Genomic DNA, 46,551 nt, shown 5'->3' on the forward strand with positions numbered 1-46,551 from the left:
GCCTAAAACCAGACGCTTGTTTAAGATTACCTCATCAAACTGGAGGAATCGGGAAAATTAGAATTTTACGGGAAAAATAAATTTATTTTTTCTCGATTATTATAGAAAAATTGTTATCAAAGTTAATTGTTTCTCCTTCAAAAGGTACGACAAAAGTTTGGGTAAAAAATCTAACAAACGGATAATCTGATAATTGGTCTTTTGGATCTTCGGTTTTAGAAAAAAACGCTTCAGGATTAACGTTTTTTTCATATTTATCAGACTTATATTCCAAATTAATCACTGAAATATTTGAATTTAGGGAGTTTTTGTGTGTTATTTCATGTTTTAAGTTGTTTTGTTTTTCATCTAATGTGAAAGTGATTTCATTTTTTCCAAAATCAATATTTTTTAAAAAAAGCTTGTAATTAGGAAATGTTTCTGATTCGAGAAAGCCAAATAAGTTTTTTTCTGTGCTTTGGGAAGTGTTGGGGTCTTTGCTTTTATAGGCGAAAGAATTAAGCATTTGGTTAACATTTATTTGCAAATAATTTTTATTATCGTTTGAAATTAGATCTTTTTTTAACAATTTTAACTCGACAGAAGAATACGGGGTTAAAGTTCGAGGAATTTTTGTTTGGGTTTCGGATATGTTGATTTTTTGGCCGTTTTGTTCAAATTCTGTAAAACCAACCGAAGTTGGAATTACATAAATAAACCAAAAATCCTTTGAATTTTCGGCTACAGTTGGGACATAAATTGAGTCAGGGCTTTGATTCAATTGGCGCTTAACATCCTGAAGTTGCCTAGAATTATAGTAGCGATTTATTAAATTTAAGTATGTTATTTCCGAATTTGGGCTAAATCTCGATGTATATTCGGGATTTATTTTTTGTGAGTTTGAAATTTTTGGAGCGTCTTTTAGATTAAGCAAGTAAAATTGTGAATCTCTTTGCTCGTATATTCGCTGTTGTTTTTCGGCAGAAATTTCAATTAAACTCTCTGAATTAATGAATTTTTTCAAATTTATAGCATTTTGAACACCTAGACCTGTTGGATTAAATGGATCTTCGGTTTTATCAACTTGCCCACATGAGGCTATGATAAAAAAAGTTTGTGGTATTCAAAAAGCATTAAATAGAAAATGTCGAAAAATTTTTTTTATTTTTTTGTTAAAATTCACAGTTAAATTTAAATAAATCCTTCTAAAAATTAATATATATTTTTACGACTCAAAAAAATTAGCTTTAAAGATTTTTAAGCGCTGAGGTCCTTCGGAATTAATGAATTTATTTGCTAAAGTTAAATATGAGTCATAGCTAAAAATTAGTTCTCTTTTGTTTTTAAAAGTGAAACTTCATAAGAAAAATAGGACTTTGTTAACAAAAAGATCAGGATTTTCTAAGATATTTTGGTCTATTTCAAAAGGAAGTTGTAAAACGTAGCCCTGATTTTTGCTAGCAAGTTGGTTCTCTAAAACCCTTAAAAAATCATCTCAATTCAAACCAGTGTCACAAATTTGTTTTTTTGGCAAAATGTTTGCTTGCTTTTTGTTAGGTAAATGTTTAAAATCTCAATTTTCTAGTAAATCAATCGGGAATTCAAATTCTTGATTTTCAACATCAATAACTGCGGTTGCAATAATTGTAAGGTTTGCCGGAATATAAATTTTTTGGCCCTCATTTGAAAAAACATATGAAGAAACTTCTGGGAGTGAAATTGAAAAAAAACTATTAGCTTTTTCATCTCGGTAAAAAAGCGGTTTTAGTTGTGAAACTAAATCAATCGCAGCTTTTTTATCCATGTTTTCAAGAATTAGGAAATATTTTTCATCTGGATTTCAAAATGAGGTTTTCAAAATCCGTGAAAATGGACCAGGAATAAAATTAGCCTGATTTTTTTCATCAACGCTAAAATCACTATAACCAACAAAATCTTGGATAGTATAACTATCAGAAAAAGTAGCTATTTCATAATTATTTTTACGCAAATGGTATTTAAAAATATTATTTTTAATTTCATAATAAATCTTATTTTGCGATGGAGAAATTAAAAATATATTCTTACCGGATATAATTTTTGCTTGTTTTTGACTTATTGTGATTTCGTCATTAATTTTTCTTCTATCTAATAAATTGAAAAAGTTTTGTTTGAATTGGGGTTGATTTAGTAAATTTTTAATTGAAAAGTCAACTAATTTATATACGTTGTTAATAAAATAATTAAAATAATGCTCTCTGGATTTTAAAAATGTAGAAGCTGGCAATTTAACATTATTAATTTGGGTTTGTGATTCTGTCGGTAAATAGCAAATTTTTTCTGATTCTACGGAGTTTTTTTCTAGTTGTTGAGTTTCTTCTTTTGCTGTTTCGATATCTTCAATTTTAGTTGAGTTTGAATTTAATGATTTTGAATTGACAGTTTGTGAATTTTCACAAGGACAAGAGAGAATTTCATAACAATGTAAAACGCGAGGTAAAGATTTTTTTGTTTTACACAAATATTCCTCAGGTGAATTTTCGAGATTTTTTTCAGTGTTTTCAGGCCAATATGTTATTTGAGAATCTAAAATTACGCCTAAATTCATAGGATAGTTTTGATTTGTTGATAAATTTTCAGGATCGTCGTTTTCACAGCAGCTTTGGCTGTCAAATGTAGGAGTATAAAATTGGGAAAACTCACCTAAATCACTCTTTTTTTCAGCGGGTTTGATTGTCTCTTCGGTGTTTTTAACTTCGTGTTTGCTTAATTCAGTTACTGTCTCTGGTTCTTGGGTTTGATCTAAAACTTGGTTTTGGGGTTCCAAGTCGTCCTGAGCGTCTTTTTTTTCGACCGGAGTTTCGGTCGGAGTTTCGCTTGGAGTTTCGGTCGGAGTTTCATTCGTAGCTAAAACCGGAGGCATTTCTTGTGCTTTATTTTTCAGAACACTTATAATATAGTCATAATTTGCTTGAGAATTTGAAGTTAAATAATTAGATCATTTTTCGGGGTCTTGTCTTATAAGACTCGCTTTTTCAAAATTATATGATTCTAATTGGGTGTTGCATTTACTTATTAGTTCGTCAATTCTTACATATCAATAATCAAAAAGTTTTATTTTAAAAAATTTTGTGCTATATTGTTGTGTTTTTTCACGAAAAGACAAAACTTCAAAAAAAATCCCAGAAGTTAGAATATAAAAAATATGATCTTTTTGTGTCAAATTATAACGCTGAAATTTTTCGTCAAATTCGGGACAAGACGGTTCGCCGAAATTAAAATTATCAAAAATTTCATCAACTGAAACAGGGTGGTTTTTTTTCTCTTTGAGCAATTCTAGCGTCATTTTAAACAAGTGGCGATATTCTTCATTAATAAAAGTAACTAAATTAAACAAAACAATACTTATATATTCGCGAACTTTTATTGTTCCATTGTTTATTAATTTTGCTAAAATATTAAGTTTTTGCTGTCCGTTAGCTAAAATATTTGTTTTTGCTATCCCAAGTTGAGAGGCTAATCTTATGTGTTCGCTCAAATCGCCAACTGGTTTTCAGTTTTTATTTTTGTAAATTTTTAGTCATTTACTTTTAAAATTTTGGTTTATTTCTTCTTTATTTAAATAAAGTGCTTTAATTAATATTTCTAAACTCTCCGCTTTTCGAAGGTGTGTATTTGAAATAAGTGTTCAAATACAAGGTGTAATTTTGTTATTCATTTAGTATCTCCGTAGATTTTTAAACTTTTTTAAACATTTAATACTATTTTAGCGAATTTTTGCAAACCTTTATTTATATTATTAAATCCATTTTTTCCTTCGCATTCATGGTTGAACTTTTTCACGATAAGCTTTGGATTTTTGGAAATAATGAACGCCAAGCGCTTGCATAATTTCTCAAATACCACCAATAATTCAATAAATTTGAAGTGAAGCTTGAAAAATTATTCCAAAAAACACAAAAATTATTGACATGATTCTTTGTGTTTTTACTTGTTTTTTATATGTCTCATTTTCCTGAGCATTAATTATTCTTTTTGTTTTGTTTTTATTCAAAATTTTTGGAATTATTTGCTGCAATGCTTGAACTAAAACCGTAATAATTATTATTGGAAGATAAATTCAGTATCCTTCAAAAAGTTTTTGATAAGAAGTTGCCGCTAATTCAAGACCTAAAAAATAAGTAACTTTAAAGCTAGGGATTCCCTGGAGCGCTCGCCAAACAGCTATAAAAATAGGCATAGTTACTAAAATTTGGGAAAAGGGCGCAAAAGGTGAAAAATTATTTTTCTTATATAGGTCGGCAACTTCTTGTCGATGACGTTGTTGCATGACTTTATTTTTTTTGTAATTTTCATATTTTGCATCAATTTTAGCTTTTTTTAGTTGTAGCTCGTTTTGTTTATTTTGACCAAAAATTGTTTTAAATCTGAAAGCAAAAGAAATGAGTTTTGTTATTACAACGATTGTTAAAATCGCCAAAATTGTTATTCAACCAGACCAAGCAGATAATGATTGGGACGAGGTTACTCAAGTAATTATTTTAGAAATTGGGTAAACAAACATCGAATAAAAAGGCCCTAATTTCCATGATTCGAGCCAGCTAACGATCGGAAATAATGGTATTTCGTTTTGGAAAGCGATTTTTCTTGCAAAATTTTCGTCGTTATTATTCCAGTTATAAGTTTTGTTTTGTATATCAATTCGGGAAAAATTAATAGGAAAAATAATTTTTTTTATAGATTCGGCGTATCCAGAAATAATTTTTTCGGTTTCAGGGGAAATTTCTTTTCCTGCTTTTGATTCAAACTCTTGAATTGCTTTTTCCAGTTTATTATCCGAGAATTCTGGCAACGAAATTAGTTTGTTATAAAGAACTTGAAGAATATCACGGCTAAAAGTTGCATAACTCCGATTAACCGGAGGGAGTTTGTCGTCTATTTTAAAGAAAAACTGATCAATTTTTTCACTTATGTTAGCTGTATCATTAGTGTTATTTTGAAAATTAAAATTATTAATAGGTAAACTTTTGGCGTTTGACAGACTTTCAAAATAATTTTTATCAGCTTTTTCACTGAAATATTTTGGAGATGGAAGTTTTATTTCAGTTCAAACAGTTTTTTGCTCATATGATTTTTGTGCAGAACTGAAGAAAATAAATTCATTAGTTTTGTCACCTTTTAAATATTCAAATTCATTTTCATTATTTTGGAACAAAATAAGCGAATTAAACTCGCCAAAATCTGAATTTTTATCACCAATTTGTTGTCTTAACAGGTTTAAAACGCTTTCTTGATCTACTTTTTTTGAATCAGCGGAAATCAAAAAGTTATTGTTTTTTGTAGCTAATTCAATACCAGGTGCACTTTCATTTTCTGATTTTTTAAAAATTGTATAATTTGGAGTTATTTCTTCTTTAGAATTATAAAACTCAAGCGCTTCGCCAACGTTATGCGAAGTTTTTACAACTAATGACTGAATACAACCGGTTAGAGAAATTCCGAAAATAATAGTGTAAAAAAAGATTTTCAAAAATTTGAAAATAAATTTGAAGTTTTTGAAGCTATTTTTTTTTGATCCATTTTGATTCTGGAAGTAATCAAAAGCCTTTGGTCGTGTTTGTTTATTTTTCATTTTTTTGGAATTCTTTGAATATTTTAATAATTTCGTTCTCTTTTTCTTTAAAATTAAGTGTTAAAAATGATTTTCTTGTTATTAAAATTACTCGAAATTTTGGTGCAGAAGGTCAATCTTTTTGAAGGTTGTGAAGAATATTTTTGATTTGCCTTTTATAATAATTTCGTTTAACTGCATTAGCAAATTTTTTCGGAATTGAAATACCAATTTCGAAAAAAGCAAATTTTGAATAATAAAGAATAAGAGAATTTGTAACTATTTGCTTTTTAGATTCAATTATTGCTTGGAATTCTCAATTTTTTTTAATAGTCGGAATTTTTTGCAAAATTATCCTAAAAACTATTTATCTGATACAGTTAATCTTTTACGACCTTTTAATCTTCGAGCTGCTAAAATTTTTCTACCGTCAGCAGTTGACATACGTGAACGGAACCCATGAGTTTTTATATGTTTTAGTTTGTTTGGTTGGTATGTTCTTTTCATGATATCTCCTTTTGTTTTATTTGTTTTTTTAAAAATATTGCTAAAATTTAAAAAAACATAGTTATTTTGTTGACTTGCGCCCAAAATTGTATAGTTAAATTTTAACACTTTTTTATATTCTTATATAAATATAAAATAAACGTTTCTAAATTTTACCACAAAAGAAGGAAAAATCAAAAAAAATGAATGCAAACAGTAATATAAAAATTAGAACCCAAGAACTTCGGCAACAAATTGAAAACCTTTTAAATGACAAAATGGTTTACAACAATTTTTTTCAAACAATATTTGTGGTAAACGAGACAGAAACTGAAATTATCGTTGATTTTACAGATCAAATTGCAAAACAAGAAGTTATTTCTCGATGAATTGACACTGTAGAAAAAGCGATTTCTAACCTTGAAATTTCTAAGGTTTTAACTTTTAATAATGAAAGCAATTATATAGCAAAACCTAAACAAGTACAAGATTTTACTATAAAAAACAAGTATTGCAGCTTTAAAATAAACAACTTTTTGAATAAATTTACCTTTAAAAACTTTATAAGGTCTAATTATAATTTTCAGATTTTTAGCATTTACGATTCGATTATAAGTGATTCAAAGCTTAATTTTTCGCCGATTTTTATTTCAGGACCCTCAGGAATAGGGAAAACTCATTTTATTAACGCCATCGGAAATTTGTTGGCTGAAAAAGGTAAAAAAGTTTTCTACATTAATGATTATAAGTTTATAAGTTGCATAACCGGTTGAATGCAAAACGGTGAAAGCGATAAAATAAGTGATTTTTTAGAGTGACTGACTCAAGTTGACGTTTTTTTATTTGATGACATTCAAGGTTTAGGGCATAAACACCAAACTTCAATAGTTGCTCTTGAAATTTTGAACAAATTTATTGAAAATGATAAAACTGTAATTATAACATCGGATAAATCGCCTTCTTTATTAGGTGGTTTTGAAGAAAGATTTATCACAAGGTTTGGTTCGGGTTTGCATATAAAGTTAAATAAGCCAAAAAAAGAGGACTTTTTGCGGATTTTTACACATAAATTACGCGAGCAAAATTTGGATAAACACATTTGAACAACTGAAGCGCTCGAATTTCTTTCAAAACACTTTCGAAACTCAATCAGAGAACTTGAGGGCGCTTTAAAGTCAATTGTTTTCTACATTCAGACAAATAGAATTAAATTTCAGAGCGAAATTTATTTTGACAAGCAAAAAATGCTCGAAATTTTTGTAGAAAAACATGAAACTGAACAAATAATCACACCTGATTTAATAATCCAGAGCGTTTCTAAATATTATGGAGTCCCTGTTAACGATATAAAAAGTGAAAAAAGAGATAAAAATATAGTTCACGCGCGCGATATTGCTATTTGATTAATTAAAAATATTCTCGACTTAACCCACAATGAAGTCGGGTCATTTTTTAACAACAGAAAGCACTCGACAATAATTTTTACACTTAGAAAAATTGATAATTTAAAACAAAGTAATAATAACGAATTAGAGTTAGCCTTAAACCAAATATATAAACATTTAAATTGAAGTTTTAAACATAGAAAATAATAAAAATTAACACTGTTTTTTGGCAAAAAAACGCCATAAATTAAAGATTTTTAGTTTTTTTAGACTTTTAAACAAACTTATTATAATTATTATTAAACCAAACTTAACAAAACTAAACATAACTTAATGTAATTATTTATTTTATAAGGGAGTAAAAATGAAATTTAGAATTAAAAAGAACATAATTGAAAAACAAATCGAAAGAATGCAAGTAGCAATTCTTAGTCATAATAATTCTCCACTGAGCTCTTTTTTTATGAAATTAACAAGAGGGGGTTTGTTTATAATATCGACAAATAGCGAACTTTCTTATAAAGTTTTTATTGAAAAAGAAAATTTAATTGAAATAATTGATGTCGGTTTTTGTTTAATTGATGGATTTTTTTTACGTGATGTTATAAAAAAATGTGATTCAGAAATTAATTTTGAATTAAAAGGCAACGAATTAATTGTTTCTTGAGAAGAAGCTTCTTTTACAAAAAGTCTTATTAATGCTAGTTTTTTCCCAGAAATTGACTTTGACCAAAAAGGGATAAAATTAATTGTAAATGCAAAAAACTTCAAAAAAGCCGTAAAAAACACAGCTTTTGCAACAACAAACAATCCTTCTCAACCAGTTTTATCGGCTATAAATCTTAGTTCTGATTCGGGTTATTTATTTTTTTCAGCAACAGATACAACTAGATTTGCCTCTGAAAAAATTGAAATTTTTAATCAAAGTAGAATAAATATTTCTGTTAATGCTAAAAATTTGAAAGATTTTATACCTCCAGAACTTGATTCAGATATTGAATTAAATATTGAACCGACAAAAATTAGCTACATTTACGATAATTTAACTATTCAATCGAGAATTTTGACAATAGACTACAAAGATATTTCAAATATTTTGCCAAAAAAAGATGAAATTTTATATTTCTTTTCTATAAAAAAGCGCGAAATTATCGATCTAATTGATAAAACAACGATAATTTCGCCCGGAAAAGATAATGTAATTAATCTTACAATGTCAAAAAGTGAATTAAAAGGTTTTATTTCACGACAAGATTCAGGGCAATCTAATGTTTCTACAAAAAATGTTATTGACTTTAAAATGAATCCAAATTTTGCTGATTCTAGCGAGTATGATCCCGAATTTGTCGAAATAAATGTCAATTATCGTTACCTGAAAGACGCAATTTCTGTTTTTGACAACATCATTGAAATTTATATAAATGAAAAAAAGACAAAAATGCTCATAAAATCACCTGAGCGCCCAGAAACTAGCCAACTTATTGGTCTAATTCTTGTATAAAAAGCGATTTTCTATTTTAAAAAATCAATAAAAACAGCTAAAATATAGTATAATTTTTTAATTAATTGAATTTAGAAAGTCTAAAATGTCAAAAGAAAAAAATAAAATTGGTTCAGAGTTTGATGCAATTGTAGTTGGTGGTGGCCATGCCGGAATTGAGTCAGTTTATGCGCTTTTAAAAAAAGGTTTTAAAGTAGCACTCATAACAATTGATAAAAAAAAATTAGCATCAATGCCGTGTAATCCAGCAATCGGCGGACCCGCTAAAGGAATAATAACTCGAGAAATTGACGCTCTTGGTGGTGTGCAGGCTAAATTTTCTGATGCTGCTATGATTCAAATCAAATATTTAAATGAGTCAAAAGGACCTGCTGTTTTGGCCATGCGGGCGCAAATTGACAAAGAAAAATATTCTAAAATTATCCTAAAAGATCTAAAACAACAGGATAATTTGACTATTTTTGAAGATTTAGTAACTGAACTTTTGGTTGAAAAAAACCGTATTTTTGGACTAAAAACAAAAAAACGAGCTGTTTTTTTCGCAAAAAGCGTAATTATAACCACCGGAACCTACATGGATTCAAAAGTTCTTCGCGGTTCTTCGTCTATCTCAAGTGGTCCTGATGGTCAAGAAACCTCAAATTTGCTCTCAAATAACTTAAAAAAACTCGGTTTCGAATTGCAACGACTTAAAACAGGAACCCCTCCAAGAATTCTTACTTCCACCATTGATTTTTCCAAAGTTGAACGTGAAGTTTTACCACTTTATAATATAAATTTTTCATTCCAGTCAAAACACAGACTAAAAAAACAAATTTCCTGTTATTTGACTTACACTAACTCAAAAACACACCAAATAATAAATGAAAATTTAGACAAATCCTCAATGTATTCAGGTTTAATTTCGGGAGTTGGACCTCGTTATTGCCCTTCAATTGAAGATAAAATTGTCCGTTTTTCAGACAAACCTAGACACCAAATATTTTTTGAACCAGAAACAAAAAAACAAGACATAATGTACATAAATGGCCTTTCAACCTCAATGCCCGAAGAAGTCCAAGACCAAATAATTAAAACAATCCCTGGTCTAGAAAATGCAAAAATTGCAAAATATGGTTATGCAATTGAATATGATGCAATTAATCCGCTTGAATTGAAAAAAAGTTTAGAAACTAAAAAAACAAAAGGGCTTTTTATGGCTGGTCAAATTAACGGAACCAGCGGATATGAAGAGGCTGCAGCCCAAGGTTTGGTTGCTGGAATCAACGCTGGACAATTTATTTTAAAGAAAAAACCAATTGAAATCTTGCGAAATGACGGATATATTGGCGTTTTAATTGACGATTTAGTAACAAAAGGGACAAAAGAACCTTATCGAATGCTAACCTCAAGAGCAGAATATAGACTTATTCTTCGAAATGATAATGCTGATATCAGAATGTTAAAATATGCTTTTGTTTCTGGCATGATTTCAAGAAACTATTACCTAAAAGTTAAGGAAAAATACAAAAAAATTGATAAAAAAATAGAAAAACTTTCCAAAGATTTCCTATCGCCAAAACATCCTTTGGCAAAAAAATACGGTATAAAAACTGGAATTTCAAAGCTAAAACTAATTTCTCGACCTGATGTTGATTTTAAAGATATTTTGCCCGATTTTGAATACGGTTATGAATTAATGGTCATTTCTCGTTTAAAAGGTTACATTCAAAAGCAAAATTCTGAGGCCGAAAAAATGATTAGGCTTGAAAATTTACTCATTCCGACAGATATAAATTATCAAAAAGTCGCTAATTTATCAACTGAAGCGCTCGATAAATTTTCAAAAGTTAGACCAAAAACTATTGGCCAAGCAAGCAGAATTAGCGGCGTAAATCCAGCAGATATTCAAATGCTTTTATTTCATCTTAATCTTTTAAAAATGCAAAAAGAAGCAAAAACATAATGAGAATTTTAATAATTGCCTTTGGAAGTAATTCTAGAGATTTTTCAGTTTTATATCAAAAAGAAATCAATAAAATTAAGGAATTTAAATACCAGGTTGATTTAATTAATCTCAGCGAAAGTCAAAATGAAAACATAAGTTTAAAAAAAACTATTGAAACAAAGCTAATTTTAGAAAAAATACCTAAAAATTACAGTTGTTTTCTTTTTACAGAGCGTGGCCAAACAATTTCTAGTCCACAATTTTCACAACTATTAAACTCAGCGAATATTTGCCTTATAATTGGCGGCTCAAGGGGCGTTGATGAAGCGTTGATTCTTGAAAAAGTGCCAAATATTAGATTTTTATCATTTGGTAAAATAACTTTTCCCCATAAAATTTTCAAACTTGTACTTCTAGAACAAATTTATCGCGGGCTTTCTATAAAATATAATCGAAAGTACCACCACGATGATTAAAAAAGGAAAAAATGAACTCAAAACCATACTTAGAAATCATAAAAAACATCGAAAAACACGACAATATTTTTGTTTTTCACCACATTAGACCTGATGGAGACTGTCTTGGAGCCCAACAAGGTTTTGCAAAAGCAATTAAAAAAAAATTTCCCCAAAAAAATGTTTTTTTAATTGGAGATAACAACAAAGAATTTGATTTTTTAAATTTTCGTTTTGATAATATAGATTCAATTGCAAGTGAATTTTTTCAAAATTCACTTGCAATTACAGTCGATACTGCCGATATTAATAGAATTCAAGAATTAGACTTTTTTTTGAATTCTAAATTCAAAACAAGAGTTAAAATCGATCACCACCCTGAAAAAGTGGAAGAAATTTACGATCAAACTTGAATTGATCCAACTTTTTGTGCCGCTTCTGAAATGATCGGTTTTATTTTAAAAGAAGAAAAATGGCAAATTGACGAGGAAATTGCCCTTTTTGTTTATTTAGGGATTTTAACAGATTCAGGTCGTTTTGCTTTTCCTTCAACAACAGCAAGAACCTTTGAAATTGTAGCTTTTTTAATGAAAACCAATTTTAATTTCAGCGAATTAAATCGCCTTTTGGCTCAGAGAACTGAAGATGAAGTTGCTTTTCAAGCACATGTTTTAGGAAATTACAACAAAAAAGGCAAAGTTTTATGACATTATGTTTCAAAAAGCGAACAGCAAAAATTTAACTTGTCCTCAAGCCAAGTTTCGGCTGTTAATCTTTTGTCAAATATAGGTGATGCCTTGATTTGGTTGTTTTTGATTGAATATGAAAACCAAATCCGAGTTAGAATTCGTTCAAATGGCCCGGTTATTAATAAAATAGCGGTCGAATATGGCGGGGGCGGTCACCCTTTTGCCGCTGGAATTAATTTAGATAATAATGACAAAATTAATCAAAATATTAGTGAAATACTAGAAAAACTAGAAAAATTAGCCGAAGGTTTTACACGTAATGGATAAAAAAATAGCAACAGAAATTAAAAATCTCATTGAAAATCACGACTCAATCGTTATTTTTCACCACATCAGACCTGATGGAGACTGTATTGGAGCTCAAAACGGTTTGAAATCACTTATTTTAGAAAATTTTCTAGACAAGCAAGTTTTTGCAATCGGAGATTTTAAGAAATCATTCTCGTTTTTAGATTTAAAAGAAGATTTAGTACCTGAAAAAGAAATTTTGGAAAAATCCTTAGCCATAATTGTTGATGCAAATTTTAAAAATCGAATCGAATTTGCTTATTTATTTGAGCAAATTCGATTCAAATCAATTTTGAGAATTGATCATCACCCAAATGACGATGATTTGGGTGAAAGTTATCGCTGAGTTGATCCAACTTATATTGCCGCTTGTGAGCAAATTGCAGATTTAGCGCATGAATTAAACTGAAAAATTTCAAAAAGATCAGCTGAACTCATTTATCTAGGAATTTACACAGATTCGGGGCGCTTTTTATATAAAAATACATCAGCGCGAACTCACTTTTTAACAGCAGTTTTATTTGAAACTGGATTTAATTTTTCAAAAATTCATGAAAAATTAAATGCCAAAAGATTGTCTGATCTTGAATTTGATAGTTACATTTTTGCTAATAAAAAAACTTACAAAAATATAATTTATTACACTTTATCCATTGAAGAACAGCAAAAACTAGAAAAAAATTCACAAAATTCAGTTAGACCAAATTTATTAGCTAACATCGACGATTACAAAATTTGACTCTGTTTAGTTCAAGAAACTCAAAATTCATGACGGGTTGAATTTCGATCAGCAGGCCCAAATGTTCAAAGAATTGCCCTAAAATGAGGCGGGGGCGGCCACCTTAATGCGTCAGGAACCATTCTTGAAAACCTTGAAAAATTAGATTTATTAGTTCACGATTGTCAAGCAGAATACGAAGAATGAAAAGCTAATTCTTTGAGTTAAAAAGGAAAAACTTCGACCAAAATACTAAATTTTTCCATTTTTTGATTAAAAATCATAAAAAAATTAATATTCACAAACACACCACGGAGGTTGTTATGAATGGGATTGATATTAAAAAATTTTTAAATTATCTATTTGCGCTTTATCACGTCGACACCGGAGAAACTGAGCTTTATCGAACTTGAGTTCAAAAAATACTATGATTTACGCATTGAAAATTTTATAGACTTTATAATGAACCGTTTTTTTGTGAAGATTTTGAGTCATACAAATATGGCCCTGTTTCATGAACAGTTTTAAAAACTCAGTTTTTTAGCCTTCAGACACCTAAAAATACCTCCTACAATCTTGAGGATATTTTAGATTATCATAGAAATGACATAATTGACGAATTCAAGGACATACTAAAAAACGATTTTTTGGCAGATTTTAGTCATGATTATGGCGAAACTTTTACTGAACAACAAAAAATAGAGGCTCAAGAAAAACGGTGAGATTGTTTTGTCTTTGTTTTTGAACGGTTGAAAAAAATGCGTCCAAACGAATTAATGAATTTGTCATACAAACAAAAATCATACAAAACCGCCTTGTCCAACCCAACAAGCAAAATTATTCTTAACGAAACAATACTTGAAGACAGCGAAATAGATGCATTAAAAAATGATTTTTAATTTTTTTAGCTTTTAATAAAAAATTAAAAACCCTTATAATTTATAATATATTTATTAAAAATTATAGGAACCACAAAATGTCTTTTTTTAAAAAAATCAAAGAAAAAATTTTTGGTTCAAAAGAAAAAAAAGTTGCTAATTTAGATAAATACGTGGCTGGTTTGTCTAAATCTAGACTTTCTTTTTTGAATCAAATTGTTCAGCTTCAAAAAAAACACATCAAGATTGATGATGATTTTTTTGATGAACTTGAAGAAATACTAATAATGTCAGATATTTCTCCAAATTTTGTAAACACAATAATAAATGCGCTAAAAGATGAAGTTCGTTTTCACAACATTGACAATCCTGAATTAATTACCGAAATTATTATGGATAAAATGTATACAATTTATTCAAACCGTTCAATTATTAATATAAATTTGAACGTAAAAACCGATAGAATTAATGTTTTTTTAATTTCTGGTGTTAATGGTTCTGGAAAAACAACTTCAATTTCTAAAATAGCACGCAAATATGTGCTTGAAGGTAAAAAAGTTTTAATTATTGCAGCAGATACTTTCCGTGCGGCCGCTGTCGAGCAACTTGAAATATGAGCTAAAAGAGTCGGCGCGTCAATTGTAAAACCGGCAACTAACGAAAAAGATCCAGGCTCTGTAGTTTTTCGCGGTCTGGATTTTGCAATAAAAGAAAAAATGGATTTGGTCTTGATTGATACGGCTGGAAGATTGCAAAATAACGTCAATTTAATGCAAGAATTAGCAAAAATTAACAAAATAATTTCTCAAAAAGTACCCGGCGGACCACATGAATCACTTTTGGTTATCGATGCAACAACTGGTCAAAACGGGGTATCTCAGGCTGAAATATTTACAAAAGCAACTCCAATTTCTGGTATAATTTTAACAAAAATGGACGGCACAAGTAAAGGTGGAATTGTTTTTTCAATTAAAGATCAACTTAATATTAGTGTAAAATTAGTTGGTTTGGGCGAAGGAATGGATGACTTACAGCCGTTTGATCTAGATTTATTTATTTTTGCAATCACTAAAGGATTAAAAAATCAATATCAAATCTAAAGATTTGTGGCCCTTGCAAAAACAATAATTAAAATGTTAAAAAATATAAATAAACCTTATGTGAAAAATTCACATAAATAAAATAAAAATTAAAAGGAAATTATGGCTAAAATTAGTTTTTTTGCACTAGGCGGCCAAGATGAAAACGGAAAAAATTGCTATATTTTAGAAATTGATGACGATATTTTCATTATAAATGCAGGTGCCAAAATCCCGCTTGATAGTTCGGTTGGTGTGGATACAATTATTCCAGATTACACTTACATTGAAGAAAACAAGCAGAAAATAAAGGGTGTTTTTATAACTGACGCCAAAAATGAATCATTTTCGGGAATTCCTTGGCTAGTTATGAAACTCAAAAACGTAATGATTTATAGCTCTTTTTTTACTAAAGCGCTAATTCTTGACCGAATGAGTAAATATAATATCGAAGATGCTGCTTTTGAGATAAAACCAATAATATCTGAGTTAAAAATTAGTGAAAAAATAACTATAATTCCTTTTTCGGTTGCAGGTTCAATGCCTGGTTCAATTGGTTTTTGCTTTCAAACCGAGGATGGATCAATTGTTTTTATGTCCAATTATGTTGTTGGAAATTTAGGCGTTTATGGTGAAACTAATTTTGACTTAATCAAAAAAATTAGCCAAAACCCAAAAGGTGTTTTAATGTTTATCTCTGATTCAGGTAAATCTAATGTTCCTGGAAAAGCAATAAACAAGCTTTTTGCTAGATCTTTTCTTGAAAAAAGTTTCCTGCAGGCCGATAAAAATTCGCGAATCGTCGTTTCAGCTTATGATGAAGAAATGGTCTCAATTCAGGAAATCATAGACCTTTCTTTAAAATTCAACAGACAAATTACGGCTTATGGAAAAAAATATGACAAATTATACGATATGATTTATAAGCTTGACAAACTAACAACAAATAAAATTAAGAGTTTGCCAACCTTTTTTGACTATAAATTTGCAAATAAGCAAAAAAATTCTGTTGTTTTAATAACATCTAGTCCAGAAAGAATTTGTCACCGATTTAACCGTGTTCTTCAGAATGATGATGCCTATTTTAAGTTAAAAAAGTCAGATTATGTGATTATGTTAACCCCTCCAATTAATGGGATGGAGCAACTTTATGCTAAAGTTTTAGACCAAATTGCTAAATCTGTAACAAATATAGTTGATATTTCTGAATCAGATTTTGGACTAGCACGCCCATATAAAGATGATATTTCTGATATGATCGACCTTCTTAAGCCAAAATATTTTGTTCCAATTCAAGGGCTCTATCGATATTTAGTTGTTGCATCAAATATTGCGGCAAATAATAAAATAAACAGGCAAAACACAATTATTTTACAAAACAAAAGGATAGCTAATTTTATTGACGGAAATTTATTTTCACGTAAAAAACTAACAAAAGGTCAAGATGAAATTTATATTTCTGGTTATGGAATTGGCGATGTTTCTTTTGAAGTGCTAAAAGAGCGCGAATCATTATCTCAAGATGGATTAATAATTGTTTCCTTTTTGTTCAATCCTGTTTTAAAAAAGATTGTTTCAAAAGTTGAAATAACTGATCATGGAATCTTGAGTCGTGAAAATCGTGATTCATATCACGAGATAATTCGAAAAATTATTTTTGATAATTTTTCGAATATTAAAAAAACAAATGATAAAATATTAAAAGAATTACAACAAAAAACTCAAAAAAATATCAAAAAAAAGATTTTCCGTATTTTTGATAAAGAACCCAATGTTTCTGTTATAATTCATAACATTTATCCAGAAGAAAAGGAGCTAAAAATGAAAAAAATGCTATGAAAAGACGCCCAGGAAGAAATTAAAACTGGTGTTGTTTACTTAGAATTTGCGGTTGATTGGTGCGGTGATTGCAAAATGCAAGAACCTGTTAATGAAGAAATTTCTGAGTACTTTAAAAACAGAACTGATGTAAAATTAATTCAAGTTAATGCAGAAGAAGCGCAATTATTTAGAAAAAAAGACACTGAATATGAAGTTCTTTTTGTGCCAACTCACTTCGTTTTCAAAGACGGTAAGCCAATTTTTAAAAAATTTGAATACGCTCCAGCAGAATTGCTAATTGAAAAAATTGAAGAAGCCTTAAAAAATTAAGAAACAAAACTTAAATTTTCACACTACTAAAATTAATTATTTTTTAGTTTTTTTGTTATAATTTAACAACAATGTCAAGGTTAGATGCTAAAAAAGAAAAATATTTAAAGCAGATAGTTGAAAATTTTATTAAAACCGGAGAATCAATCGGTTCGCAAGCTTTAAAACAAAATTACAGCATAAAAAAATCCTCTTCACACCTTAGAATGGTAATGAATCAACTTGAAAAAGAAGGTTATTTGGAAAAACCTCACATTTCAAGCGGTAGAATCCCAACATTAAGAGGGTTTCAATATTATGCTGAATTTTTGTCATTCGACGAAAACGAAATTTTAGCAAATAAACTAAAAGACTTGTTTGCGCGCCGACGTGTCAGCATAGAAAATACAATTTCTGAGGCCTTTAAATTGATTTCTGAATCTGTTGGCACCACAATAATTACCACAACAAGCAACGAAAATGACCGTCTAATGTCAATAAACTTGACGCAAATATCACAAAATGAAGGAATTGTTGTCGTTGTTAGCTCTAGTGGCAGTGTTGAAAATAAAAAAATCACATTTTCACCTTCAATTTCTTTGCAGGATGTCAAAATCGCAATTCGGCTATTTCAACAAAGACTAATAAATACTCCATTAGCAGAAGTTTCATCAAAATTAATAATTTTAAAACAAGAATTAGAAAAACAAATTAAACATAGCGATGAACTTTTGCATCATTTTATACACAAAATTTTTAACTTCCAGATCCAAAATAAATCAGACGTTTATAATAAAAATATGTTAATCTTAGATAGCGAAATTTCTAGAACAAGACTTGTTGATTTGCTTAATTTGATTGAAAAAAAGTCGATTTGAGAAATGTTAGACGAAAAAACTACCACTGAAGATGAAACCTTAAAAATCAGTATAGAATCGCCTGAAACCTCATTTATCTCAAAAAAACTTGAAAAATCATTTGCAATCAAAGAAATTAGCATGATAGGATCAACGAAAAAAATTAATTATTCTGCAGCACGAACGGGCATAAAACTTTTAGAAGATTTTCTATCAAATAAAAATAATAATAGAAAGGAATAATAATGATTTTTGAGAATTCTGAAGATAAAAAAACCAATCTAAACAACAATGAAAAACAAGAATCTGAAAACATTTCTAGTGAGTCAATCGAAAATAACCTTGAAAATTCAGCCCAAAAAATAGAAAACGAAACAGAAAATAATGAAAAAAACGGCAAAAAATCACGTCGTTTTTTAAAAAAGGAATCTAAATTAAAAGACCTTGAAAATCAAATCCAATCATTAAGCACAAAAAATATTAGTCTTGAAATTGAGTCCTTAAAATTAAAAGACAAAATAAAAAAAATTGAGGATGACTTTAAATCTCAAGTCAAAATTTTCGAGGAAAAAGCGGCTCAAAAAGTTAAAGATATTAAATCTGAACTTCAAACTAAATTTGAAAGCGACCAAAATCACATAAAAAAATATAGTTTACAACCTTTTTTTGAAGAGTTTATTTCACCATTTTTAAACCTTAAAAAAGCAATTTCATATGGTTTAAACGCAGAAAATCCCGAAACTTCTTCATATGTAAAAGGATTTGAGATGCTTGTTGGTCAAATTGAAAATGTTATGGAAAATTTTGGAATAACAAAAATAGAACCTGAAATAGGTGGTTTTTTTGATTCTTCAATCCATGAAGTTTATGAAGTTTCCGATGGAGAAAAAGATAAAATTTCTAACGTAATCTCAATTGGATATAAACTTCATGATCGGGTTGTAAAAACAGCGCTTGTAGTTGTTGGAAACACAAATGAACAAAAAAATTAGTAATCAAATATCCGAATTTTTTATCAAAAATAATTTAATTTTTGATAAAACCAAGATAATAGTTGAAAAATCGAAAAATTTTGGCGACTTTAGCACAAATGTAGCTTTAATTTTTTCAAAACAAAACAAATTAAAACCTTTGGAACTTGCAGAAAAAATTAAAAACTGATTAAGTCAGCAAGAATTAGGTCTTGAAAAAATTGAGATAGCATCACCAGGATTTTTGAATTTTTTTGTTTCCAAAACAGAATATTCAAAAATTGTTAAGAAAATAATCGACCAAAACGAGAATTTTGGTCGAAGTTTTTTGTCAAAAAAAATAAATGTCGAATTTGTTTCTGCTAACCCAACGGGATTTTTACACCTTGGTCATCTCAGAAGCGCTGTTATTGGCGATATTTTGTCAAATATTCTTGAATTTTCAGGTAATTCTGTTCTTCGTGAGTATTATGTAAATGATTTTGGGTCTCAAATTGACAAATTAGTTGCTTCAGTTTTTGCCCGTTATCAACAAATTTTTAAAGACATCCCTCTTCCAGAAGAAGCTTATCTTGGTGAAGAAATTATTTTAATGGCAAAAAATTTTTTCGATGAATATGGTAATAAATTTGAATCATCAAGTCTTGAAAACCCCGAAATTTATAGCATTTTTCGTCAAAAAGCTCTTAATTTTTTCCTTAGTGAAATAAAAAAAGATTTATCAAATTTATCCATTAAATTTGATAAATTCACATCTGAAAGCGATTTATTTTTATTCGGAAATGTTCAAAAAACCCTTGAAAATATAGGTTTTACATATAAAAAAGACAACGCGTTGTGGCTAAAAACATCAGATTTCGGCGATCAAAAAGATCGCGTTTTAATAAAAAACGGTGGAAATTATACTTATTTTTCAAGCGATATTGCCTATCATTTACACAAAATTAATTCAGAATTTAAGCCCGAAATTTTAATAAATATTTGAGGAGCAGACCATATTGGTTATGTTGACCGTGTACATGCAGCCCTAAAAATTGCTAATCAGGAAAATAAATTGCAAATTTTGCTATATCAACTTGTAAAATTAGTAAAAAACGGCAAAGAATTTAAAATGTCCAAAAGAAAAGGACAAACTTTTACAATCAAAGACCTTCTTCAAGTCGCAAATCCTGATGCAATTCGTTATTTTATTGCTGAACGGGGGTATAATTCGCTTGTAGAATTTGATGTAGACTTAGCAAGTAGCATAGATTCACAGAATCCGTTGTTTTTAATCCAATATGCCCATGCTCGTGCGGTTAATTTGCTGGCTAAATCTAATTTAAATGTTGAAAATTTGAGCACATTTAAATTAGAAAATGAAACTAATTTAATTTCAAAATTAAACCAATTTGAGGAAATTGTTTTAAAAATAGCAAAAAATTATAAAATTAATTTACTACCAAAATATTTACTAGAACTAGCTAACCTCTTTAATTCTTTTTATTCTAACACAAAAATATTGAATAATTCAGACACAAATAATCTTTTATGTTTAACAAAAGCTGTCTCAATTGTTTTAAAAAATGGATTAAAATTACTTGGAATAAAGGCAAAAGAAAGGATTTAAAAGATGAAAACTATAATTTCAATAGCAATAAATTTTCTAAAAAACCGAGAATCTGCCCATTTTAGCGACATTTTTCTTGAAGTTCAGATTGCCCTGATGTCAAAATGAGAAAATCAATTACCTAATTTATCAACAGATAAAATTTTAACTTTAAAAAGAGGCGAGCTCTATAAACTACTGACAATTGATGGTAGTTTTGTTGCTTTGGGCAATAATTACTGAGCCCTTAGAAGTGATATTTTAATTTAATTTTTTTAAAGGTGTAAAATGAATCTACAAAATACAAAAGCAATGTTGGAAAAAGCTCGTAAAAACAAATATGCAATTCCACATATTAACATAAATAATCTTGAATGAACAAAAGCCGCACTTCTTGGTGCCCAGGCTAAAAAATCTCCTTTAATAATCGCGACCTCAGAAGGTGCGCTAAAATATATGGGAGGTTTAAAAACAGTTTATAATTTAGTGACAAATTTAATTGAATTTTTAGAAATAAGTGTTCCTGTTGCCCTTCATTTGGATCATGGAAGTTTTGAGACTTGCAAAAAAGCTCTTGAGACAGGCTTTACTTCAGTTATGTATGATGGTTCAAGAGAAGAATTTTCAAAAAATTTAGAACTAACAAGACAAATTGTCGAACTTGCAAATTCAAAAAATGCAACAGTCGAAGCTGAAGTTGGCCAAATTGGTGGCGAGGAAGACGGAATTATCGGAAATGGCGAAATTGCTGATGTTAATCAAGCATATGAGATTTCCAAAACTGGAATTACTTGTTTAGCTGCCGGAATTGGAAATATTCATGGCGTTTATCCGCCTAGTTGAAAATCTTTAGATTTTGATGTTTTAGACCAAATTTCAGAAAAAACTCAACTTCCACTGGTTTTACATGGTGGTAGTGGTCTTCCAAAAGATCAAATTCAAAAAGCAATCAAATTAGGAATTGCAAAAATTAACGTAAACACCGAACTTCAACAAGCAAATGCGGCTGCTGTCACAGATTTTGTTGTTTCTGGAAAAATTAAAGAAGGCAAAAATTTTGATCCACGAAAATTATTAGCTCCAGGAACAAAAGCGATCCAAGAACTTGTCGAGGCTAAAATTGTCGAATTTGGTTCAGAAAATCAAGCATAATTTGGATGATAGAATTTAGCGTATCTGAAAATCAAGTAGGTCAAAAACTTATTCAATTAGTTAAAAAATTGCTTTTGAATTTCAATTACAACGAAATTCAAAAGCTTTTTCGTAATAAAAAAATAAAAGTCAATAATAAGACTGAATCACAAAAATATTTGCTGGCTTTTGGTGACAGAGTTTTGATTTTTAACTCTAAAAAAGAAGTTCAAAATCAAAAAAAGTTACCTAAAATAAAGACAAATTTAAAAATAATTTATCAGGACTCAAATATTTTAATTGTTGAAAAACCTAAGGATTTACAGGTTCATGGTGGTAATAGCAACCTTGATTTGGCCGTTTGAAATTATTTAAAAATAGAAAAAACAGATGTTTTTATGCCTTCACATGTGGGGCGTCTTGATAAAAAAACATCTGGAATTATTTTATACGGACTTAATTATAAAAGTGTTGTTGAACTTAATAAAAAGCAGAAATTTTTTGAGAAAATTTATACCTTTGAATCAAAATTAAAGTTAAAAAAACCTATAAAAACCGATCTTTTTATAAGGAAAAATGACCTTAATAAAAAAATGGAAGTTTGTAAAAATGAAGTAGGATGTTACCTTATTTCCACGACATTTTTTTCTAAAAACAACAGAAATTTTGCGATTTTACATACTGGCAAAAAACATCAAATACGACTAACTTTATCGCATTTAGGTTTCCCGATTTTTGGTGATGAAAAATACAATGGCGAGCAAAAAAGTCGCTTATTTTTGCATTCATTTTCTTTAAAATTCAATAATTTAGACGGCTTTTTATCTTATTTAAACGGCAAAAAATTTGTCTCAAAACCAGAATGATGAAAACCATAGATTTTCGTTATTTTTTATCTAAAATTCAAATTAAACCCTAATTTCTAGTATAATTTTAAATTTAATAAAAATTAAAATAACAAAATTGGAGGCAAAATGGATAGAGAAAAAATAATCAAACTTGCAAAATTGTTGTATTTTGTTCCTAGTGAAAAAGTAATTGAAACCGTTTTACAAGAAAAAGATGAAATGCTAAACCGCATTAATTTTTTGCATACTTTTGATACAAAAGACGTTCCTAGTTTGGAAAAAATTAACTCTTTTCCAAAAGGAATTGAAATTTTATTCGATGACGAGCCAAATTTTTCTGATTTTAGACCTCAACTTTTTACAAATTCAGTCCACGCAAGTCAAAATGAAATTATAACCAAAAAGGTGATTGATGACTAAATTTGAACTAGATATAAATCAGGCAACTGAAAAATTAAAAAAAGATGAAAATAATGCTGTTTTTTCTTTTTTTGAACAAAAAAATCAAAAAAAAGGAATATTGTCAGGCATGTTTTTTAGCATAAAATCAAATTTTGCCACCGTTGAAGGAGTTTCGCATGGTTCATCAAATTCGCTTATTAATTTTAGACCTGGATATAATTCAACAGTTTTTCAAAAATTAATCGATCAAGGAGCCCAGCCATTAATTAAGGTTTATAATGACGAATTAGGACTAGGTGGCAAAGGTCTTTTTTCTTTTTTTGGTAAAATTTTAAATCCACTTGACAAAACTAAACTAGTTGGCGGCTCATCATCAGGAAGTGCAGCAACAATTGATTCTGTCCATTTCGCAATCGGCTCAGACACCGGTGATTCAATAAGAAGACCGGCTAGTTTTGTCGGAAAAGTCGGTTTTAAACCTTCATATGGGGCTGTTTCTCGTCACGGTTTGTTTGCTTATGCAACTTCTCTTGACACGGTTGCTTGACTTACCCACAATGTTAGTGATTCGATTTTGGTTTCTCAAACAGTTTTTGGTCAAGATAAAAACGACTTAACTTCTGTTGAAGTACAAGTTCAAAAAGTTGAAAAAACTAAGCCAAAAAAAGTTTTATTCTGAAATTTTGACAACGAAATTGAACCTTATGTTAAAGAAAAACTCTATAAATTAGAGCATATTTTACAATCTGAGGGTGTTTTGGTTGAAAACATCATTCCAGATTTAAATTTGCTAAAAACAATTTTACCAGTTTATGAAATTATCTCTTACTCAGAAGCTACTTCGAATTTATCAGCAATAAACGGTTTAACTTTTGGGAATACGGACAAAAATCTAAAATGAGAAGATATTTTTTTAAAAACAAGGACAGACGGATTTGGCTTTATGCTCCAAAAAAGACTTATTTGAGGATCTTTTTTCCTTGAGCAGAAAAATCAAGAACATTTTTTTATTAAAGCAAAAAAAATAAGAACCCTAATTAAAAATTATTATGAATCACTTTTAAATCAGTTTGATATAGTGCTTTTTCCTGCTTTTTATGGGGTTGCCCCTGATGTTTTTGGAAAAAACAGTGAAAAAAGTGACAAAATTACGAATTTTATACTTGCAATTTCTAATTTAGTCGGAAATCCTTCGATAACAATCCCATTAGGAAAACACAAAAATTTACCTTTTAATCTAGCCATTGACTCAAAAATTAACTCTGATGCAAGTTTATTAGGTTTTTCACTTTATATTGAAGAAAAAATAGGTGACATCAATGTTGAATAATAAATATTTAGTAACTATTGGGGTTGAAATTCACTTAGAACTTAATACAAATGCAAAAATGTTCTCAGATTCGCCAAATTTAAGTGGTCAACCTAATAAATTTTTTAATCTTTTTGATTTAGGTTATCTTGGAACATTGCCAAAAATAAATAAAAAAGCTGTCGAAAAAGCAATAATTTTAGCAAAATCCTTAAAAATGGAAATTCCATCAATATTAGCTTTTGACCGGAAAAATTATTTTTACCCTGATTTGCCAAAAGGTTTTCAAATTACCCAGCAATTTTATCCAATTGGAAAAAATGGTTCAATAAATGTTGGCGATTTTTCTGTTTTAATTGAAAGAATTCACCTTGAAGAAGACACAGCAAAGCAAATTCATAAAGAAAATCAAACATTTTTCGACTATAATCGCTGTGGCGTTCCTTTAATTGAAATAGTGACTCAGCCGATGCTAGATTCGGCCAAAAAAGCCGCTCAATATGTTGATGAAATTAGAAAATTAGCTTTATTTTTAGGTATTTCAGATGCAAAACTAGAAAATGGTTCGCTTCGGGCTGACATAAACATTTCAGTTCGTGAAAAAAATCAGCCATTTTTTAATCCAAAAGTTGAAATTAAAAACATAAATTCAATTTCTAATATCCAAAAAGCTGCCCAACTTGAAATTGAAGAACAAATTAATACTTACGAAAAAGGCCAAAAAGTTTCTCAGGTCACTAAAAAATTTAACGATAAACTAATAAAAAATCAAACTTTACGAACCAAAACGGATGCCATAGATTATAAATATTTCCCTGAACCAAATTTACCTTATATCGAATTAACAAAAGAATTTATTGATTCTATCCAAGTCCCACTTAGTCCTTTGGAAATCCAAAAAAAGCTCGAAAAATACGGTGTTTCTACATTTTATATTAATCAAATTTTAAATAATTTTGAATTTTGAACTTTTTTAAAAAATTCAAATCCAGAAAACTGATCCCAAAGTGTAAAATTGTTTTTTGCTGAAATAGTTCCAATTATTAACAAAAACGGTTTTGACCAGCTTTTTATTGACTCTGATTTTTTTGGAAATTCAGTCAAAAAATTGTTAGATAACCAAATAACTAATAGTGAATTTCGTCAAATAATTGAAATAAAAAATAACGAACCTAACTTAGATCTTGACAGCATTATAAAAACAATTTTTGAAAAAAAATTATCTGATGATGAGATTAAAATTCTTTTGGCTGAACTTGTTAGTGAGGAAACTAGTCAAATTGGGCAAAATAAAAATAATAAAGAAAAATTATTTAAAATTCTGATAGGTAAATTAATCAAAAAAACAAAAGGAAATGCTGATCCTAAAAAAGTAAATCTAATTTTGACTGAATGGATAAAAAATCTTTAAAAAATAAAATCATTTTTAAATGAGTTTTTTTGGTTAAAATTACATAAAAACATAAAAAAATAGCGATTTATGATATAATTATGTATCTATACACAAAAATAAAAAAGGAGAAAGGATGCCCGAAAAAAACAAAAATTCATTAATATTAGCATTGACCGCCGTTGGCGGCGTTGCTATTTTTGCAACAACGGTTGGACTTGTAACTCGAATTCGCTATACAGGAGAAAATCCGCGAGCTGAGTTAGAAAATTTAGTTTCTCGAATCCATAATGTTGCCTTTAAAACTGATGTCTTTGATGATTCTACCACATATAGTCAAATAAAAACACAACTTTTTGACAACAGTGGAAAATTATTAGCTGGCACAGATTTAAATAAATTTATATCTTTTTACACACAAGTTAACTCCCAATTACGCAAATTTGAACCAACTTTTGCACCAAATAAACCATTTTTAGAATTTATTGACTTAATTCCAAACGATAATGATCAAAGTTTTGAGCTTCGCTTTCGCGCAAAACACCAAATTGACAACAATCGCACAGCATTTTCAACAATTATTTCTAAAAAAGTTTCATTTGCACAACGTTCACAATTTGCTCTTGCCGAATTTAATTCCAATTTAGAAAAAATTACTAAAAGTTTCAAAGAAAACATCCAAAATTTAAGAAGAACAGATTTTAGTTCTAGTTTTTCAAGTCCAAATTTAACTGATCAAAAAATCGCATCCTTAACTCGTGTTGAGGATTTTGCCGCTGACATTAATAGAGCTGGAACTCAACTTGAGGCAGTTGAAAAAATAGCTCAATATTTCCCTGATTTTCGAAAAATAATTAACGAGTTAAATTTTGATCAAAATAATTCTTTCCCTTTTAAACAAGGAACAATTTACAATTTTAGTTTAGAAAAACATCCTGGAACAAATAATTTTATTTCAGTTGATTCAAATTCAGTTCCAAGTTTTTTAGTTAAAGCTGAATTAACTGATGATGCAAAATTTGAACTTAAAAATTTTAATATTGAAGATGCTCAACTACTTGAAAAAATTGATTTAGTTCCACAAGTTAGTTCAAATTCTAACTCAAGTCAAGATGCAAATAATGGAGGAAACACCACTGAATCTGGTGAAAAACAAGCAAAACAACCAACTTATTTTGCTGATTTAGATGATATTTTGTCTAAAATTTCACTCAGAAAACTAAATTTTCTTGATTTTAAAATTGCTTCAGGGGCAATTACAACCCCAAGCTCTTCAACTGTTGCAGTTAATTTAGCTTCCTCATCAACTTCTGAGCCATTACCTCAACTTCAGCAAGTAAATTCAGTCCAATTATTCCAAGGCCAAGTGCAACAAGAAGGACAAGATCAACAGCAAGCTCAAGGAACTGAAGGTGCCCAACCCCAAGCAGAATCATCAAAACAAGCTACTGCCCCTGAAACAAAATCACAAAGTCTTGAGGAATTTGTTAACAAACTCGCCGTTAATTCAACTACTTCGATAGAATTTTTAGAAAAAATAAATAAAGATCTTTATAAATCAAATCAAGCTCGATCTAAATCTGTTGTAAAAGCAATCAATGATAATCTTTTAATAAAACCAATTTCTCTTGATTTTGGCGAACTTTCTCCATATTTTTCACAAAGAAAAGTATCAGGAGTTGATTTTTACCTTGATATTAATCGTGCAAAGGCAACCTCAAATACTCTTGAAATTCCGGTAAATATTAACCTTTATTCAAGTTTTTTTGGTGACAACAACCCTAAACTATTAAAATCAAAACAAGAAACTTTTGAAATAAAATATTTCAAACAAAAAACTGAAACAACTGGCGCAACTCATCAACTTGACAAAAATCGTCAAGAATTTTATTTTATTAATTCTTTACCAGACAATTCTCCTCAACTTCAACAAGTTGCAGTTTCTACTACTTCATCAAATCAGCCTAGAATTCATGAAGAAAAAATTGTAACCGCAACTTCATTTATTTCTAAAACTGAGCTAGAAAAATTAATTGGAACTGATAATCAAAAATCTGAAGAATTAAAGCAAATTTTATCAAATAAGTTCCAGTATGGATATGATTTTAATCCCCATGAAGCAATGCTAAAATCATGAACAGGAAATCAAAAATTCCCTAAATTACATGATTTTCTTGATTTTCAATCTGATGACCAAACGGGTTCACCTTTTAAAATTAAATCATTAAAATCTAACAAATTTTTCACAAACGAGCATGATGTTGCTGCTTTTTATGCTTATTTATTAAGTATGGAGCCAACTGAAATTTTAGAATATCTTTTTGAAATTGCAAAATCAGCAAACTTGATTGATCCTAATGAAAAAATAAATATAACAGACATTAAAGAAGGTAACATTTTTAAAAACGCAAATGATATAAAATTTAAGTCTGAGTCTGACATTATGGGTCTAGATTTTAATGGTCATGTTAAAACTTTTGACACAAGAGGTTGAATTTCTAACTTATTTTTACCAAAAACTATTGCTGATCAATTTAAAAATGACCATGATGATGACAAAATTTTTGAAAAACTTAACAAAATAACTCCAGCAAAAATTCAACAAGGTTCTTCGGAAACAACAGGTCAACCTGAAGATATCTACAAAGAAATTCGCGAAAATACTAAAAAAATTAATGAAAGTAGTAACTCAAGTTCAAATACCGGAGTCCTAACACTAGTTTCAACCGGCACTGAGCAAACTCAACAAACAGCTAAACCCGTTGAAGAATTAGTAAAGAGTTTTTATTCAACAAAAACAGAAAAACTGACTAATTTAAAAGATTTATTACTTGCGTTTTATGTTAAGGCTAAAGAACTTAATAATTTTAGAGCTTGAGCAAAAGTTGGCTTAGATTTAGATTATCAAATAGTTTTTGAAAAACAAACTGGTGCAGCAAATTATTCAACAGGAACCGATATTCCAACCGGATCTGAAGGGTACAATCTTACTTATTATTACAAAATTTTCAATAAACAAACTAAGACTGAAGAATATCAAAGTCCTAAAACAGCTTTAAAAATTTTGGTTTCTACAAATGATCAAAGACAATCTGAAGAAAAAAAGACCCTAAATAAAGCGGTTTTAAGTATTCCACCTTCTTATTCTTTGCTTCAATATGAAAAAACTGAATTTGAAAAAATAGCCACTACCCAAACTAGTGGAGATCAAACTCCACAAAAAGCTTTTGAAAATACAAAAGAGTTTAAAGAAATTCAAGAAATTATCAAAAAATATGATCCAACTTTAGCCCTTAGTGTTAAATCTGAAACAAAAGATGTTTTCCACCCTGACAAAATAAAAATAGTTCTCCTCGAAGTTACCAAAAACGCTCAAAGCGAATCTGAATCTACCGAAACCCAACCCCAAAACACCGAAAAATCTCAACTTAATTTCCAAATTAGAATTCAAAAACTTCCAGAAACACCGAAACCAGCCGCTCCAGAAACAACCGCTACGGAACCAAGTTCAACAACTTCAGAACCAACAACCGAAACAACCACAGCCTCAACAGCAAGCTAAATAATTTAGTGCTAAAACATAATTTTTTAGAAAGTAGAAAAAGATGCTTAATAAAACAAACAAAATAAAAAATGCAAAAACAATAATTTCAACAGGTTTTTCGATTACAGCAATTCTTACAACAATTGTTGCAGTTCCGATTGGTCTAACAATTTTTGAGCGTTCATATAGTTCGCAAATTTTTGGTAATGTTGATAAAAATCAAGTTGTAGATCTAAAAACTCAGACAACTTTTAGTGAAGAAGATTTTATTAATGCCCTTAATAATCTAAAATTGCACGACCAATATAAAAATTTATCGGCAAAAACAGCACTTGCCTTAGCTAACAATCCTTCATATGCTTTCAATTTTTTAAAAGCATATGATTTTACTCCAATTACTAAGCACAATTTTCGGGTAGTTTTAGATATTGAAAAAGCAACTGCCTCTGGTAGCGAAGTAAAAAATGTTGTAGTTTATGCTCATTCAGATCAATTTAAACTTACTTATTCAAAACAAACCGACCTTAAAGGTTTTGCTCAAAGTGATAAAGCTGATGGTGATTTAGTTGGATTCCAAATTGATCTTGAAAAATCAAAATTAGAACTTTCTGCAACAAAAAGTTCTAATTTAACAGCTTCTGAAGTTGCTTTTAAACTTGACAATGATTTTCAAGCTTCATATAAAATATCACGCTCAAAGACTCAAGCATTTTCTGATGCTTTATTTCAAAATGGCTTAACTTATAATTTGGTTAACACTTTAGGTTTACCAACAATTTTGGAAAAAGGTTATGTTTTGTCCCCAAAAACAGTTGAAAACCAAAAAGCTAAACAAGAAAAAATGGTTATGATTGCTGATTCAGAAACCAAAAGAGTTGATAGCTTGATGAATGTTGAAAACTTGGTTTTCAAAAATCATAACGATAAAGCAGGAACTCTTTCAATTTCTTTTGAGCTAATTGACCCAAACGGAAAAATTGTCAAAGAATTTGATTTTCCAATTTTAGGAATTAAAAAATTAAGTGTTGATGTCAAAAGTGTCGAGCAACAAATTCTTTCAAAATTTAGTGATGTAATTCAATTAAAACCTTTTGTTCAACTTGCGCTTGTTAAAGATAATCTAAGTTTGGCTCAAACCATTTACAAAACCGATAATAACCCCGTTAATGTCGCCAAAGTCTTGAGCAGAATTACGCAAAACTCTCAACAAAATGCACGACATAATCAAGTTTCAACCCAACTTTTCCAAGATTCAGGTCAAAATTCACAAGCTACAACCGAAAAAGTTCAAATTAACCCTCAGGATTTTAATTCTTTTTTTGATTGAAAATTAAATACTATACAAATTCCTGGGCTTGAAGGCTATCTTGTTGAAATTAATTCAATTGGTTTAGCACAAAATTTATCCCAAGAGCAAAAAGATAAACTTTTAAAAGAAAATAAAGTTTCTTTTGAAGTTGATTTTAGTGTAAAAAAACAACTAAATATTGAAGCTCCTTACCTTGAAAGTGAATTTGTTAAGTCAAATTATCCGCGAGTTCTTGAATCTTCACTTGCCACATTAGGAAAAGGAAGTAATTCTAAATTTGTTTTAGTTGATCTTGATTCTTCAAAATCTAATTTTGAAGTTCAACTTGATTATGATGAAAATCAGCGAAAAGTTCTAAATTCCGCTTTACAACGAAATTCACAAATTGACTTTTCAAATTTAGATAAGATTGATTTTCAAGATCCAAAAGTTCAAAACTTTAATCCTCTAGCTAGAACTTTTGAATTCAAAGAAAATCCTAATGGTCCAAAATTAACTTTAGAATATATAAAATCTCTAGTTTCAGAAGTTGTTGAAGATGCTAAACAACAAAAAACATTTGATGAAGTAGCTAGAAAACTTTATTTTTTAGATCACGGATACCAAGCAGAGGACACTACTAAATTAGAAGCATACAAACAAAAATATTCAGCAATGTTCCCTCAACCTGAGAAAAAATCTGAAGAAAAAGCAGAAAAACCAACAGAAGATCAAACTTCAACCACACCTCCAACTTCAGATTCAACTCAAGCTTCAGACCAAACTTCTTCTCAACCTTCAACTTCAACAGGAACCTCAACTCCAGCAGAAAGCAATTCCCAAACAACAACTGAAGGATCAACAGGTACTGCTGCTCCTGCAGCTGCCGCTGCCGCAACCCCTGTACAAGCATCTGCTTTTCAGGATTTACCTCAAGAGACACCAACTCAAACCCAAACACCTGAAAAAACTGAAATTACAGATGGTTTAGGTATTAAACTTTGGTCATTTTTACAAAAATCTAACTATCCAGAATTAGAAAATTCTGATGTTTCTTATGAAGTTGTTAAAAATTCTAACAGCCAAGTTGATGTAGTTATGAGTTTTAATCAAAAAACAACTGGAGAAACTACATCAAAACCAGCAAAATTAATTTTTTCAATTCAAAATCTTGAAGACAATCAGTCTTATGATAATTTAGTTAAATATAATCCGCTAGTTCTTTTTGATTTTAGAAAAAATCAAAAAACTGAAAATGGAACTGTTTCAAAAATCTCATCATTAAATCGAACTGATATTGAAATTGAACTAAATAGTAAAATGATCGAAGAAACAGCGGAGGGCGAAGAAGGCACAGAAGTTTCAATGCCGGTCGCGGAAACAGTTCAAACCAGCGAAGCTACCACCACAACAGCTACCGCCCCTGCACCTTCAACTCCTGTTCAAAATAGCGCCAACCCACAAGATGGAATTGTACTAAAAAAACCTGTAATTTTAGGAAAAGGTACTCAACCAGCTCTTAAAAATGGTGTAGTAATGTTAGCTTTTAGTCTAAAAAACATTACTAAAAACAAAAAGACTCATTTACTTTCATCTAAAGAAGGTAAAGGCTTATTTATTTCAAAAGTTGATTTTGATAAAAAAGAGACTTTAGTAATTGGTCTAGACCAAAATGGTTCTAATGCTGCTTCAGGTCAAACAGCCTACCCAGCGGTTGGTCTAATTTCTGGTGTTCAAGGTAACGCAGCAGGACTTTTTGAAATTAAAGAGTCCAAACTTGAAAGAAACTACACAGCACCGTTAAGTTTTGATATTTTTTCTCAAAAAAATATCAATTTAACTAATCAAAGTGCTAATTTTGATTTACTTAAAGAAGATGATTTGTTATTTTTAACTATTTCTAAAAAGGATGCTGATTACACATTTACTTTAAGTTCTTCTCGTAATCCATTGTCTCAAAAAATTGTATCTAATTTAAATTTAGAAGATTCATACCCTGATATATTTAATGGTCACCTTGATTGAAGTTATTTAGGTCCAAACCCTGTAGACAAATCTGGTTCAACAGTAACTGTTCGTGGTCTAGCAATTTATGATTCTGTGGATCTTGCAGACCAAGAGTCAATCTCTCAAGTTCTTACAAATGCATTTATTAAGGAACTAACCAGTTAGTTTTCCTGCCTGTAAAAAAAAAAAAAAAAATATTTTGCACAAAACTTTTTTTTGTGATATAATTATAAACATAACAGTAACAATAGCAAAAGGGATCACCTGAATCCATTCCGAACTCAGTAGTTAAGCCTTTTTACGCCGACGATACTAGAAATAGGAAAATAGGGAGTTACTGTTTTTTTATTTTCTTTAATAAATAAAAAAACAGTAAAAATATCAAAAAACAGACAAAAAACACGATAAAATGGTTAAAATAACCAAAAAAGAGTTAAATTATGACTTTCAGTCAACAAGCAAAACTTGAAATTTTAGCAAATCGACTAACTCGACCAAAATTTAATTCCTTAGTTAAAGGTTTAATTTTTTCATCATCACTAGATGATGATCCAAGCTTTTTTATATTAAGAATTAACAAAAATGAAATTAATTCTCGATTAATTGAAATTTTTCGAAAATTTCAATTAAATTTTTCAGAAACTAGAAAAAACAAAAATTGGATCTGTATTGAGAAAAAATTAATTAAAATTGATAAGACACCTGAAAATATCCAATATTTTTTTGCCGGACTCTTCATAGGAGGAGGTTCGATTTCACCGCTAGGGTCAAAATCTTACCACCTTGAAATTTCGTTTTTGGATAAATCAAAATGCGAAAAAGTTTTAAATATTTTGCGCCAAAATCAATTAGAATTCACTTTTAAGCAAATTTTTTACCAGAACCGCTTAAAAATTTACTTAAAAAAAGTTAACGAAATAATTTATTTTTTAATGGCTATCGGCGCACTTGAACAAGCTTCAAAACTAGAAATTTTAAGAATTGAACGTGATCATTATCTTAATGCTAACCGAATCACAAATTTTGACATAAAAAATGCCAAAAAGATAAGTGAATCATCGACAAACTTTATTAAAAAATGAAAATTAATTCAAAAAAACAATTTAACATCGGAATTTAGCGACCAAGAATTAATTTTTTTCGAGATCCGTCAAAAAAATCCTGAATTAAGTCTACAAGAAATTTGTAAAATTTTAAAAAAAGAGTATAATATTATTAGAACAAAAGCAGGCCTAAACTATTGGCTTGTTAAATCTAATAAAATTTTAGAAAAAGGAGTGAAAAATGCACAATAATATTTTTTTTGACCGCAAAGATTATCGTGCTTATAGCCGAGCGGACGAAGCTACAAAAAAATTAACAAATAAATTGTTGTCTTTTTCCATTATGTGATTAGGTATTGCAATTTTACTTGTTGGCTTAATTACTTTTGCAATTTTATCAATAGACTCATTATTTGCTATTTATTTAAGAATAGTTGCCGGTATTACATCAAGGTTTTCTGGACTTTTACTATTTTTTGTTTTACTTATTGTAGTAAATTTTGGGCTGTCATATTATATAAATAGATGAGCATTAGCCGATAACCCGCCAACAATCGTTCTTGTTTTGCTCTATTTTGTCTTTGTAATGGCTAATTCTTTCCTTATTCCGCTGATCTTCGCTACTCAAATAGCCTTAGGACAAGGTAACTATGTAATGATAGCAATTGGTGGCGCTGGTGGTATAATGGCCCTAATTGGAATTTTAGGTTATTTCCAAGTTATCAATTTTGGTAAATTACTACCTTTAATTTTGATTGGTATTTTTATTGAATTCATTCTTTTAATTGTTTCCTATTTTGTTTTTTCTTCATTTGTAGAAACCTTATACTCATTTGTCGCTATTACAGTTACATTAGGAATGATCGGATATGAGTTTTGAATTATCAGAAATCAATCATCTGTAATTTTAACCCATTACAATAGTGAAACAGAAATTAAACGTGTTTTTTTAAGATTGGGAATCGCAAATGCGCTTGGTTTATATATTTCTTTCCTTCGTTTAGTCATTCAAATATTAAGACTTTTGAACAGACGTTAAAATATATAATTTAGCTCTATTTTCAAATATTTTTTAAGGACTTTATGCAAAAAAAAGTAATTTTAGTTGACATTGAGATTGAGAAAGGGTCAAATATCAAATATGAAATTGATCCCAAAACTAAAAAATTAGTTGTTGATAGAATTCTTCGTGGCGATTTTGTTTATCCAGCTAACTATGGGAGCATTCCTGAGACACTAGATTGAGACGGGGATCCATTAGATGTTTTAGTTTATTCTAGCCAAAAATTTTTACCCGGATCACAACTAAATGCTAGAATTTTAGGTGCCCTTGAAATGATAGACGACGGCGAGATAGACACAAAATTAATTGCAGTTCATGATGATGACTATCGTTTAGATCATATTAATTCAATGGACGGTCTACCTCAGGAGTGATTAGATTCAATTCATTATTTTTTTAGCAATTATAAAAATTGAAAACGTCCCGGAATTACAAAAGTCTCAAAATTTATCTCTCTTGACGAGGCGATTAAAGAATTTGAAACATGCACTAAACTTTATGAAGATTTTCACCATTATTCAAAAGAAGATTTTCTTAAAACAATGCAAGAAAAATTCCCAGAAAAATATCAAAAATAATCAAAAAACATTTTTTTGTTAACATAGCAAAAAAATGTTTTTTTTTATGTTATAATAACAAAACAACAAAAAAACATTATTAAAATTTTAGAGGAGAATATGAAAACTAAGTGAAACAAGTTTTTAAAACTAGGTTTAGTTTTTCCAGTTTCTGTAATTGGAATTATTGCTAGTTGTGGCCACAATCATACAGATGGAGAAAAAGAAAAAACTCCTGGTTCACCAACAACTCCTGGTTCAGGCCAAACACAAAACATTACTGATGTTTCCAAAATTTCTAATTTAGTTTCATCCCGTAAAGATGAAATAAGTGCAGCAAAATCAGATCCTTCCAAACATTTTGCAATGAATATCGCAATTGTAACAGCTGATGGAACTGTTACTGACAAATCTTTTAATCAGTCAAGTTGAGAAGCGATTCAACAAATGGCTGCAATAACAGGTGCAGAAATTACCGCGGTTGATAGTAGTACTGACACTTTATCACAAAAATATAATTCCTTAATTAACACAAATAAAAATATTTGAGTTCTTTCTGGATTTCAACACACTGAAGCTCTACAAACTTGACTTGCTGTTCCAGAAAATAAACAATCATTTACTAGTAAAAAAATCATTGTTATCGGAATTGACTTATCTGGTTTGGATGATGTAATTCCACAAGGTCAATACATCCGTTTAAATTATAAAACTGAAGAAGCAGGATATCTTGCAGGTTATGCAAATGCAGCGTTTTTAGCCGCTAAATATCCAAATGATGCAAACAAACGTTCTGCAATAACTGTAGGTGGTGGAGCTTTTGCCGCTGTTACTGACTTTATTGCTGGATATTTGACCGGAATTAAAGCATATAATGCCGCAAATCCTACCAAAAAAACTAAAATTACCGCTAATACAATCAAATTAGATACAAATTTTGCTGTCAATGCAACAAGCAAACAAACACTTGAAGGTTTAGCGGCAAATGGTTCTCCTTCAACATTGCTAGCAGTGGCTGGGCCACTAACAGGAATTTTTGCAGATATTGCCGCAGGAGATCATGACCGTTTTTTAATAGGTGTTGATACTGATCAGTCACTTGTTTATACAAATGCGCGAAGAAGATTTTTCACATCAATTTTGAAAAATTTAGGATATTCACTTTTTTCAGTTCTTGCCGATCTATATACTAAAAAATCAAGTTCAAAATATTTAGGCGGATTTGTTCAATCTCAAAAAAATGCATTTGTAAAACTTGGATATAAGGATAAATTTGTGGACATTGCCGATTCAACCCTACCAGATTCAGATAAAACTTTAGCCGATAAAGCAATCGAAGATGCAAAAAAACATTTTGACCAAAAAACAGCAAACTCAACCGATATTCGTAAAACATTAGAAATTCCAGAAATGGACACTGATCAACAAGCTCGAATTAATAAGCTTGTTTCTGAAATTAATAAATAATTTCAGTGCTTTTTAAAGTCAAGAAAAAATCCAGGCTATTTTGTCTGGATTTTTTAATTTTTTTTGGTAATATTTAGTTAAATGCTAAGAGAAGAAAATGTAATTGAGTTTATCGGTGTTTCAAAAAAATTTGGTAACTTTTTTGCTAATAAAAATATTAGCTTTAAAGTTAAAAAAAACACAATCCATGCACTAATTGGCGAAAATGGTGCCGGAAAATCGACACTTATGTCCACTCTTTTTGGAATTTATACACCAGATGAGGGGCAGATAAAAGTAAACGGAAAACAATCATTTATCGACAACCCTAATCGCGCAAGTGACTTGGGAATAGGAATGGTTCACCAACATTTTAAACTAGTTGATGCTTATACTAATTTTGAAAACATTATTTTAGGTCAGGAATTTGCCCATCGTGGTGTTCTAAATCGACAATCTGCCCGTCAAAAAATAAAAAAAATACAAGAAATTTACAATATTGAATTTGATTTAGACCAAAAAACTGGCGATGCTTCTGTGGTTGTAAAACAGAAAATTGAAATTATAAAAATTTTATATCGAGACTCAGATATCTTAATTTTTGACGAGCCGACAGCAATTCTATCGCCTCAAGAAATTGATTCCTTTTTAGATATTTTAAGATTTTTTGTTAAAAATGGTAAAACAATAATTTTTATATCACATAAATTATCTGAAGTTAAACAAGTTGCAAATTCTGCGACCGTTTTACGTCATGGCGAAGTAGTTGCTAACTTTGATAGTCTCGAAAACATCAGTATTTCCGAGATGACTTCGGCAATGGTTGGTAAAAAAGTTGTTAGCTCAAAAAATTTACTTAAAAAAGATTTCACACAAGTGGGATTAAAAGTTGAAAATCTTAGCGCTTCTTTTGATAAAAAAATCGAAAATTTAAACTTTGAAATTCACAAAGGCGAAATTTTTGCAATTGCAGGTATCGAAGGTAACGGTCAACTCGAAGTCGAACTTGCAATTTCAGGACTAATTCATTCAACAGGTAAAATTTTGGTTTATAACCAAAATAACGAACCTATAAACTTAGAAAATTCAAGTGTTTCTTCTCGTTTTGGTCTAATCTCTTATGTTCCTAGCGATCGCCATAAATACGGAATAGTTTTAGATTTGCCAAATTTAGATAATTCAATAATAAGAAACATGAGAAATCAAAAATATGTTTCAAAAAAATATATAAAAACTCAAAAAGTTCAAGAATTATATGCTAAAATTGTTGAACTTTTTGATGTAAGAGGTGATAAAACTGGCCAAAAAAATTCCCGACTTTTATCTGGAGGTAACCAACAAAAATTTGTTCTAGGCCGAGAAATTTTAACTGATCACGAAGTACTTTTAATAGTTCAGCCAACTCGCGGACTTGATATAGGGGCAATAAATTTAGTTCATCAAAAAATTCTTGAAGAAAAAAGCAAAAACAAAACAATTTTACTCATTTCATATGAACTTGACGAAGTTTTGGCACTAGCTGATACAATTTGCGTTATCAACAAAGGACAAATTTCTAAAAAATATTTTGCAAATGAAATTGATCGTTATAAAATAGGTAAACTAATGGCAGGTTTAAATCATGATTAAGAAAAAAAATAATTTTTCTATTTTTTCTAATTTTTTATGAAAAAAATTAGAAAAAAACAATTCTAAAAGTTTATCTGAAAAGATTTTATCTACTTTTTGAGCAATTTTCTTTGGAATTTTAGTTTCTTTTATTTTTATCTGATCATTTGGATACAATCCGCTTCAAGTTTATTATACTATTGTTTTTAAGATCGCTTTTGCTTGAAATGAAGTTAGAAATTTGCTACTAATTACGTCAATTTTCATTTTTGCTAGTATTGCAATTGCAATTCCTTTTAAATCAGGATTATTTAATATCGGTCTTCCAGCGCAAATGATGATCTCAGGGATAGTTTCCTTGATGATTGTTTTAAATTTAACATCAATTAATATTTATGCTCGGTTGCTGATAGCCGCACTTTTAGGTATTTTAGTAAGCGGAATTCTGGGTGCTCTAGTTGGTATTCTTAAATCTTATTTGAAAATAAATGAAGTTATTTCAACAATTTTATTAAATTGAATAATTTTTTCCATTGGTAAATTTTTCCTTACATCAACAAGTCTTGATATCGGATTTAAAACCACAACACTAACTTCACAAAGTATAAACGAGCTGTCATTTTTAACATCAATATTTTTAACCCGTAATTTTTCAATAATAATGTTATTTTTATCATTATTATTTGCATTTTTAATTTGGTTTGTTTTGCAAAAAACTTCAATTGGTCTTTCAATAAAAATTACTGGTCAAAATAAAGATGCTGCAAATTATGCCGGAATTAACAACAAAAAAACAACTATTGCAGTGATGACTTTTTCAGGAATTGTCGGCGGGATTGCCGGTTTTGCCTGGTATGTTTTTTATAGAAGATCCTTTACACTTCAGGCCGGAATGCCACGAGAAGGTTTTGATGCTATTTTATTAGCGCTTTTAGCTTTTAATTCACCTTTTGGAATAATTCCAATATCATTTTTTTACTCAGTTCTTCTAATTGGAACAAACGCACTTGAGGCTCATTCAATCGCTTTAAATCAACAAACAACACAAATTATTATTGGAATTATAGTGTATTTATCTGCTATATCCGTTATTTTCATTCATTTTAAACCTCTAAAATGAACGATGAATGTTTGATACTTATCTAGGACAGGCCGATTTTTCAGTGCTAAAAATGCAAAAAATGTAAATATAAAGCCACCAACTTCTGCCTACAGTAATTTAAGTTTATTGCTCATAAAAGCTGAAAAAAAGGAAAAAATTAGGAATTTGCAAACAGAAATTACTAAATTTGAAAATATTAAGGCAGAACTTTTAACTTTATTTTTAGACCAAAAAGTAAATATTTTTTGAATTTACATAAAAATTCAAAAAACAAACATTAAACTTTTTCTACTAAAAAGAGCATACTTAAAAATTAAGAATTATGACAACGTCGCAATTTGAAAGCAAAAAAAGAGTGAATTAAAAAACAAATCTGGACTAGATTTTGCGCTTAAGTCGAAAAATGTTGAGGAAAAATTAGCCTTTTTTGAGCAAATTAACCAAAAAAGGCGTAAATTGAATATCGAACTAAATGAGTTAGGTTATTTTGATGCTAAAAATAATTTTAACGCCTTTTGACAGCAACTTATTGAACATCACCTTCAGTTTCGTAGTCTCAAATCTGAAATCATTGAAAATTTTAAAGCAGACCAAAAAGCTAAAAAACCTTTAAAAACGGAGGAAAAATAATGACTTTAGAAACAATTATTCCAATTTTAGCGCTTTTCTTTGTTTTTTTCTCAATAATAACAACAGGGTCGATAGCCGGACTTTATAGTGAAAAAGCGGGGGTTGTAAACATTGCAATCAACGGAGTTATGATTATTGGGGCTACAGTTTATGGTCTTTTTTCAATTCTTTTTGATGTTTCAAACATGGCGATGCAATTAATTTTAATCCCACTTGCAGCGCTTTTTTCAGGATTATTTTCACTATTACATGGATTTTTAACAATAAAACTAAAAGGAAATCATATTATCTCAGGGGTAGCACTTAATATTTTGGCGCCAGCAATTGCATTTGCATTGCTTAAAATTTATGGAAACAGTAGTCGCTTTGAGTCTCCGGTAAATGAACTTGCCTTTGGTCCACATAGAACATTTCTAAACATTTTTTCACTAAAATTACTAATTGTAACAGCGCTAATTTTTGTAACTTGGTTTGTTTTTTCCAAAACAAAATTTGGTCTTAGATTTTCGGCTGTTGGTGAAAATCCACACGCAGTTGCTGCAGCCGGAATTAATGTCAATAGAATGAAATGACTAGGAGTTTTTCTTTCAGGTTTAATTGCAGGAACCGCTGGTGCTTTTTATTTCCAGTATCTAGGATCTTCATTTACAGGCGATGTTCAAGGGCTAGGATTTTTATCTTTAACAATTTTAATAATGGGCCGTTGAAAAATAATTTTAATTGTAATTTATAGCTTAATTTTTTCATTTTTATACACAATTTCAATTAGCTTAGCCGGGAATTTTGGTGACTTTTTAGCAATTATTGAAGCTGCACCATATTTAGTTACAATTTTAATTCTCGGTCTTACTTCCAGAAAAGATTTAGCACCAAAAGCACTCGGAATACCTTATGACAAATCTTTAAAATAAATAATAATTTATAATATAATTCTAACTCCTTATTAAAAAATAAAAAATAGCATTGATGAAAAAATATTTCAAGGTTTTATTATGTACAAAAAATTTTTCGAAGGTATTATTGAAGTTATTACCGGCCCAATGTTTTCAGGCAAATCTGATGAACTAATCAAAAGAATAAAAATTCTAACTTATGCAAATATTAAGATTTTAGTAATAAAGCCTTTAATTGACAACCGTTTTTCTGATTGTGAAATTGTTTCGCGCTCAGGTCTAAGAATTCCAACTTTTAGTGCTAAAACAACTCAAGAAATAAAAGATCTATTTGCAAAAGATAAATATGGGGCAATTGCAATTGACGAGATTCAATTTTTTTCCGAAGATATTATCCCCTTTTTGGATAAAATTGCAAACAAAGGAATTCGTGTGATTGTCAGCGGTCTTGACCAGGATTTTCGTCGTAAACCCTTTGGTGTTTTACCAAATTTAATGGCAATTGCCGAAAATGTCACTAAATTACAAGCAGTTTGTACAATTTGCAAACGCGCTGCAACAACATCGGCCCGTCTTGTTAAATCAGAAAAACAAAACTTAATTGGTGATAGCGCCGAATACGAGGCGCGTTGTCGTGCCTGCCATAACCTATAAAAAAAAAAAAAAAAATTTCTACTAATTCAAAATTTTGTGGTAAAATTATTTTTTGCTAGTGCAAGTGTAGTTTAATGGTAGAACTTCAGCCTTCCAAGCTGACTGTGAGGGTTCGATTCCCTTCACTTGCTCCATATCAGGTTGTCCAAATTTTCACAAAAAGCGCATTTGCGCTTTTTTTATTAACATTTTATACATTATTTTTTCAAAATAATGTATAATTTATAAAAGATTTAATTTCTTAAAAAAGGAACAAAATGGAAATAATTTCAGGAACAGTAATAGACAAACTTGGTTTTCATGCCCGCCCTGCTTCTAAAGTTGCAAAATTAGCAACAACATTCAAATCACAAATTAAAATCATATCTGGTGAAAAATCAGGTAATGCCAAATCAATCATGAATATAATGGCTCTTGGAATTAAAATGGGATCAAATTTTACCATTGAAGTTTCAGGTGAAGACGAAATTACTGCTGCAAAAGCGATCAAAGAATTAATTATTGCCGAAAAATTAATTCTTGAATAATTCAGCTAAACACTGCATAAATAAACCGACGTTTTGTCGGTTTATTTTATTTTTTTGACAGGTTTTGCTAAATTTTGACAAAAACTAAAAAAAAATATATTTTTCAATTATTTTCTAGCAAAACCTACAAAATAATGTAAAATTATGGTAATTAATTTGATTTTTTGCGTTATCAATTTATCAAATTAATTATTTTATATATACAAAAAAAAGAAAGGAGAAAAATGTCCATTTCACTTAAATCAATTTTCAGTGAAAAAACAAGAAAGAGCACCAACAACTCTGGTGCTGGGAAATTGCGTAAAATTTTGTCCAAATTATCTGGCGCTTTTATGCTTCCAATCTCAGTTATGTCCATTGCCGGTCTGCTCTTAGGAGTTGGTGCTGCGATTGCAAACAACGCCGAATCGCTTCATAACCTTAAACAATTTGGGCAATTTATCCAAGCCCTAGGTGATGCTGTTTTTGCCGGTTTACCGGTTTTATTTGCGATTGCCTTTGTTATTGCCTTTACTGATGAGTCCGGTGTGGCTGTTTTTGCAACATTAATCGGATATCTTGTTTTCTCATCAGTCCAAACAGTCTTTATCACTGATGTTGATATTCCTGATCCTGCCGATGCTAAAAAAAGCATTGGTAAAGGGGTTTCTATTTTATTCTCTGGTGCAGGGCGTGATCCAGCCGGATTAACAAGGCTTGTTGGTGGTGCTCTCGGATTCAGGGCGCTTCAAACCTCAGTTTTTGGCGGAATAGCTGTTGGACTTGTTGTTCAATATCTATATAATCGCTTTCATACAATTCAATTACCACAAATGATTTCATTTTATGGTGGTAAAAGATTTGTTGCATTAATTACAATTCCAGTAATGGGGCTTTTAGCTTTTGTTTTCTTAATTTTCTGACCATGAATAGGAATTGGGCTTAACCTCTTTGGTGCTTCACTTGCAAAAGTTCCTTATGGATTTGAGTCATTTATTTTTGGTTACATCGAAAGATCTCTAATTCCTTTTGGTCTGCACCATGTTTTCTACGCGCCACTTTGATTTTCACCAGCCGGAGGAGACGCAGGTGCAACTATCACTGATTGAGCTCTTGGTGAAGGAATTAAAGTTCTTTCAGAAGAAATCATGAAAGATGATGGTAAAAAAGAAACAATTTACAAAATAATTACTGAAGCACAAACAATTCCTGGTGACTCACTTAAGGTAATTTTAGAAGACATTGCTAAAAATAAAGATAAATTTGTTGGTGACTCAACAGGTTCAATTTATTTATTAAAATTTGCTAACACAATTGATTACACCAAAGACGGCAAAGCATTTTCAATCCCATTATTTACCTTTTTAGAAAACCATGGTTTCAAAGTTGGTAGATTTGCTGACGGTAAATTCTCAGGAATGATGTTCGGTCTTCCAGCAGCAGCAGCGGCCATGATTATGGCAGCGCCAAAAGAAAATCGCAAAGTTACTGCAGGAACTGTTGTTCCAGCAGCAGGAACTTCATTTGTAACTGGTGTTACAGAACCGATTGAATTTACATTTCTATTCTTATCTCCACTACTTTTCTGAGGATTCCACGCATTTATGATGGCCCTTTCCTTCATGTTTGCAAATTTAGCTGGAGTTCACATTCCAATGGTATTCTCAGGTGGAGTTCTTGACCTTTTAATTTATGGAGCCGTTCCTGTCCAAAAAGGTACTAATTTCTGGTGAGTTTTAGTAGTAGGACTTGCTTATGTACCAATTTACTACTTTGTTTTCCTTTTTGTTATCAAATGGAAAAACCTTGAAACTCCTGGAAGAGGAACAAACACCAAATTATTTACAAAATCTGATTATTTAGCACGTAAAGATAGTTCAAAATCTGCCTCATCAGTTGACCCACAAGTTCTTGCAATCGTTGATGGATATGGTGGAATTGATAATATTACCAATTTTAATAACTGTGCATCACGTCTTCGTTATGACATTAAAGACTTATCACTTGTTGACGAACAAAAATTAAAAGCTGCCGGCGTTGTTGCTATAAAAGTTGAAGGACAACATCATGTTCAGGCAATTTTAGGGCCAATCGCTGAGCAAATGAATGCAAAAATTAATTCCCAACGTGATTTAATTAAAGCTATGTCTCAAGACGAAATTGACGCAATTTTGAAAAACAAACCAGCTAAACCTATGCCAGAAAAAGTTGAAATGACTAAGTGTGAAAACAAAACTTGCCATTTACCAGAAGAAATTTATTCTCCAGCAACAGGTGAATTAATTGAATTAGCACAAGTAAAAGACGGCGTTTTTTCTGAAGAAAAATTAGGAAAAGGTTTTGCAATTCGTGTTGGAAACACCGGTAAAAAAGATATTTTTTCACCAATTAATGGTCAAATTAAAATGGTTTTTGCTACCAAACACGCAATTGGATTTGCTTCTAAAGATAATAAAACCCAAGTTTTAATTCACATCGGAATTGATACTGTCGAACTTCAAGGTAAAGGTATTGAGGTTTTTGTTGAAGCTGGCCAAGATATTAGTGTTGGAGATAAAGTTGCTAGCGTTGATCTTGATTATTTAACTCAATCAGAAATAAAAAACACCGATATTATCGTTGTTATTCTTCACGAGTCAGATAAAAAAGAATTCGAATTTAAAGTTCCTTTACAAAACATTGATCAACTTCCAATGCTAGTTGGTCAATCATTACCAGTCAAAAAACAATAAAATTGGTCTCTAAATTTTAGAATATTTTTGTAAGAAAACCGCGATTACCTCGCGGTTTTTATTTTAAATTAATTTTGTTTGGCTAAAATATGCTAATAATTTTTAATACTAAATTTATTAAGTTCCTTTTGTAAAAATTTATAACTTCTTTTGTTAAAGTCTGAGCAAATAACTGAGTTTGCCAGTTTGATGGCAAAATTTTTAGTGAATATAAAAACGCAAAAATACCCGCAAATCCGGGTTTTTTGGCGCTAAACCTTAATTTTTATTATTTTAAAATTAAGCCTTTGTAAAAAAAAAAAAAAAAAATGTTTGGTCTAACAAAAAATTAAGTTATAATTATAACCACTTAAGAATAATTAATAAATTTTGATATTGAATTAAGGGGGAATTGGTTATGTTTTTGCCATAAAAAATCAGAAAATGCGAATTTTCCATTATATTTTTAAATATGATGGCATGCCTTAAATTTAACCGTTTAGAAATCTATAAATTTAGGGCTTTTGGTTATTGTTCTTTCAAAACTTCATATATTTTTTTAGGCTCAATTTAAATAAAAATGAGTTTTCTTTTTACATTGAGTTTAAATAGTAGTTGTATTTTTTATGATTTTGTTATTTTATCCATAGATTAATTTTTGCTACTGTTTCAAACTAAAAAAACAGTTTAAAAATTTCATAATTTAGCTTTTTAAGTTAAAAATTTAGCTTTTTTAGTTTGCTTTATTTGATTAATAAGTGATTTTGCATTCGCGAGTGTTTAGTTTTAAAATTCAGTGTTTTTGCCTTGATAGTTATTTTTCTTGAGTTTCCAGTTTGGTGGTGTTCCTATTGACCCGAATATTTGAAATAGGTATGATTTTTACTTTTACTTCTTATTAAATCATTAATAAAAAAGGTAATTAACTTTTGCCAAAAAAGTTAAAAACGCACAAAACTAAAGCAAGACAAAAAAATTAATAATTTAATATTATTTTAATATCATAGCATATCGCTGTGGTGTCTTTCAATTTAAAATTAATTGAATTCTATAGTTGTTATATCAAAATATATAATCTGCAATTATTTTTTTCAGATCTTCTAAAGTTATTTTACTGTAGTCTAACTCGTTTAAGCATTCACTTTTTATAATTAAAATCAGTATTCAGCCTCCCTATTATCTAATGAATTTCCTACACGAGACAACAAAACAGTTCCTCCCATTTTATTTATTTTGTCAATATAGATTTTTGAAGTGTATTGAAATTAGTATTCTCCTTTTTGTTGCTTTGAAAATTTAAAAAAGCTAACACTTTGGGTGTTAGTCCCTAAATCGAAGATAAAAATGCAACGTATAGTATAATAATATTATACTTGCATTTTTTTATTTTTGGAGTATCTGGGAAAAAAGAAAATTTAAACATTTTAGTTTTGAAGATTTAGTAAAAATTGAGTTTTTATTGTAGCAGAACAAAAGTATTAGATTTATTGCTAGGCAACTTAATATTGCACCCTCAACTGTCTCAAGAGAAATTAAAAGAAATCTAAATGAATATGGAATTTATGAAGCTACTTTAGCAATAACAAAAAGACGAAAAAGATATTATCATAGGTATTATTTTAGATTTGTGGAACTAGGAAAATATGAGGAATTTAGCAAAATTTTTGCAGTAAAATATGACAAAAAAGTCCATGGAGTTAAGGCGACATATTTTTATATAGCAGAAAATTTCCCCGACATTGAAAAACCATCTTTAAAGACTGTTTTTAATTGAATCAAAACTAATAAATGGGTAATAGTTAGGAGTGACAGACTCAGAAAATATTACAAAAAAGGTG

The 46,551-nt window shown here is 29.6% G+C and carries 35 protein-coding genes, 1 tRNA gene, 1 rRNA gene and 2 pseudogenes; 34 read left to right on the forward strand and 5 right to left on the reverse strand.

The annotated features are described in order from the left end of the window. Positions 1-82 precede the first annotated feature (82 nt). The 5 genes from MOSC01_RS0101195 to rpmH form a co-directional block, all read right to left on the reverse strand. Positions 83-1,162 (reverse strand): hypothetical protein, encoded by a 1,080-nt coding sequence (locus MOSC01_RS0101195; RefSeq protein ID WP_010320998.1) that lies wholly within the window; start codon positions 1,160-1,162, stop codon positions 83-85. 42 nt (positions 1,163-1,204) lie between these two features. Then, positions 1,205-3,676: a hypothetical protein gene (locus tag MOSC01_RS0101200; protein WP_010320999.1), complete on the reverse strand. Its 2,472-nt coding sequence runs from the start codon at positions 3,674-3,676 to the stop codon at positions 1,205-1,207. Between the two features lie 81 nt (positions 3,677-3,757). Further along, on the reverse strand, positions 3,758-5,590 hold the full coding sequence (gene yidC, locus MOSC01_RS0101205) for a membrane protein insertase YidC (RefSeq protein ID WP_010321000.1): 1,833 nt from the start codon (positions 5,588-5,590) through the stop codon (positions 3,758-3,760). Beyond that, the gene (gene rnpA, locus MOSC01_RS0101210) at positions 5,580-5,918 is read right to left on the reverse strand and encodes a ribonuclease P protein component (RefSeq protein WP_010321001.1); all 339 of its coding nucleotides are present in this window, start codon (positions 5,916-5,918) and stop codon (positions 5,580-5,582) included. The genes yidC and rnpA overlap by 11 nt, the downstream gene beginning before the upstream one ends. Before the next feature lie 14 nt (positions 5,919-5,932). Beyond that, on the reverse strand, positions 5,933-6,076 hold the full coding sequence (rpmH, locus tag MOSC01_RS0101215; RefSeq protein WP_010321002.1) for a 50S ribosomal protein L34: 144 nt from the start codon (positions 6,074-6,076) through the stop codon (positions 5,933-5,935). Between the two features lie 182 nt (positions 6,077-6,258). Between rpmH and dnaA the strand changes: the two genes are divergently transcribed. The 34 genes and pseudogenes from dnaA to MOSC01_RS04840 all read left to right on the forward strand — a co-directional run. Continuing rightward, a complete protein-coding gene (dnaA, locus tag MOSC01_RS0101220) occupies positions 6,259-7,647 on the forward strand; it encodes a chromosomal replication initiator protein DnaA (protein ID WP_010321003.1) in 1,389 nt (462 codons plus the stop codon). Positions 7,648-7,804: 157 nt separating this feature from the next. Next, positions 7,805-8,941 carry a DNA polymerase III subunit beta gene (locus tag MOSC01_RS0101225; RefSeq protein WP_010321004.1) on the forward strand — a complete coding sequence of 379 codons (1,137 nt, stop codon included), beginning with the start codon at positions 7,805-7,807 and terminating at the stop codon, positions 8,939-8,941. An 85-nt stretch (positions 8,942-9,026) separates the two neighbouring features. Further along, the gene (mnmG, locus tag MOSC01_RS0101230) at positions 9,027-10,886 is read left to right on the forward strand and encodes a tRNA uridine-5-carboxymethylaminomethyl(34) synthesis enzyme MnmG (protein ID WP_010321005.1); all 1,860 of its coding nucleotides are present in this window, start codon (positions 9,027-9,029) and stop codon (positions 10,884-10,886) included. Further along, a complete protein-coding gene (locus tag MOSC01_RS0101235; RefSeq protein ID WP_010321006.1) occupies positions 10,886-11,344 on the forward strand; it encodes a 23S rRNA (pseudouridine(1915)-N(3))-methyltransferase RlmH in 459 nt (152 codons plus the stop codon). Before mnmG ends, MOSC01_RS0101235 begins: the two co-directional genes overlap by 1 nt. Positions 11,345-11,355: 11 nt before the next feature. Further along, positions 11,356-12,339 (forward strand): DHH family phosphoesterase, encoded by a 984-nt coding sequence (locus MOSC01_RS0101240; protein WP_010321007.1) that lies wholly within the window; start codon positions 11,356-11,358, stop codon positions 12,337-12,339. Further along, positions 12,332-13,306 (forward strand): DHH family phosphoesterase, encoded by a 975-nt coding sequence (locus tag MOSC01_RS0101245; protein ID WP_010321008.1) that lies wholly within the window; start codon positions 12,332-12,334, stop codon positions 13,304-13,306. Before MOSC01_RS0101240 ends, MOSC01_RS0101245 begins: the two co-directional genes overlap by 8 nt. A gap of 95 nt (positions 13,307-13,401) precedes the next feature. Further along, the gene (locus MOSC01_RS0101250; RefSeq protein WP_010321009.1) at positions 13,402-13,977 is read left to right on the forward strand and encodes a Panacea domain-containing protein; all 576 of its coding nucleotides are present in this window, start codon (positions 13,402-13,404) and stop codon (positions 13,975-13,977) included. Between the two features lie 77 nt (positions 13,978-14,054). Further along, on the forward strand, positions 14,055-15,056 hold the full coding sequence (gene ftsY / locus MOSC01_RS0101255) for a signal recognition particle-docking protein FtsY (RefSeq protein ID WP_010321010.1): 1,002 nt from the start codon (positions 14,055-14,057) through the stop codon (positions 15,054-15,056). A 102-nt stretch (positions 15,057-15,158) separates the two neighbouring features. Continuing rightward, positions 15,159-17,186: a thioredoxin domain-containing protein gene (locus tag MOSC01_RS0101260; RefSeq protein WP_010321011.1), complete on the forward strand. Its 2,028-nt coding sequence runs from the start codon at positions 15,159-15,161 to the stop codon at positions 17,184-17,186. A gap of 71 nt (positions 17,187-17,257) precedes the next feature. Beyond that, positions 17,258-18,265 (forward strand): heat-inducible transcriptional repressor HrcA, encoded by a 1,008-nt coding sequence (locus tag MOSC01_RS0101265; RefSeq protein WP_010321012.1) that lies wholly within the window; start codon positions 17,258-17,260, stop codon positions 18,263-18,265. Between the two features lie 2 nt (positions 18,266-18,267). Then, positions 18,268-19,014 (forward strand): nucleotide exchange factor GrpE, encoded by a 747-nt coding sequence (gene grpE, locus MOSC01_RS0101270; protein WP_010321013.1) that lies wholly within the window; start codon positions 18,268-18,270, stop codon positions 19,012-19,014. Further along, positions 18,998-20,602 carry an arginine--tRNA ligase gene (gene argS, locus MOSC01_RS0101275; protein ID WP_010321014.1) on the forward strand — a complete coding sequence of 535 codons (1,605 nt, stop codon included), beginning with the start codon at positions 18,998-19,000 and terminating at the stop codon, positions 20,600-20,602. Before grpE ends, argS begins: the two co-directional genes overlap by 17 nt. A 3-nt stretch (positions 20,603-20,605) precedes the next feature. After that, on the forward strand, positions 20,606-20,851 hold the full coding sequence (gene rpoE, locus MOSC01_RS0101280; RefSeq protein ID WP_010321015.1) for a DNA-directed RNA polymerase subunit delta: 246 nt from the start codon (positions 20,606-20,608) through the stop codon (positions 20,849-20,851). 18 nt (positions 20,852-20,869) lie between these two features. Next, complete coding sequence (fba, locus tag MOSC01_RS0101285) at positions 20,870-21,733, forward strand: class II fructose-1,6-bisphosphate aldolase (protein WP_010321016.1); 864 nt, start codon at positions 20,870-20,872, stop codon at positions 21,731-21,733. Positions 21,734-21,738: 5 nt separating this feature from the next. Next, the gene (locus MOSC01_RS0101290) at positions 21,739-22,590 is read left to right on the forward strand and encodes a pseudouridine synthase family protein (protein ID WP_010321017.1); all 852 of its coding nucleotides are present in this window, start codon (positions 21,739-21,741) and stop codon (positions 22,588-22,590) included. 96 nt (positions 22,591-22,686) lie between these two features. Beyond that, a complete protein-coding gene (locus tag MOSC01_RS0101295; RefSeq protein ID WP_010321018.1) occupies positions 22,687-22,980 on the forward strand; it encodes a hypothetical protein in 294 nt (97 codons plus the stop codon). After that, positions 22,973-24,292 (forward strand): amidase family protein, encoded by a 1,320-nt coding sequence (locus MOSC01_RS0101300; RefSeq protein ID WP_010321019.1) that lies wholly within the window; start codon positions 22,973-22,975, stop codon positions 24,290-24,292. Before MOSC01_RS0101295 ends, MOSC01_RS0101300 begins: the two co-directional genes overlap by 8 nt. Then, positions 24,282-25,682 (forward strand): Asp-tRNA(Asn)/Glu-tRNA(Gln) amidotransferase subunit GatB, encoded by a 1,401-nt coding sequence (gatB, locus tag MOSC01_RS0101305; RefSeq protein ID WP_010321020.1) that lies wholly within the window; start codon positions 24,282-24,284, stop codon positions 25,680-25,682. The genes MOSC01_RS0101300 and gatB overlap by 11 nt, the downstream gene beginning before the upstream one ends. Positions 25,683-25,797: 115 nt before the next feature. After that, a complete protein-coding gene (locus tag MOSC01_RS04105) occupies positions 25,798-29,223 on the forward strand; it encodes a P97 family adhesin (protein WP_010321021.1) in 3,426 nt (1,141 codons plus the stop codon). 43 nt (positions 29,224-29,266) lie between these two features. Beyond that, positions 29,267-32,665, forward strand: a complete 3,399-nt coding sequence (locus tag MOSC01_RS04110) for a P110/LppT family adhesin N-terminal domain (RefSeq protein WP_010321022.1) — start codon at positions 29,267-29,269, stop codon at positions 32,663-32,665. A 72-nt stretch (positions 32,666-32,737) separates the two neighbouring features. Beyond that, a 5S ribosomal RNA gene (gene rrf, locus MOSC01_RS0101320) occupies positions 32,738-32,843 on the forward strand. Positions 32,844-32,940: 97 nt separating this feature from the next. Further along, on the forward strand, positions 32,941-33,795 hold the full coding sequence (gene whiA, locus MOSC01_RS0101325; protein ID WP_010321023.1) for a DNA-binding protein WhiA: 855 nt from the start codon (positions 32,941-32,943) through the stop codon (positions 33,793-33,795). Next, positions 33,785-34,582, forward strand: a complete 798-nt coding sequence (locus tag MOSC01_RS0101330; protein ID WP_010321024.1) for an MAG0110 family membrane protein — start codon at positions 33,785-33,787, stop codon at positions 34,580-34,582. The genes whiA and MOSC01_RS0101330 overlap by 11 nt, the downstream gene beginning before the upstream one ends. Positions 34,583-34,626: 44 nt before the next feature. Further along, on the forward strand, positions 34,627-35,184 hold the full coding sequence (locus tag MOSC01_RS0101335; RefSeq protein WP_010321025.1) for an inorganic diphosphatase: 558 nt from the start codon (positions 34,627-34,629) through the stop codon (positions 35,182-35,184). 99 nt (positions 35,185-35,283) lie between these two features. Beyond that, complete coding sequence (locus MOSC01_RS0101340) at positions 35,284-36,630, forward strand: BMP family ABC transporter substrate-binding protein (protein WP_010321026.1); 1,347 nt, start codon at positions 35,284-35,286, stop codon at positions 36,628-36,630. Positions 36,631-36,711: 81 nt separating this feature from the next. Next, a complete protein-coding gene (locus MOSC01_RS0101345; protein WP_010321027.1) occupies positions 36,712-38,238 on the forward strand; it encodes an ABC transporter ATP-binding protein in 1,527 nt (508 codons plus the stop codon). Next, positions 38,231-39,949: an ABC transporter permease gene (locus MOSC01_RS0101350; protein WP_010321028.1), complete on the forward strand. Its 1,719-nt coding sequence runs from the start codon at positions 38,231-38,233 to the stop codon at positions 39,947-39,949. The genes MOSC01_RS0101345 and MOSC01_RS0101350 overlap by 8 nt, the downstream gene beginning before the upstream one ends. Next, on the forward strand, positions 39,949-40,860 hold the full coding sequence (locus tag MOSC01_RS0101355; RefSeq protein ID WP_010321029.1) for an ABC transporter permease: 912 nt from the start codon (positions 39,949-39,951) through the stop codon (positions 40,858-40,860). The genes MOSC01_RS0101350 and MOSC01_RS0101355 overlap by 1 nt, the downstream gene beginning before the upstream one ends. Positions 40,861-40,941: 81 nt before the next feature. Then, positions 40,942-41,496, forward strand: coding sequence for a thymidine kinase (locus MOSC01_RS0101360; protein WP_010321030.1), 555 nt, complete (start codon positions 40,942-40,944; stop codon positions 41,494-41,496). Between the two features lie 60 nt (positions 41,497-41,556). Next, positions 41,557-41,630: transfer RNA gene (locus tag MOSC01_RS0101365), tRNA-Gly, on the forward strand. A gap of 123 nt (positions 41,631-41,753) precedes the next feature. Next, complete coding sequence (locus tag MOSC01_RS0101370; RefSeq protein WP_010321031.1) at positions 41,754-42,023, forward strand: HPr family phosphocarrier protein; 270 nt, start codon at positions 41,754-41,756, stop codon at positions 42,021-42,023. Positions 42,024-42,247: 224 nt separating this feature from the next. Then, positions 42,248-44,734 (forward strand): PTS transporter subunit IIABC, encoded by a 2,487-nt coding sequence (locus tag MOSC01_RS0101375; protein ID WP_010321032.1) that lies wholly within the window; start codon positions 42,248-42,250, stop codon positions 44,732-44,734. Positions 44,735-46,190: 1,456 nt separating this feature from the next. Beyond that, a pseudogene (locus MOSC01_RS04990) lies at positions 46,191-46,244 on the forward strand (hypothetical protein); the annotation flags it as partial. Positions 46,245-46,340: 96 nt separating this feature from the next. After that, positions 46,341-46,551 (forward strand): annotated as a pseudogene (locus MOSC01_RS04840) (IS30 family transposase); the annotation flags it as partial.

Source organism: Mesomycoplasma ovipneumoniae SC01, from assembly GCF_000218525.1.
GTDB lineage: Bacteria > Bacillota_I > Bacilli_A > Mycoplasmatales > Metamycoplasmataceae > Mesomycoplasma > Mesomycoplasma ovipneumoniae_A.